This is a genomic window from Mesorhizobium dulcispinae, from assembly GCF_033977345.1.
Classification (GTDB): domain Bacteria; phylum Pseudomonadota; class Alphaproteobacteria; order Rhizobiales; family Rhizobiaceae; genus Mesorhizobium; species Mesorhizobium dulcispinae.
Map to the genome: position 1 here is coordinate 169,342 of NZ_JAVIIY010000002.1, position 56,899 is coordinate 226,240.

General features: G+C 63.4%; 50 protein-coding genes and 1 pseudogene (2 of these 51 running past the window's edge). 20 read left to right on the forward strand and 31 right to left on the reverse strand.

What is annotated here, in order from left to right:
- The 5 genes in view from RFN30_RS05470 to RFN30_RS05490 are tightly spaced (at most 4 nt apart) and all read right to left on the reverse strand, a layout consistent with a single transcriptional unit that may run on beyond the window.
- A protein-coding gene (locus tag RFN30_RS05470; RefSeq protein WP_320261119.1) for a molybdopterin molybdotransferase MoeA crosses the window boundary here: on the reverse strand, positions 1-891 show its 5' portion. 315 nt of this gene lie to the left of the window's left edge; 891 of the gene's 1,206 nt are visible here — the first part of the coding sequence; the start codon lies at positions 889-891; its stop codon lies beyond the left edge, outside the window.
- 1 nt (position 892) lies between these two features.
- Positions 893-1,387 (reverse strand): cyclic pyranopterin monophosphate synthase MoaC, encoded by a 495-nt coding sequence (gene moaC, locus RFN30_RS05475; RefSeq protein ID WP_320261120.1) that lies wholly within the window; start codon positions 1,385-1,387, stop codon positions 893-895.
- A 2-nt stretch (positions 1,388-1,389) separates the two neighbouring features.
- Complete coding sequence (gene trpC / locus RFN30_RS05480; protein WP_320261121.1) at positions 1,390-2,202, reverse strand: indole-3-glycerol phosphate synthase TrpC; 813 nt, start codon at positions 2,200-2,202, stop codon at positions 1,390-1,392.
- Positions 2,203-2,206: 4 nt separating this feature from the next.
- Entirely contained in the window at positions 2,207-3,217 is a 1,011-nt protein-coding gene (gene trpD / locus RFN30_RS05485; protein ID WP_320261122.1) for an anthranilate phosphoribosyltransferase, read from the reverse strand.
- The gene (locus RFN30_RS05490) at positions 3,214-5,106 is read right to left on the reverse strand and encodes a SurA N-terminal domain-containing protein (protein ID WP_320261123.1); all 1,893 of its coding nucleotides are present in this window, start codon (positions 5,104-5,106) and stop codon (positions 3,214-3,216) included. The genes trpD and RFN30_RS05490 overlap by 4 nt, the downstream gene beginning before the upstream one ends.
- 144 nt (positions 5,107-5,250) lie before the next feature.
- Between RFN30_RS05490 and tpiA the strand changes: the two genes are divergently transcribed.
- The 5 genes from tpiA (at position 5,251) to RFN30_RS05515 (ending at position 10,484) form a co-directional block, all read left to right on the forward strand.
- Entirely contained in the window at positions 5,251-6,018 is a 768-nt protein-coding gene (gene tpiA, locus RFN30_RS05495; RefSeq protein ID WP_320261124.1) for a triose-phosphate isomerase, read from the forward strand.
- A gap of 172 nt (positions 6,019-6,190) precedes the next feature.
- Complete coding sequence (secG, locus tag RFN30_RS05500) at positions 6,191-6,697, forward strand: preprotein translocase subunit SecG (RefSeq protein WP_320261125.1); 507 nt, start codon at positions 6,191-6,193, stop codon at positions 6,695-6,697.
- Positions 6,698-6,909: 212 nt separating this feature from the next.
- On the forward strand, positions 6,910-8,028 hold the full coding sequence (locus tag RFN30_RS05505; RefSeq protein WP_320261126.1) for a L,D-transpeptidase: 1,119 nt from the start codon (positions 6,910-6,912) through the stop codon (positions 8,026-8,028).
- Between the two features lie 251 nt (positions 8,029-8,279).
- On the forward strand, positions 8,280-9,917 hold the full coding sequence (gene pyrG, locus RFN30_RS05510; RefSeq protein WP_127858072.1) for a CTP synthase: 1,638 nt from the start codon (positions 8,280-8,282) through the stop codon (positions 9,915-9,917).
- Positions 9,918-9,938: 21 nt separating this feature from the next.
- Complete coding sequence (locus RFN30_RS05515) at positions 9,939-10,484, forward strand: DUF1697 domain-containing protein (RefSeq protein ID WP_320261127.1); 546 nt, start codon at positions 9,939-9,941, stop codon at positions 10,482-10,484.
- A 59-nt stretch (positions 10,485-10,543) separates the two neighbouring features.
- On the opposite strand, the gene RFN30_RS05520 is transcribed toward RFN30_RS05515, so the two are convergent.
- Entirely contained in the window at positions 10,544-12,001 is a 1,458-nt protein-coding gene (locus RFN30_RS05520) for an NCS1 family nucleobase:cation symporter-1 (protein WP_320261128.1), read from the reverse strand.
- A 308-nt stretch (positions 12,002-12,309) separates the two neighbouring features.
- On the opposite strand from RFN30_RS05520, the gene RFN30_RS05525 reads away from it, so the two are divergent.
- Together RFN30_RS05525 and RFN30_RS05530 are read left to right on the forward strand one after the other, a co-directional pair.
- Complete coding sequence (locus tag RFN30_RS05525) at positions 12,310-12,612, forward strand: DUF982 domain-containing protein (protein ID WP_320261129.1); 303 nt, start codon at positions 12,310-12,312, stop codon at positions 12,610-12,612.
- 477 nt (positions 12,613-13,089) lie between these two features.
- Positions 13,090-15,135 (forward strand): SPFH domain-containing protein, encoded by a 2,046-nt coding sequence (locus RFN30_RS05530; protein ID WP_320261130.1) that lies wholly within the window; start codon positions 13,090-13,092, stop codon positions 15,133-15,135.
- A 718-nt stretch (positions 15,136-15,853) separates the two neighbouring features.
- Here RFN30_RS05530 and RFN30_RS05535 read toward each other — a convergent pair.
- From RFN30_RS05535 to RFN30_RS05550, 4 genes are all read right to left on the reverse strand, one after another.
- Positions 15,854-17,176 carry an HlyD family type I secretion periplasmic adaptor subunit gene (locus tag RFN30_RS05535; RefSeq protein ID WP_320261131.1) on the reverse strand — a complete coding sequence of 441 codons (1,323 nt, stop codon included), beginning with the start codon at positions 17,174-17,176 and terminating at the stop codon, positions 15,854-15,856.
- A complete protein-coding gene (locus RFN30_RS05540) occupies positions 17,173-19,551 on the reverse strand; it encodes a peptidase domain-containing ABC transporter (protein ID WP_320261132.1) in 2,379 nt (792 codons plus the stop codon). The genes RFN30_RS05535 and RFN30_RS05540 overlap by 4 nt, the downstream gene beginning before the upstream one ends.
- A 142-nt stretch (positions 19,552-19,693) precedes the next feature.
- The gene (locus tag RFN30_RS05545; protein WP_320261133.1) at positions 19,694-20,089 is read right to left on the reverse strand and encodes a hypothetical protein; all 396 of its coding nucleotides are present in this window, start codon (positions 20,087-20,089) and stop codon (positions 19,694-19,696) included.
- A gap of 63 nt (positions 20,090-20,152) precedes the next feature.
- Positions 20,153-23,857: a DUF5801 repeats-in-toxin domain-containing protein gene (locus RFN30_RS05550; RefSeq protein ID WP_320261134.1), complete on the reverse strand. Its 3,705-nt coding sequence runs from the start codon at positions 23,855-23,857 to the stop codon at positions 20,153-20,155.
- Positions 23,858-24,538: 681 nt separating this feature from the next.
- Here RFN30_RS05550 and dusA point away from each other — a divergent pair.
- Positions 24,539-25,522, forward strand: a complete 984-nt coding sequence (gene dusA / locus RFN30_RS05555; RefSeq protein ID WP_320261135.1) for a tRNA dihydrouridine(20/20a) synthase DusA — start codon at positions 24,539-24,541, stop codon at positions 25,520-25,522.
- A gap of 14 nt (positions 25,523-25,536) precedes the next feature.
- Here the strand turns inward: dusA and RFN30_RS05560 are convergent, their stop codons facing one another.
- Both RFN30_RS05560 and RFN30_RS05565 read right to left on the reverse strand, forming a co-directional pair.
- A complete protein-coding gene (locus RFN30_RS05560) occupies positions 25,537-26,241 on the reverse strand; it encodes a TIGR02281 family clan AA aspartic protease (protein WP_320261136.1) in 705 nt (234 codons plus the stop codon).
- 30 nt (positions 26,242-26,271) lie between these two features.
- Positions 26,272-26,502 (reverse strand): DUF1289 domain-containing protein, encoded by a 231-nt coding sequence (locus tag RFN30_RS05565; RefSeq protein WP_320261137.1) that lies wholly within the window; start codon positions 26,500-26,502, stop codon positions 26,272-26,274.
- Positions 26,503-26,665: 163 nt separating this feature from the next.
- On the opposite strand from RFN30_RS05565, the gene RFN30_RS05570 reads away from it, so the two are divergent.
- On the forward strand, positions 26,666-27,661 hold the full coding sequence (locus RFN30_RS05570) for a nicotinate-nucleotide--dimethylbenzimidazole phosphoribosyltransferase (protein ID WP_320261138.1): 996 nt from the start codon (positions 26,666-26,668) through the stop codon (positions 27,659-27,661).
- Positions 27,662-27,674: 13 nt separating this feature from the next.
- Here the strand turns inward: RFN30_RS05570 and RFN30_RS05575 are convergent, their stop codons facing one another.
- On the reverse strand, positions 27,675-29,195 hold the full coding sequence (locus RFN30_RS05575) for a sensor histidine kinase (protein WP_320261139.1): 1,521 nt from the start codon (positions 29,193-29,195) through the stop codon (positions 27,675-27,677).
- Between the two features lie 75 nt (positions 29,196-29,270).
- Between RFN30_RS05575 and RFN30_RS05580 the strand changes: the two genes are divergently transcribed.
- The 4 genes from RFN30_RS05580 to RFN30_RS05595 all read left to right on the forward strand — a co-directional run bounded on the left by RFN30_RS05580 (position 29,271) and on the right by RFN30_RS05595 (position 31,929).
- Positions 29,271-29,894, forward strand: coding sequence for a thermonuclease family protein (locus RFN30_RS05580; protein ID WP_320261140.1), 624 nt, complete (start codon positions 29,271-29,273; stop codon positions 29,892-29,894).
- Between the two features lie 176 nt (positions 29,895-30,070).
- On the forward strand, positions 30,071-30,682 hold the full coding sequence (locus RFN30_RS05585; protein WP_320261141.1) for a glutathione S-transferase: 612 nt from the start codon (positions 30,071-30,073) through the stop codon (positions 30,680-30,682).
- 10 nt (positions 30,683-30,692) lie between these two features.
- On the forward strand, positions 30,693-31,328 hold the full coding sequence (locus RFN30_RS05590; protein WP_430698669.1) for a uracil-DNA glycosylase family protein: 636 nt from the start codon (positions 30,693-30,695) through the stop codon (positions 31,326-31,328).
- 109 nt (positions 31,329-31,437) lie between these two features.
- Complete coding sequence (locus RFN30_RS05595; protein ID WP_006205209.1) at positions 31,438-31,929, forward strand: Lrp/AsnC family transcriptional regulator; 492 nt, start codon at positions 31,438-31,440, stop codon at positions 31,927-31,929.
- Between the two features lie 45 nt (positions 31,930-31,974).
- Here the strand turns inward: RFN30_RS05595 and RFN30_RS05600 are convergent, their stop codons facing one another.
- Positions 31,975-32,541: a DUF3299 domain-containing protein gene (locus RFN30_RS05600; protein WP_320261142.1), complete on the reverse strand. Its 567-nt coding sequence runs from the start codon at positions 32,539-32,541 to the stop codon at positions 31,975-31,977.
- Between the two features lie 239 nt (positions 32,542-32,780).
- On the opposite strand from RFN30_RS05600, the gene RFN30_RS05605 reads away from it, so the two are divergent.
- The gene (locus RFN30_RS05605) at positions 32,781-34,133 is read left to right on the forward strand and encodes a DUF7986 domain-containing protein (protein WP_320261143.1); all 1,353 of its coding nucleotides are present in this window, start codon (positions 32,781-32,783) and stop codon (positions 34,131-34,133) included.
- Between the two features lie 17 nt (positions 34,134-34,150).
- On the opposite strand, the gene RFN30_RS05610 is transcribed toward RFN30_RS05605, so the two are convergent.
- The 12 genes and pseudogenes from RFN30_RS05610 to moaA form a co-directional block, all read right to left on the reverse strand.
- Positions 34,151-34,729 (reverse strand): GNAT family N-acetyltransferase, encoded by a 579-nt coding sequence (locus RFN30_RS05610; protein ID WP_320261144.1) that lies wholly within the window; start codon positions 34,727-34,729, stop codon positions 34,151-34,153.
- Positions 34,689-35,393, reverse strand: a complete 705-nt coding sequence (locus RFN30_RS05615; protein ID WP_320261145.1) for a DNA alkylation repair protein — start codon at positions 35,391-35,393, stop codon at positions 34,689-34,691. Before RFN30_RS05615 ends, RFN30_RS05610 begins: the two co-directional genes overlap by 41 nt.
- A 6-nt stretch (positions 35,394-35,399) precedes the next feature.
- Positions 35,400-36,272: pseudogene (locus RFN30_RS05620) on the reverse strand (NAD(P)-dependent oxidoreductase); the annotation flags it as partial.
- A gap of 216 nt (positions 36,273-36,488) precedes the next feature.
- Positions 36,489-37,313, reverse strand: coding sequence for an ABC transporter permease (locus RFN30_RS05625; protein WP_320261146.1), 825 nt, complete (start codon positions 37,311-37,313; stop codon positions 36,489-36,491).
- Positions 37,310-38,026, reverse strand: a complete 717-nt coding sequence (locus RFN30_RS05630) for an ABC transporter permease (RefSeq protein ID WP_320261147.1) — start codon at positions 38,024-38,026, stop codon at positions 37,310-37,312. The genes RFN30_RS05625 and RFN30_RS05630 overlap by 4 nt, the downstream gene beginning before the upstream one ends.
- A gap of 78 nt (positions 38,027-38,104) precedes the next feature.
- Entirely contained in the window at positions 38,105-38,890 is a 786-nt protein-coding gene (locus RFN30_RS05635; protein WP_320261148.1) for an ABC transporter substrate-binding protein, read from the reverse strand.
- Between the two features lie 151 nt (positions 38,891-39,041).
- Positions 39,042-39,557: a molybdopterin-guanine dinucleotide biosynthesis protein B gene (mobB, locus tag RFN30_RS05640; RefSeq protein ID WP_320261149.1), complete on the reverse strand. Its 516-nt coding sequence runs from the start codon at positions 39,555-39,557 to the stop codon at positions 39,042-39,044.
- Entirely contained in the window at positions 39,554-40,186 is a 633-nt protein-coding gene (gene mobA, locus RFN30_RS05645) for a molybdenum cofactor guanylyltransferase MobA (protein WP_320261150.1), read from the reverse strand. The genes mobB and mobA overlap by 4 nt, the downstream gene beginning before the upstream one ends.
- A gap of 5 nt (positions 40,187-40,191) precedes the next feature.
- The gene (locus RFN30_RS05650; RefSeq protein WP_320261151.1) at positions 40,192-41,112 is read right to left on the reverse strand and encodes a DMT family transporter; all 921 of its coding nucleotides are present in this window, start codon (positions 41,110-41,112) and stop codon (positions 40,192-40,194) included.
- Between the two features lie 122 nt (positions 41,113-41,234).
- Positions 41,235-41,591, reverse strand: a complete 357-nt coding sequence (locus RFN30_RS05655; protein WP_320261152.1) for a hypothetical protein — start codon at positions 41,589-41,591, stop codon at positions 41,235-41,237.
- Between the two features lie 113 nt (positions 41,592-41,704).
- Positions 41,705-42,199: a hypothetical protein gene (locus RFN30_RS05660; protein ID WP_320261153.1), complete on the reverse strand. Its 495-nt coding sequence runs from the start codon at positions 42,197-42,199 to the stop codon at positions 41,705-41,707.
- Between the two features lie 54 nt (positions 42,200-42,253).
- Positions 42,254-43,249 (reverse strand): GTP 3',8-cyclase MoaA, encoded by a 996-nt coding sequence (gene moaA / locus RFN30_RS05665; protein ID WP_320261154.1) that lies wholly within the window; start codon positions 43,247-43,249, stop codon positions 42,254-42,256.
- 196 nt (positions 43,250-43,445) lie between these two features.
- On the opposite strand from moaA, the gene RFN30_RS05670 reads away from it, so the two are divergent.
- Together RFN30_RS05670 and RFN30_RS05675 are read left to right on the forward strand one after the other, a co-directional pair.
- A complete protein-coding gene (locus RFN30_RS05670) occupies positions 43,446-43,799 on the forward strand; it encodes a gamma-butyrobetaine hydroxylase family protein (RefSeq protein WP_320261155.1) in 354 nt (117 codons plus the stop codon).
- A 92-nt stretch (positions 43,800-43,891) separates the two neighbouring features.
- The gene (locus tag RFN30_RS05675; RefSeq protein WP_320261156.1) at positions 43,892-44,503 is read left to right on the forward strand and encodes a pyridoxamine 5'-phosphate oxidase family protein; all 612 of its coding nucleotides are present in this window, start codon (positions 43,892-43,894) and stop codon (positions 44,501-44,503) included.
- Between the two features lie 55 nt (positions 44,504-44,558).
- On the opposite strand, the gene RFN30_RS05680 is transcribed toward RFN30_RS05675, so the two are convergent.
- Entirely contained in the window at positions 44,559-45,011 is a 453-nt protein-coding gene (locus RFN30_RS05680; protein ID WP_320261157.1) for a MarR family winged helix-turn-helix transcriptional regulator, read from the reverse strand.
- 47 nt (positions 45,012-45,058) lie between these two features.
- On the opposite strand from RFN30_RS05680, the gene RFN30_RS05685 reads away from it, so the two are divergent.
- Positions 45,059-45,964 (forward strand): alpha/beta hydrolase, encoded by a 906-nt coding sequence (locus tag RFN30_RS05685; protein WP_320261158.1) that lies wholly within the window; start codon positions 45,059-45,061, stop codon positions 45,962-45,964.
- A 54-nt stretch (positions 45,965-46,018) separates the two neighbouring features.
- Here RFN30_RS05685 and RFN30_RS05690 read toward each other — a convergent pair whose 3' ends face one another.
- On the reverse strand, positions 46,019-46,420 hold the full coding sequence (locus RFN30_RS05690) for a rhodanese-like domain-containing protein (protein ID WP_320261159.1): 402 nt from the start codon (positions 46,418-46,420) through the stop codon (positions 46,019-46,021).
- A gap of 428 nt (positions 46,421-46,848) precedes the next feature.
- On the opposite strand from RFN30_RS05690, the gene RFN30_RS05695 reads away from it, so the two are divergent.
- Positions 46,849-48,720 carry a L,D-transpeptidase family protein gene (locus tag RFN30_RS05695; protein WP_320261160.1) on the forward strand — a complete coding sequence of 624 codons (1,872 nt, stop codon included), beginning with the start codon at positions 46,849-46,851 and terminating at the stop codon, positions 48,718-48,720.
- Here RFN30_RS05695 and RFN30_RS05700 read toward each other — a convergent pair.
- Positions 48,712-49,188 (reverse strand): hypothetical protein, encoded by a 477-nt coding sequence (locus tag RFN30_RS05700; RefSeq protein ID WP_320261161.1) that lies wholly within the window; start codon positions 49,186-49,188, stop codon positions 48,712-48,714. The genes RFN30_RS05695 and RFN30_RS05700 overlap by 9 nt on opposite strands.
- A gap of 296 nt (positions 49,189-49,484) precedes the next feature.
- Positions 49,485-49,742 (reverse strand): PepSY domain-containing protein, encoded by a 258-nt coding sequence (locus tag RFN30_RS05705; RefSeq protein WP_320261162.1) that lies wholly within the window; start codon positions 49,740-49,742, stop codon positions 49,485-49,487.
- Between the two features lie 407 nt (positions 49,743-50,149).
- On the opposite strand from RFN30_RS05705, the gene RFN30_RS05710 reads away from it, so the two are divergent.
- Positions 50,150-51,931, forward strand: a complete 1,782-nt coding sequence (locus tag RFN30_RS05710; RefSeq protein WP_320261163.1) for an adenylate/guanylate cyclase domain-containing protein — start codon at positions 50,150-50,152, stop codon at positions 51,929-51,931.
- A gap of 119 nt (positions 51,932-52,050) precedes the next feature.
- Positions 52,051-56,328 carry a cytochrome P450 gene (locus RFN30_RS05715; RefSeq protein ID WP_320261164.1) on the forward strand — a complete coding sequence of 1,426 codons (4,278 nt, stop codon included), beginning with the start codon at positions 52,051-52,053 and terminating at the stop codon, positions 56,326-56,328.
- An 18-nt stretch (positions 56,329-56,346) separates the two neighbouring features.
- Here RFN30_RS05715 and RFN30_RS05720 read toward each other — a convergent pair whose 3' ends face one another.
- Positions 56,347-56,899, reverse strand: the 3' portion of a protein-coding gene (locus RFN30_RS05720) for a Crp/Fnr family transcriptional regulator (RefSeq protein ID WP_320261165.1). Its footprint extends 134 nt past the window's final position; only the last 553 of its 687 coding nucleotides appear in the window; its start codon lies beyond the right edge, outside the window — the gene reads right to left on this strand; it ends in the stop codon at positions 56,347-56,349.

The following is a 56,899-nucleotide window of genomic DNA, read 5'->3' on the forward strand; positions in this document are numbered from 1 at the left end:
GGGCAGGCCGATGCAGCGGATGTTGCCAAGCCGGCCAAACATCAGCGGTTTGCCGGGGCGCATGGCGATCTTCCAGAAGTCGAGCTGCATGCCTTCGCCGGTCAGAACGTCGTGGATCAGGTCGTGGTCGCCAACCGAGGCGCCGCCGAGCGTGACGATGACGTCGGCGCCGGCTGAGACCGCTTTCCTGACCAGAGCCGCGATCGCGTCCTTACGATCGGCCGCGATGCCGAGGTCGAGCGCGCGCGCGCCGACCGACTGAGCTACGGCGGCGACGCCATAGGCATTGGACGAGATGATCTGGTCGGGACCGAGCGCGCTGCCAGGCGGCAACAATTCGTCGCCCGTGGCGATGATCGCGACCAGCGGCCGCCGAACCACATTGAGGCTCGGGTGGTTGGCCGACGCCGCCAGCGAAAGCGCTGCCGGATCGAGCTCTCGGCCTTTATGGAGGAGCACGTCACCTTCGCCGAAATCGAGCCCACGGCGACGGACGTTGCGTGCCTGCACGGTCGGCTCGGTCACTTCGATGCTGCCGCCGCCGAGGTCGCGGACATTCTCCTGGATGACGACGGTGTCGGCGCCTTCGGGGAGCGGCGCGCCGGTGAAGATGCGCACGGCCTCGCCCTTGCCGACGGAGCCGGCAAAGCCCCGCCCGGCGGGCGCGATGCCGATAACGGAGAGCCGCGCCGGCACTGACGCCACGTCCGCGGCGCGTACGGCGTAGCCGTCCATGGCCGAAGCGTTGAAAGGCGGCTGCGTGCGCAGCGCCGCCACCGGTTCGGCCAGCACACGGCCTGCCGCATCGGCGAGCGGAACGCTTTCGCCAGGCAGCGCGATCGCGCCGTCCAGCAGGCGTTCGAGCGCCTCGGCGACCGGAACCAGCGCCATCCTAGGAGCCTGCCCCGTGTTCGGCGGCCTTGTAGTCGCCCGACTTGCCGCCGGTCTTCTCGACCAGCCTGATGCCGGAAATCACCATGGCGCGGTCCGCTGCCTTGGCCATGTCGTAGATGGTCAGGCAGGCGACCGACGCCGCGGTCAGCGCCTCCATCTCCACGCCCGTCTTGCCGGTGACGCGGGCGAGTGCGGTGACCTTCAGGCCGGGGAGCGCGCGGTCAGGCTCGATATCGACGGCAACCTTGGTGAGAAGCAGTGGGTGGCAGAGCGGGATCAACTCATGCGTCTTCTTGGCCGCCATGATGCCGGCGATGCGGGCCGTGCCAAGCACGTCACCTTTCTTGGCGTCTCCCGCCAGGATCATCTCCAGCGTCTCCGGCCGCATGGACACAAAACCTTCGGCAATGGCCGTTCGCGTCGTCTCGGCCTTATCGCCGACATCGACCATGTTGGCTTCGCCCTTGGCACCGAGATGGGTAAGCGCAGGCATCCTCAAACTGCCTCGGCCGGCGCCTTGCCCGTCAGCAGAAGCTCAGTCGCTTTTGCCACGTCGGCTTGCCGCATCAGGCTCTCGCCGACGAGGAAGGTGCCGATCTTGCTCTTTTCCAGCCGGCGGCAGTCCTGATGGGTGAAGATGCCGCTCTCGCTGACCAGCAGCCGGTCGGCCGGCACCATGGCGGCAAGCCGCTCGGAAACGTCGAGGCTGGTCTCGAACGTCCTCAAATCGCGGTTGTTGATGCCGATCAGCCGCGACGAGAGGCGGAGCGCGCGCTCCATCTCCTTCTCGTCATGGACCTCGACCAGCGCGTCCATGCCGAGCTCGAAAGCCGTCGCTTCGAGCTCGCCGGCCAGTGCGTCGTCGACGCTTGCCATGATGATGAGGATCGCGTCCGCGCCCCAGGCGCGGGCTTCGTAGACCTGGTATGGATCGAAGAGGAAATCCTTGCGCAAGGCGGGCAGGCCGACGGCGGCGCGCGCGGCGGTCAGGAATGCGGGCGCGCCCTGGAAGGACGGAGCGTCGGTCAGCACCGAGAGGCAGGCAGCACCCCCTTGCTGATATGCCCTGGCCAGCGCGGGCGGATCGAAGTCGGCGCGGATCAAGCCCTTGGAGGGGCTGGCCTTCTTGATCTCGGCGATCAGCGCGAAGCCGCCCGCCTTCCGCTTGGCCTCAAGGGCGGCAAGGAAGCCGCGCGGCGGCTCTGCCTCCCCGGCCTTGGCCCTGATATCGGCAAGCGGCGCGCTGAGCTTCGCCGCGGCGATCTCGTCGCGCTTGTAGGCTTCGATCTTGCGCAGGATATCGGACAAGGTTCTAACCGTTCGAAATCTCGATGAGCTTGTCGAGCACCGCAAGCGCCCGGCCGCTGTCGATGGCTTGGGCGGCGGCTTCGATGCCGTCGGCGAGCGTCGTCGCCTTGCCGGCCACCACCAGCCCGGCGCCGGCATTCATCAGCACGGTGTCGCGATAGGCGCCGGCGTCGCCGCCCAGCATATCGCGCAATGCCTTGGCATTATAGGCCGCATCGCCGCCGCGCAGCTCTTCCTTGCCGTGCCGCTTCAGTCCCACCGCTTCCGGAGTGAGCGTGAAGGTGCGGATCTCGCCACCGGCGAGCTCCGCCACCTGCGTCTCGCCGGTGGTGGTGATCTCGTCGTAACCGTCGCCGTGCACGACCCAGGCGTGATCGGCACCAAGCGCCTTCAGCGTCTCGGCCACCGGCATGATCCATTCCGGCAGGAAGACGCCGACCATCTGTCGGCTGACGCCGGCAGGGTTGGACAGCGGACCGAGCAGGTTGAAGATGGTGCGCGTGCCGAGCTCGCCGCGGATCGGGCCGACATGCTTCATCGCCGGATGATGCGCCGGCGCGAACATGAAGCCGACGCCGGCCTCGTGGATGCAGCGGCCGATCGTCTCCGGCGAAATGTCGATCTTGACGCCAAGCGCCATCAGCACATCTGCGGAGCCGGTCAGCGAGGACAGGCCGCGATTGCCGTGCTTAGCGACCGGGACCCCTGCCGCCGCGATGACGAAGGCAGAGGCGGTCGAGATGTTGACGCTATGCGAATTGTCACCGCCGGTGCCGACGATGTCGATGGCGTCATGCGGGGCCTCGACGCGCAGCATCTTGGCGCGCATGGTGGCCACCGCGCCGGAAATCTCGCTCACGGCTTCGCCGCGCACGCGCAACGCCATCAGGAAACCGCCGATCTGGCCCGGCGTCGCATCGCCCGACATGATGATGTCGAAGGCCTCGCGCGCCTCCTCGAAGGAGAGCGCGGTGCCGGTGGCGACCTTGGCTATGTGTGTCTTGAGAGCGCTCATCGTGTCTGTGCTTGCGAAACGGCGGCCGGATCGATGCGAACGTCATACTGCGACTGCAACTGCGCCACCAGCTGATCGAGCAGGTCGGCGGACAGGCCGGCGCCGAAGGATTTCTGCGCATCGTCGGGCACCGAGCTGCCGTCGGCGCCGGCCGGTTCGAAGACTTCGGCGACCTTGAACAAGATCTGGCCGTCGCCGGTAGGCGAGGGGATCAGACCCGTACCGCCTTCGCCGACACCGAACATCGCCGCAGCGCCCTCCTTGCCGAAATCGGCATCGTCGGCCTCGCGCTTCAAGCCCCGCTTGGTCCGCGTCTCGAGCTTCAGCTCGCCAGCGATGACGTCCAGCGTCGTGCCGGCCTTGAGGCGCTTTTCCAGCTCCTCGGCCTTGGCGTCGAGGCGCTTGTCGGTCTCGGCGGCCGTCCAGTCGGCCGCAACCTTCTGGCGGACTTCTTCCAATGTGCGGTCGCGCGCCGGTGTGATCGACTGGACTTCGTAGAACACGAAACCGCTGTCGGCGGTGGTCAGGCCTTCATTCTCCGTGTTCGGCTCGGCTTCGAAGACCGCCTTGATGAGATCCGCCGATTGCGGCAGGTCGTTGACGATCGTGCCGTCCGGCCTCTGGCCGGTGTGGTCGACGGCGTCGATGGTGACGACCTTGAGCTTCAGCTTGTCGGCCGCCTGGGCAAGCGAGGCGCCCGAGGCGCGGGTGTCCTCGTAGCTGTCATGCACGTCGAGCAGGACGCGGCTTGCCTCGCTGAGCGCCAGGTCCTTGCGAATCTGGTCCGACACTTCCGAAAGCAGTTTCACCACTTGCGGCTTGATCTCGGTGACGCGCAGCAGCACCGGGCCGAAGGCGCCCTGAACCACCGGACTGACCTCATTGGCGTTGAGCGAGAAAGCCGCGTCGGCGACCGCCTTGTCGGCGATCTTGTCCTTGGCCAGCGTGCCGAGCAGCGTGTCGGCCTGGGTCTTGCCTTCGGCGGTGACGATCTTGTCGAAGGTAGCGCCGGTCTTCAATGAATCGTAGGCTGCCTTGGCCGCGTCCGGCGTCTTGAACACAAGCTGTTCGATGGTGCGCATTTCAGGCGTGGTGTAGCGCGCCTTGTTCTTGTTGTAGTCGTCGGCGACTTGGCTGTCGGTCACCGCCGTCGGGTCCATGATGTCTTGCGGCTCCAGCCGGACATAGGAGAACTTGCGGTATTCCGGCGCGGCGTAGTTTTTCTTGTTGGCCTCGAAATAGGTTTTCAGCGCGCTGTCGGATGGCGCCTCGATCGGCTGCACCAGCGTCTTCGGCAGGACGAGGTAGTCGATCGTGCGATCCTCGCCGCGATAAAGCGCGACCGCCTTCAGGAAGGTCTGCGGCACCTTGAGGCCGTCGGAAATCGCCTCGACGATCTGCTGGCGCACTGCTCCCTGGGCGAGGTTTGTGAGGTAGTCGTCCGGCCGCATGCCGGCATCGCGAAGCCGGGCCTCGAACACCCTGCGGTCAAATTCGCCGCTTGGCCCTCTGAAGGCCGGCTCCTGGCGTGCCAGTTCGGCCAGCCTGTCCTTGGAGAAGCCGAGCCCGAGCTTGCGGGCCTGCTCGTTCAGAACCGCATCTGAGACGAGCTGCGCCAGCACCTGGTTGTCGATGCCGAGCAGCTTTGCCTGCTCCTGCGTGATGCGCTGGCCGAACTGCTGTGAGAGCAAGTTGATCTGACGGACATAGGCGAGGCGGTATTCGTTGATCGAAACCTCCGTGCCGCCGGCGGTGATCACTGCATGATGGCCAGCCAAACTTCCCGACAGGCGTCCGGAAATACCCCAGACGGCAAAGCTCACCACCAGCAAGGACAGCAACGCCTTCGCGACCCAGGTGCCCGCCGCGCTTCTCAATAAACCAAGCATGCTTACTTCCGATTTTTGCGCATTTTCGCATGCGCCGAGTCTGAAACAAGCGCAATAGCGTCCTTCCGGCTCACTGTCGATTGCTTTGTGGCCTGATTTTGGTAGTGAGGGCGCTGCCTTATGTCGCCTGGAGAAACCGACCCCATGACCCCTGGAATCCGTCCGCTCGTTGCCGGCAACTGGAAAATGAACGGCACCAGCGCCTCGCTCAACGAGCTGAGGATGATCGGCAACGGCTTCATGAGCGGGCTCGATGCAGAGACGGAAGCTCTGGTCTGCGTGCCGGCGACCTTGCTTCATCAGGCCGCCGAGATCCTGTCGCGCACGCCGGTTCGTGCCGGCGGCGAGGATTGCCATCCCAAGGAGAGCGGTGCCTATACGGGTGAGATTTCGGCCGAGATGCTGAAGGATGCCGGCGCCAGCCATGTCATCGTCGGCCATTCCGAGCGCCGCGAGCAATGCGGCGACAACGACGCGATCGTCAACGCCAAGGCGTCGGCGGCCTGGCGGGCAGGGCTGGTGGCGATCATCTGCATCGGCGAGACGCGTGCCGAACGCGAAGCCGGCGCGACGCTCGATGTCCTGTCGCGCCAGCTCGACGGTTCCGTGCCTCCGAGCGCCACTGCCGCCAACACCATTATCGCCTACGAGCCCGTCTGGGCCATAGGCACCGGTCTGACACCGACCGCGGCCGACGTCGCCGAGGCGCATGCGCATATCCGCGGCAAGCTCATCGCGCTGCTCGGCGATGCCGCGGCCAAGATGCGCATTCTCTATGGCGGTTCGGTCAAGCCGTCCAATGCAGTGGAACTGCTTGGCGTCGAGAATGTCGACGGCGCGCTGGTCGGGGGCGCGAGCCTGAAGGCGGCCGACTTCCTCGCCATTGCGGAAGCCTATATGAACATCGCATAGCCCTCGGAGCGCACTGAAGCGGCGGGGGACGCAGGCTCAAATCGTTGCAACGGCCGGATTGCTCCCCATATTCCCGGCCACGGGCTTGGAAATGCCGTCAAAGCATTGTAAGGAGCCGCCTCCAAATCACCGGTCGTATGCGCGGCCGCGCAAGGCCTCGCCAGGATAAATTATGGAAACCGTACTGATCGTCGTTCACCTAATGGTCGTGCTCGCCCTTGTCGGCGTGGTGCTGCTGCAGCGCTCCGAAGGCGGCGGTCTCGGCATCGGCGGCGGTTCCGGTTTCATGACGGCGCGGGGCGCCGCCAATGCGCTGACCCGCGCGACGGCGATCCTGGCCGCGGCTTTCTTCGTGACCTCGCTCGCGTTGTCGATCATTGCCCGCTACGGCGAGAAGCCGATCGACATCCTCAATCGCGCGCCTTCCAGTAACGGCGTGCTCAACCAGTTGCCGGGCGCCAACGGTCCAGTGGGCGGCTCGCAGCCGGCGGCGCCGGCTGGCGGGACCGCGCCGGCGGCCCCTTCGGGCGGCACGACGACCACGACGCCACTGTCGAATGGCGCCACCACCACGGCTCCGGCCACCGCTCCCGCCACGCCGGCGCCCGCGAATCCGACCACGCCGCCGACCACGAACGGCGTTACCTTGCCGGTCACCCCGCAGGTTCCGAACCAGTAGCCGGACAAGCATTGCTGCCGCGATCTGTTGTTCTTTGAACACAGTCGCGGCAAATGCCGCTTTATCACGAAGATTCAACCAAGCTTAGCGCGTCGCTCAGCTTGAGGGCACGCTGGCTAATCGATTATAGATTGCGCGCGGCACTTTTCGGCGTCCTTGGGGGGCGCCGGGCGACGCCGTGGGCAACTAGCATAGAAAATCGGATCTTCGCCATGCAGCTTCGCAGCTTCATCCTTTTGGGATTCTGTGCCGTATTCGGCATGGGGTCCGCGGCCTTTGCCTCACCGGCAAACCTGGCCGCTTCGCCGTCGGTAGAGAAGACTGACGCAATTCCCGTCGTCGCCAAGAGCGACGCATCGCAGCTGAAGCTTCTCAAGAAGAAGAAAAACCCGACTCCCGACGATCTCGCGCAGATCAAGAAGCTCGAGGCCAAGATCGCCGCCGACAAGGAAGCGGCCAAGGAAAAGGCGCTTGAAGCCCGCAAGCTGGCGATGCGCGAGGCGGCCAAGGCCAAGGCGGATGCGGCTCGCCAGGAATGGCTTGCCAAAAAGGGCACGTCGGCGGAAGTGGCCGATGCCAGGCCGGTGAAGAAGACCGTCAAGATCATCGAACCGCTCGAGCCTGTGGCGCCGATCGCAGCGCTCCAGACCGAGGAGCCGATCCCGGCCGAAGCGATGAACATCGCGGCCACCGGCAACAACGGTGAGCTGCGCAGCGAGCAGCCCGGCCAGAAGCAGACGAGCAGCGGCGGGCTGTTCGCGGGCCTTTTCGGCGGCCAGTCGGTGACCTCGATCAACTACCTGCCTGAGACCCGCGCGCTCGATTCGGCGCTTGCCAAGAAGGACGCAAAGCGGCCGTTCAAGGTGAAGCCGGAATTCGTGCCGCAGGACGTCACATTCACCGGCTATGAGCCAGGCACGATCGTCATCGACACCAGTGCCCGTCGCCTCTACCTCGTGGAATCCTTTTCCACTGCTCGCCGCTATGCCATCGCGGTGGGACGCGAAGGGCTGCAGTTCAAGGGCACGGTGGCGGTCGGCGACAAGCAGGAATGGCCGCGCTGGATTCCGACGCTCGACATGCAGAAGCGTGAGCCGAAGCACTACGGCCAGTACAAGGACGGCATGCCCGGCGGCGGCGAGAACCCGCTCGGCGCGCGCGCCATCTATCTCTATGACGGCAAGAAGGACACGCATCTGCGCATCCATGGCACCATTGCGCCGCAGTCGATCGGAACCAGCGCCTCCAACGGCTGCTTCCGCATGATCAACGAGCACGTCATGGACCTCTACAGCCGCGTCAAGATCGGCACCAAGGTCGTTATTATCTAACGACAAGGTCGTTAGTTCTAGCGACCCAAGTCGTCGTCATCCGACGCGTTCACGCAAACTGCCGAAAGGGCCGGCACAGCCGGCCCTTTCGTTTTGAATTTTTGTTTTGACGCATGTCGTTGTCCCAAAACCGCCTGGCACTTTTGGGCGACATGCTTCGCAAAGGCCCATCGCGGGCACCGGCGCCATTTTGGGAAAAAGCCTTCGCGGCGGTTTTTTCTCTGGCGGAATCAATCAGGCCGCGTTAAGCGATGACTCCCATGGCGCGATATGTATTCATCACAGGCGGCGTGGTTTCCTCACTCGGAAAAGGCATCGCCGCAGCAGCTCTTGGGGCTCTTTTGCAGGCGCGAGGCTATCGCGCGCGGATCAAAAAGCTCGATCCTTACCTCAATGTCGACCCCGGAACGATGTCGCCGTATCAGCATGGCGAAGTGTTCGTGACCGACGACGGCGCCGAGACCGATCTCGATCTCGGCCATTATGAGCGCTTCACCGGCCGCTCGGCCAACCAGCAGGACAACATCACCACCGGCCGCATCTACAAGAACATCATCGAGCGCGAGCGGCGCGGCGATTATCTCGGCGCCACCGTGCAGGTGATCCCGCACGTCACCGACGAGATCAAGCATTTCGTCCTCGACGGCAATGACGACTACGATTTTGTCCTATGCGAGATCGGCGGCACGGTCGGCGACATCGAGGCGATGCCGTTCCTGGAAGCGATCCGTCAGCTCGGCAACGACCTGCCGCGCAACAACGCCGTCTATGTGCATCTGACGCTGATGCCCTACATTCCGACCGCCGGCGAGCTGAAGACCAAGCCGACGCAGCATTCGGTCAAGGAATTGCGCGGCATCGGCATCGCGCCCGACATCCTGCTGGTGCGCGCCGACCGGCCGATCCCCAAGGAAGAGCGGCGTAAGCTTTCACTGTTCTGCAACGTGCGCGAAAGCGCCGTCATCCAGGCGCTCGATGTGCCGCACATCTATGACGTGCCGATGGCCTACCACAAGGAGGGTCTGGATTCGGAAGTGCTCGCCGCCTTCGGCATCGACCCGGCGCCGAAGCCGCGCATGGAGCCCTGGCAGGCGCTCTCCAGCCGCATCCACAATCCGGAAGGCGAGGTGACGATTGCCGTCGTCGGCAAATACACCGGCCTCAAGGATGCTTATAAATCTTTGATCGAGGCGCTCTCGCATGGCGGCCTCGCCAACCGCGTCAAGGTCAAGCTCGACTGGATCGAGAGCGAGATCTTCGAGAAGGAAGATCCCGCACCCTGGCTGGAAAAGGTGCATGGCATCCTCGTTCCCGGCGGTTTCGGCGAGCGCGGCTCGGAAGGCAAGATCCTGGCGGCGAAGTTCGCGCGCGAGCGCAAGGTGCCTTATTTCGGCATCTGCTTCGGCATGCAGATGGCCTGCATCGAAGCGGCGCGGTCGCTCGCCGGCGTCGAGCATGCGTCGTCGACCGAGTTCGGCCCGACCGAGGAGCCCGTTGTCGGCCTGATGACCGAATGGCTGAAGGGCAACATGCTGGAAAAGCGCAGGGCCACCGGCGACCTCGGCGGCACGATGCGGCTCGGCGCCTACCAGGCCGATCTCGCCAAGGGTTCGAAGATCGCCGAGATCTACGGCGACACCCAGATCTCCGAGCGCCACCGGCACCGCTATGAGGTCAATATCGACTACAAGCAGCGGCTCGAGGATTGCGGCCTGGTCTTTGCCGGCATGTCGCCGGACGGCGTGCTGCCGGAGACGGTCGAATATCCCGACCATCCCTGGTTCATCGGCGTGCAATACCACCCCGAACTGAAGAGCCGGCCGCTCGAGCCGCATCCGCTGTTCGCAAGCTTCATTTCGGCGGCGGTGGAACAGTCCCGGCTGGTGTGAGCGATCGGGCTTGAGCCGGTCATGAACACCTATGTCGCGCTGCTCTACAGCATCGTCCTGGGTGAGGGGCGGCGAGTCGTCATGGCCGACCTTAAGGCGATGGCGGAAGGCGTTGGCCTGAAGAACGTCCGCACGCTGGTGGCGACGGGCAATCTGGTCTTCGAGGCGCGGACGACCAAGGTTTCCGCTCTCGAGCGACGGCTGGAGAAGGCCTTCGAAGAGACTTTCGGCCGGCATGTCGACATTGTAGTGCGCGGCGCAGAGGACTGGCTGAAGCTCGCGGCCGGCAATCCGTTCCCTGCCGAATCGGCGGAAACCGCCGACCAGGTCGCGGTGCGGGTGATGCGTCAACCTGTTGCCGATGAAGCCCTGTCAGGACTTCAGGTCCGTGCCGCCGTGGACGAGAGGGTGCGTCTGGTCGGAGGCGATATCTGGTTTGTCTTTTCGCGCGAGAGGCCAAGTTCGCGGCTGCTTGCAGCGGCAAACCACAAGCGCATGGGCATCGGCACTTCCCGCAACTGGAATACGGTGCGCAGGCTGGCCGAGATGGTAGAAGGTAGGCAGTAGGCAGTAGGCAGTAGGGATGCGTTCTCTATTCCCTGTTGCCTAACGCCTACTGCCTCATTTCAAGCCTTTGCCGTCCGCGCTCCGGCGCCGAGCGCCATGCTGCGCAGCATGTAATAGACGGCGCCCGCGATCGCCACGCCGAAGAACCAGCCATAGACGCCCCACCAGGCGGGCAGCCAGTTGGTGAAGTTGGGCAGGATCGAGGAGAAGATCGCGCCGATGCCGGCGGCGATGAAGGCGTTGACGTGCCAGCCGCCCTGGAAGCGGAACTCGCCGTCTTCCCGATAGAGCGCGCTGACGTCGACCTCGCCCTTCCGGATCAAATAGTAGTCGACCATCATCACGCCGAAGATCGGCCCCATCGTCGCGCCGATGATGTTGACGAAGGAAGCAGCGCTGCCTTCCCACGGCGCGAAGGGATAGAGCACGAGTGCAATCAACGCTGCAATGTAGCCGCCCTTCTTGAAGTCGATCTGGCGCGGGAAGACGTTGGAGAAGTCGAAGGCCGGCGAGACGAAGTTCGCCACGACGTTGATGCCGAGCGTCGCCACCGCGAAGGTCAATGCAGCGAGAGCTGCCAGGAACCAGCTGTCGAACTTGGCCGAGATCTGGTCGGGATGCAGCAGCACCTCGTGATAGACGTCGTAGGCGGCGATCGTGGTGACGCCGGCGACCAGCGAGAACAGGATCAGGTTGACCGGCAGGCCCCAGATGTTGCCCTTGCGCAGCGCCGCATTGTCCGGCGCGTAGCGGGCGAAGTCGCAGAAGTTGAGGTAGAGAGCCGAGAAATAGGTCACCCAGATCGCCGCTACCGCGAATAGCGCCGTCCACGAACCCGGCTCGCCCGGCACGCCGGCATCCTTGGTCTTTTCGAGCAGTACCTCCATAGGGATGTCGCTGGTGAAGGCGAAGGTGCCTGCCTTGAGGCAGAGATAGATCGCCAGGATCAGCATCATCACCCACACCGCAGGGCCGGCCCAATCCTGGAAGCGGCGCACTGTTTCCATGCCTTTCTGGATGATCAAGAGCTGCAGCGCCCAGATGACGACGAAGCAGATCACCTCCAGGGTGGAATGGCCGAGCAGATGCGAGCTCTTGTTGAATTCGTCGAACCACTGCAGCCGGGTCAGCAGCGCCACGATCGCGCCCGATGCGGCGGCTGTCTGCGCGCCGTACCAGAAGCAGGCGACGACGGCGCGCACCAGCGCCGGGATGTTGGCGCCCCAGATGCCGAAGGAGGCGCGCGCGAGCACGGGGTAGGGCACGCCGGTCTTCACGCCGGCATAGCCGACCAGGTTCATCAGCGCGTAGATGATCAGCGAGCCGATGCCGATGGCGATGATGAAGTTGACGAAGCCGCCGCAGAACAGGAACAGACTGGCGGCGAGATAATATCCCCAGAGGCTGTGGACGTCGGAGGTCCAGACGTTGAAGATCGAAAACGGTCCCCAGTTCCTGACCGTTGCCGGAGCCAGGTCCTCGTTGTAGAGGCCGGGCGATGCGCCTTGTATGGTCATTGCAAGTGTCCCCTTTTTGCAAAACGCGCCCTCACGCGTTAACCGGCGAGGTTAAGCCTGACGCTGGGGAACCGACAAGCAATCGATTTGCCGGCTTTGGCCTTAAACTCATTCAATGAGAATCGCGCTTCTCGTTGCGCCAAAAGAGGAATCGCCTTTACTGAGTCGGCTGCCGAACAGCCCGCTGAAGTCGGCGTTCTATCCAGTTCCGTACTTTTTCGAGCGGCAACCAAATTTGTTTGGAACCAAACCACCGAACGTGCGTTTAATGGGGTTCGGCCGCGTTGCGGTCGACCGGGAGGATAGTGATGGATCGCTTGCATTTCTTTACCCCTGTGCGAATCGCGCGTGGGCAGGGATACCCCATGGAGGAAGTCGACAGCGTCTCCGAAGCGATGGTATTCCTGCGGAAATGGCCTACGGGGAGACGCGGCCCCGTTTATCAGTGCGCCATGAATTGCTGCTCGGCAGCGATGGCTGGCAAGATGTCGGCTGAGGAAGCGAGAAAAGCCTTTGTCGGCTTTGCCCGCATCACGCGGATTCTCGACGACGATATGGCGCTGCCCCTGGGCGGCGCGTCCATGGACAATGTCTACGCCCTGAGGCGCTAGGCGAAAAAACCTTCGTGAAATCAAAGTGCTGCGCCTGCGATGGCGCGGCACGCGGCGTGTTGTCTGATGCCGCATCGGGCCGGACCGGGGGCCGACGGTTCCAACCCGTCAAGAGCGTCATTTCGCGCTCTTGCCAATTTCTAAAAGCCAACCATCACGCTATTCGAAATAGTGAAAGTGTTGGAAATACTTATTAGATTTCCGCGCGGAATATCTTTAAACTTGTAGGCGCGATTCCTACTTCATTTGTCGTTATGTCTATCAAGGCAACACCAATGTGAGATCTCTCACGGCCACGCCTCCCCTCACCGGGGACTTGGGACGCGCGGTCATTCTCCCAGACAATGAGCAGCCCAAACGTTCGACACGCCCTTAGTGCGTCGAGCGTGTCGGCGCCCAAATTCCCCGCTTCATCAATCAACACCAACCGGGTGGCGGTCGGGTGAACGAACCCGCGTGCCCCATAGGAGAGAAGAGATGGAAGCCCTACAATATCTCGGCCCGATGAAATGGATGGCGATCGAGGTAGCCGTGCTAGTCATCGTGCTGGCAATCCTGTTCTGGTGGAGCGGCGTGGTCCGCTACATCCCAAACGACAGGCTCGGCATCTTAGAAAAACTATGGAGTTTTCGCGGCTCCGTTAGCAATGGCTTCATAGCGCTCAACCGTGAAGCAGGCTACCAGCCGGAAGTCGTGCGCGGTGGCCTACATTTCTTCATGCCGTTCCAATATTCGATGCATCGCGCCAATCTTGTCACCATCCCGCAGGGTCAGATAGGCTATGTCTTTGCCCGTGATGGCAAGCCGCTGCCTCCGACGCAGACACTTGCTTCCAACACCGACGCCGATGATTTCCAGGATGTGCGCGCCTTTCTCGAAAAAGGCGGACAGAAAGGACCGCAACGCAAGATCTTGCGTGAAGGCACCTATGCCATCAATCTCGCACAATTCGTCGTGCTCACCGCCCAGTCGATCTATGCCGTCAATCTGAGCGCGTCGGAACAAAACCTTTTTACCAATATGTCCAGCATGATCTCGGAGCGGGGTGGCTTTGAGCCAGTCGTCATCCATAATGCCGAGGACATGATCGGTATCGTCACCATCCATGACGGTCCGGCCCTGCCGGACGGCGAGATCATCGCACCGACCGTCGCCAACGATCCGAACGACCCGAACTTCCACAACAATTTTCAGGACCCGGAGAAGTTTCTCAATGCCGGTGGCTACCGTGGCCGGCAGTTGCAGGTGCTGGCCGACGGTAGCTACTTCCTCAATCGCATTTTCGCGACCGTCGAACTGGTCGAGAAGACGATCATTGACGTTGGCACGGTGGGTGTCGTCGTCTCCTATAACGGCCGCCACGGCACGGATATATCCGGGCAGGCATACCGTCACGGCGAGCTGGTCGAAATCGGCGCACGCGGTGTCTGGTCAACGCCGCTGCTGCCGGGCAAGTATGCGTTCAATACCTATGCCGGCAATATCATCACCGTGCCGACCACCAACTTCGTGCTCAAATGGACGAAGGAGCAGTTTGGCGAACACAGGCTGGACGAAAACCTGTCTGAAGTGTCGTTGATCACCAAAGATGCGTTCGAGCCTGTGCTGCCACTCTCCGTCGTCGTGCATATCGACTATATGAAGGCGCCGCTCGTGGTGCAGCGTTTCGGTGACATCAAGCGGCTGGTCGAACAAACGCTCGATCCGATGGTTTCTGCGTACTTCAAGAATATCGCCCAGACAAAGACGCTGATCCAGCTTTTGCAGGAGCGTAGCGATATCCAGCGCAAATCGGGCGAGGAGATGCGCGAAAAATTCAATTCCTACAGTCTCGAGCTGCAGGAAGTGTTGATTGGTACGCCCCGTGCCGCCAATGGCCAGAACAGCATAGAGCAGATCCTGATCCAGTTGCGAGAGCGTCAGATTGCAGTCGAAAAGGTCGAGACTTATAAATTGCAGGAGAGGGCGGCCATTCAGGAACGTACGTTGCGTGAGAAGCAGGCGCTCGCCGAACAGCAAGCCAAGATCACGACGTCGGCACTTACCATCGAGATTAGTGAGAACGAGGGTAAGGCGCAACTCGCCCGCACCCGCCAGGAGGCGGAAACCATTCAGGTCACTGCCAAGGCAGAGGCAGAGAAGGTGCGCCTCGCCGGCCTGGGCGAAGCCGACATGATCAAGGCTGTCGCGCTTGCCGATGCCGAACGCATCAAGGCGACCGGTTTTGCGGAGGCCGAGAAGGTGCGCGCCATCGGTCTGGCGGAGGCCGAGGCCACCGAGAAGAAGGTCGCGGCCTTCGGCGGCCCGGACTATCAGCTCAACTCGCAGGTTCTCATTCGCTTCGCCGAGGCGATCGAGAATGGCAGGTTACCGCTCGTGCCGCAGATCCAGATCGGCGCTACCGGTGGCGAGAAGGGGGCCGCCAATGGCCTTGTCGAGATGATGCTTTCGATGCTCGTTGCCGACCGGGTTGGACGGCAAAACCTACCGGATGAGATCCCGGCACCCGTTGAGGAGGAGTGATTGAGGATGGGCCGGTTGTAGCGGCCCATTCAGACTGCTGACGAACCCGTCGAATTTCGGCAGGGTTTAGTCGTAGCGACCTTCGCGGCGGACTTGGACACGCCAGGAACGATTTCGGCAGAAGCGCGGAAAGCCTTTAGTGGCCTTACCGCATCAGTTGGCGGACACAGCGCTTTGAGTTGTGAGGCGGTAGCGCCACCCGGATCCTCTGGCTGCTCCTGACGGAGGCCGGCCCCTTGAGTCGATGGAGCGCCGGCCCCAGTGGCCGACGCCGAGTGGCGGCGCGCGTCAGCGCTGCCACGTCTCTAATTTTCCCTGAAGGTACGCATGAGGGAAGCCTCGACCGGCGCCAGCATGTAGTTGAGCAAAGTGTGCTCGCCGGTCAGGATCATGTCGCAGAGACTCAGAGACGGCTGTGCTCGGGCTGACGTTACAAGTGCGCTATCTCACGGACCGATTCACCAGGGAACTTGGCTGCAGCCCGCGGGCAGCAGCTTCCCTGTTTGAGCAAGAGGGAACTCGGGCCAGACCCATTTTCATAGGGCAGATCCGTGCAAGAGAACTCCGCGTCCCTGAGCAGGAGCAATGGCGAGTTGAAGTGCCGGCCTGTCAGCCGGACGTCAACAGCGTCAAGAACGAGGCGCCAAGTGCGTGTGCTGTGAACCCGTTATCAGCGACCGCTCGCTCCGGCGGACGTCGGCTCGCATAGCTTCGTGACTCAGGGTTCGCGGATGCTTTCGTCGAGACCACGCAGGAGCGGATAGAGGAAATATGACAAAATCGTGCGGTCGCCCACCTTGATCTCCGCAGATACCGCCATGCCGGGGATCAAGCGAAAACTGCTCGGCACATCACGCAGGTCGGTCGCGGTCAACTCCACCCGTGCCTTGTAGTAAGGACGCTGCTGCCCACCATTCTTCGCATCCGGCGTGAAGGTGTCGTCCGAGACGGTTCGAACCTTACCGGACAGGGTACCGTGCTTCTGGAAGGGCCACGCCTCGAGTTTCAGGCGAACTGCACTGCCGCGCTCGACATGGCCGACATCGAGCCCCTCGACAGAGACTTCTGCCTCCAACGGAGAGCCCAGAGGAACGAGGGTATAGAGCGGCTCTGCTTCTTTCAAGACCGAGCCAACAGAGCGCTGCGCCACTTCGAGCACGACCGCGTCGGCGGGTGCGGTTAGCACCGTGACAGCCTTCCGCCGCAGCGCCTTGCCGAGTTCTCTGGCCGCGGCATCGTGGTCGCGGCGCGCTTGGACCAGGTCCTCAGCGGTCTTCTGGCGGAACTCTGCGAGATAAGCCGCTTCCTCGGCCTTCAAGCGCTCCACATTCTCCTCGAGCTCAGCCATGTTATTGCTCACAAGCAGCATTTCCTGCTCGACCTGCAGCCGCTGACCTTTGGCAGTGAGATAGTCGACCTTCGAGCCGACCTCCCTCTTCACCAGAACGTCCCGCATCGTCTCAAGATCCTTTGCCACGCCAAGGCGGACCTCCAATGCCTCGCGATCGGCGCTCTTGGTCGCCATCTGGGCTTGAACATTACGGATCTGCCGATCGTAAGAAGCCAGCTTCGCCTTGTTCTCCTCGATCCTCCGGATCCAGATCGTCGACTGCAGGCGCGTTTCGTCATCCAGGTTTTGGGGCTTGTACGGCCGGTCGTCGAGCTCGGACTCGAGCCGCCCGATTTGCGCGGCGAGGCTCGCGACCTTTCCCCGCAATTGGTCGGCATCGGCTTCACTGAAAGTCGCGTCGAGGGTCGCCAATGCGTCGCCTTTCCGCACGATGTCGCCCACCTTGGCGTCGATGCTGCGCACGGTCGAGATCTCGAGCGGCTGCACCACAATCGTCGAGGCCGTCGTCATCAGCTTGCCCGGTGCGACCACGATCTGGTCGACCTTGGCCACCGACGCCCAAATGCCTGCGACCATGATGGCCGCGACAAGTGCGTACAGCGTGGCCCCCACCAACCGGGGCGGGCGCCGCTCGTCGATCTTGCGGGCATCGCTTTGAAAGTCTCTCACTGCTGGAAGAAGCGTGCTCATCGGGCAAGATGCCTGTTCTGCTGGCTCCATAGCTGTCGGTAAGTCATGCAGCGGGACAGGAGTTCGCCATGTTTCCCGTAATCGACGATCCGGCCGCGATCGAGCACGACAATGGCGTCCGCTGCGACGAGCGAGGACAGACGGTGCGAAACCATGACTACGGTTCGCCCCTCGGCAATGCGGGCAAGGTTTGCCTGGACGATCGCCTCGCTCTCGGGATCAAGCGCAGAGGTCGCCTCGTCCAGGATGAGGATGCGCGGTTGGCGCAGCAAGGCACGGGCGATCGACAGGCGTTGCTGCTGGCCGCCCGACAAATTGGTGCCGCCCTCCTCGAGCAAGGTGTCGTAGCCCTGCGGCAGAAGCTTGATGAACTCGTCGGCGCCGGCCATCGTCGCGGCGTGGACGATCTCCTCGAGGGTCGCATCTGGCCTAGTCGCCCCGATGTTCTCGCGCACGGTGCCGCGGAACAGAAAGCACTGCTGCATCACGACGCCGACGTTGCTGCGCAAATGCGGGAGGTCGAGCTCGCGAATTTCATGACCGTCGATCCGCACCGAGCCGTGCTGGATCGGGTACGTGCCGCGCATCAGCCGCGTCAATGTCGACTTGCCCGAGCCGCTGCGCCCGACGATGCCGAAAACCGAACCGGCCGGGATGGTCAGCGACACGTCGTTCAGGGCCGGCGGAGCGCTTTCGCTGTAGCGGAAGATCACATGCTCGAACTCGACAGTGCCCGCGATCGGCGGGCGCAGGCCGCGCACGTTCGGTGGCCGCTCCGGACTGCGGTTCATGATGTTGCCGAGCATTCGCACCGAGAGCCCGGCCTCCTGGTAGCCTTGCACCAGACCGACGATCTGTGAGAGCGGCGTGGTGACCCGGCCCGACAGCATATTGAACGCGATCAGCGCGCCCACCGTCATCTGGTTGTCGAAGACCAGCAGGGCGCCGAAGCCGACGACCGCAACCGTCAGCAGCTTTTCGAGGAGCCCGATCACCGCCTGCGCCGAGGTCGAAATCCGCCCGACGTCGAACCGCGACTCGGCGGCCTGGGCGCAGAGCGCGTCCCAGTCGCGCTGGCGCAAGGGCTCGGTCGCCAACCCCTTGACCGTTTCCATGCCGTGGATCGTCTCGACGAGATAGGCCTGACGCTGCCCTTCGGCCTCGTAAAGGACGCGCAACTTGCGGCGGTAGAGCGGGATCAGTCCGCCGATCACACAAGCGGTGAGGGCGGAAAAGCCGAGCACCATTGTGGCGAGGCGGCCGCTGTAGAGGAACAGCAGCGGCACGATGACCAGCAGCGAGGTGGCGTCGAGCAACGTCAGGAAAAGGCGGCCGGTCAGAAACTCCCGGATCTTCTCGACCTGCTGCATGTGCTTGGTGATGACGCCGGCCGAGGCGCGCTCGAAGAAATCGATCGGCAACGACAGCAGACGCGCGAAGGTGCGGATCGAGGTGCGCACATCGATCCGCGCCGAGGCGTAGACCAGCAGGATGCGCCGCAGATAGTTGAAAATCGCGTCGAACAGGACCGCGGCGCTGACCCCGATGGCGAGCACAACGAGCGTCGTATAGGCTTGGTGCACGAGCACCTTGTCGACCGTGATCTGGATAAAGATCGGCAGGGCAAGCGCCAGTACCTGCAGCGCGACCGCCGCCACCGCGATGTCCCGGAACATCGCGCCGTTGCGGACGACTTCCGGGAGGAACCAGGCGAAGCCGAAGGGCCGGCTTTCATCGGTCAGCGCGAATGAGCGGCGCAGCAGCAGGAGCTCGCCGGTCCACTTCCTGCAGAACGTCGCCTGGTCGAGGGGCAATACCGCGAGGCGGTCGGCGAGGGGATCGAGGACCCCGACCTTGTCCTCGTTGAACCCGAGCAGGATGACGCTGTTGCCGTTTGTCAGCCGGGCCATCACCGGATAGGCGTCGCCGAGGCGTTGGAGATCTTTCCAGCCGACCTTCAATTTACGGCTGCGCATGCCGCTGCTGCGGGCGATCTTCGGAAGCAGCCGGTTGATGTCGTCGTCGGGCCTCAGCGCAAAGTCGTGCTTGATGCGCTCGGGGGAAAGATCGATGCCGTAGTGCCGCCCGATGGCGACAAGGCACTGCAGTGCTGTTTCGACTGGAGATCCTTCCACGGTACCGCGCAGATAACTCGCAGTGACAGCCTTGGCGGCGGGCGAACGCGTTCGGAGCGTCCAGGCCAGGACGAGCCATACGAGCACCGTACACAGCAGGAACTGAACCGGGGGGCCCAGCCTGTGGAGCCACTCGGCCAGGTCGCTCGCTCTGTGCAGACCGGGACCGCTCCACTTGACCAGCCCGTGCCCGGCGGAGACGAGAGTGGCGAGCGCATCGGACAACCAGCGATCGTTCATGGCTTTCGCTCCGCGGCGTGCTGGCTGGTCGGCGCGAGGACGGGCGCCGTGACGCTAACGGGCCTCGGCGTGCTCCCGCTTCCGCTGCGCCATGTAGGGCGGAGAGGGGCTCTGTTCGGCATGAGGCACTGACGCATTTCGGCTATTGCTCGTCGCTGAAATTCGGCGATTTCGGCAGCCGCAGCTCTGTTGCCGCGGGCGTTGCCGCCGCAGGCCATGCCGGCTGCGGCATCAGCCGCACCACCGTCGCTCCAGCCCCTCCCGTTTCCTCTCCGACCGGCGGGGGAGACGTGGGCTGGGAGCCCGGCTCGGCTCCCGGCGATGGCTGTGGCGAGCGGATCACGCCCGCCTTCTCGAGCTGTTCGCGCATGCCGTTCTGCGCCTGCATCATTTGAGAAAAGGCCTGCAGGCTGGTGATCAGCCGCTGCGTCACGCGCGGCTCGGAGCCCGACAGCGACACCAGCTCGATACGGATCATGCCGTGCTTGAGCGAAATCTCGCCAAACGCGTCGACAAAGGTTTCGGGTACCGCGTCCATTGCCCACCCCCGGCTCTATGAGAAAGGCGGCCGGGCGAGTGCCCGGCCGCGGATGATGCACCGTCAGGCGAGAGCGATCGAGAACTGGTCTTGGTTAGTGTCGCTATCGTTATCGCTGAGGGTAGCCGTCAAGTTCATGCTGATCGGCTGCGGAGTAAACGCCTGCTCGATGGCGAACTGTATCACCGGGATCTTGACCGTGCCGCTTGCCATCGTCAGCTGGACGGCGTCGATCTTGGGGCCGCCTGCGACGTCTGAGATGACGAACGAAAAGCCGCCAGCGGCGACCCCCGACGTGACGGGCGTAAGATCGCCCTGCACGACCTTCGTAGGCGCAGTAACGGTCCCGTCGCTGAAGTAGACACTGTATTCGAGGTCCTCCGTGTTAGGGTTGTAACCGCCCACCGAGTTGTCGATGAACACGGTGACCTTGTCCACCAGCGACTGGGGATTGGCGACAAAGCTATCGTCGGTGGATTGAATCCCGGCGCCTGAGCCATCCAGGTTGTTGTTATTGATGCCTATGCCCGAGGTCGACACGTTCATCTGTGTCGCGGGGTTGATCAAGGTCGGGATCTGATTGGGCGGCCCGAGCAAGGCGTCGATCTGGCTCTTGCTCAGGTCTGGCTGCCCGAGTCCCACTAAGTCCTCGATGTCTGTCGGAGGCGAGTCTACCGCCCCGTTCGTCTGCGGTGCGGTTGCCACAGCGCCGAAGAACACGATGTTGGTTCCGGCCTGGGGTCCGCTCGAAAGTGTCAGCGACTGCACAGCCTGGGGGCCTCCCGCTGGCAGCGAACCCTGCGAGGTGTCGAAGGTAATGATCGTTGAGGGCGGGGTTGTCAGCTCGATCTTGTAGGTGCCGGATCCCGGATCGACCGCATCGAATGTCAGCTTGAAGTTCACCGTCTGATTGTTAGCGATGCCGTCGTTAGTGAAGTCGTCGGTAATCGTCCCGTTGAAGACAAAGTTCCCGTCCGCATTGGTTGTCGTCAGCGTCCCGAGCGAGGTGTTGACGGTCACAGCGGGGTGGGCGTCGATTGTGTAGTTGTTGAAGGTCACGTTCAGCGACTTGAACCCGTCCGCGCCAGGAGCGTCGGACCAAGTGCTGCTCCCGCCTGCGGCGTAGGTCCCGTTCGCGATGTTGTCGACCGTGACGGTCGGCCCGTCATCGTCGAACTTGACGAGCAGGCCGATGTCGTTGCCGGAGTCGGTGGCGGTGTCGCCGTCGCCGTCGGTACGGGTGACGCTCATCTGCACTGCGCCCGACGCCAGCGTGATCGTCTCATCGTACGAGGCGCCGCCGGTCGGATGCTTCAACGACAGATACTGGGCGAGGAAGACCTCGCCTGTGGTCGCGTTCGTCGCCAGCGCGAAAGCCACCGTGCCGGCGGGATCGGCGGTGTCACCTCCCGCGTTCTCGGTGCCGACCCTGCCGAGAATCAGGCCTGCGGCGCTGCCGGTGCCGTTGTACAAGAAGATCTTGGTGCCCGCGGTGGTCTCGACCCCCGAGTCGGTGCCGTTGTTGACGCTTAACGCATAGCTGAGTTCCTGCGTCGCCGGCCCATCGGCCCCGGCGCTGCCGCTCGTCACGGTCAGCAGCGAAGCGGTGCTGCGGGCGAAGCCGATTGCGCCGGTGCCCGCCACATCCGGATCGTCGCCAGGCGACGGCACGTTGGTGAACAGCGACGCGATCGTCGTCGAACCGAAGGCGATCGCCGAGCCGTCGACATCGGTGTCGGCCTGCACCCCGGCGGTCTCGTCGTGGCGCACCGACGCCGTGCCGCTCGTCACGGCCGTGATTGTCGGCCCGTCATCGTCGAACTTGACGAGCAGGCCGATGTTGTTGTCGGAGTCGGTGGCGGTGTCGCCGTCGCCGTCGGTACGGGTGACGCTCATCTGCACTGCGCCCGACGCCAGCGTGATCGTCTCATCGTACGAGGCGCCGCCGGTCGGATGCTTCAGCGACAGATATTGAGTGAGGAAGACCTCGCCGTTGGCCGGGTTAGTCGCCAGCGCGAAAGCCACCGTGCCGGCAGGATCGGCGGTGTCACCTCCCGCGTTCTCGGTGCCGACCCTGCCGAGAATCAGGCCTGCGGCGGTGCCGGTGCCGTTGTACATGAAGATCTTGGTGCCCGCGGTGGTCTCGACCCCCGAGTCGGTGCCGTTGGTGACGCTTAACGCATAGCTGAGTTCCTGCGTCGCCGGCCCATCGGCCCCGGCGCTGCCGCTCGTCACGGTCAGCAGCGAAGCGGTGCTGCGGGCGAAGCCGATTGCGCCGGTGCCCGCCACATCCGGATCGTCGCCAGGCGACGGCACGTTGGTGAACAGCGACGCGATCGTCGTCGAACCGAAGGCGATCGCAGTGCCGTCGACATCGGTGTCGGCCTGCACCCCGGCGGTCTCGTCGTGGCGCACCGATGCCGTGCTCGCGACCGCGGTGATCGACGGCCCGTCATCGTCGAACTGGAGTTGCGTGCCGGCAAACTCGCTCGCGCCCGTGCTGCTCAAGATCGTGAATCCGCCGATGTCGAGGGTGATGTTCGAACCCGGCCCCTTCGTCGGTTGGGCGTTTTCGATCAGCACCCGAGTGTGGGCGCTGGTGGTGGTGTAGGTGATAACATCCCCGTTCTTGATACCCGAGACGACCGCCGTATCGCCGGTGAGGTCTGCAGCGACCACAACGCCATTGATCTTGACCTGGGTGATGTTGACCGCAACGTCATCAGCAAATCCCTCGACAAAACCTGTACCCGTCTCGGCCACGCCGTCCGAGTCATTGAAGGCGGAAATCTTTACTGTGGCTGAGCTATTGGTCGGGTTCGTCTGGGCGACTGTGAACGAGGCCGAAGTGACGCCTGGGGCATAGCCTCCAAACTGAATGTTGCTTTCGTGGTCGGCCTCCGTTGGGCTAAGACCTTCCCCGGGGTTGTTGCCGGCGTTGGGGGATACCGTGAAATCTCCGACCGGATTTGTGACCATAGTGAAACTTAGGCCATCGCCCGGCCCGAGATGCTGGCCGTTCACGCCAATAGTCGCGTGGGGTCCGGCCTGGCTGCTGCCGATCGTGTCGAAAGATTTCCCGTTAGGCTGTTTAGTGATATTGTCCTCGGTGTTCGGGTCGGGGTCACGCCCGGTCACCACGATGCCCGAGGTGCTGACGCCCCCGGGGTTGTTGCCGAACATCATGAACTCGTTGGCGCCCGATGGCGCATTGTCGAACAAGAAGGTGTTGGACTGGGTCGCCGCGACCTTGAGCTTATTGTCGAGATTGACAGTGAAATCGAAGTCGTTGGTGGTGTCCGGGTGCTTCAGCGGCTCGAAGAGCGCAATCCAGAACTTGCCGCCGGTGATTAGGGAATTGGTCGTGGTCTCTTCGACGTAGATCGCAAATACGATGGCGCCGCTCGGATCCGCCACCCCTCCGACGGTGCCCTCCCGGCCGAGGACGACGTTGTCGTTGTTGGGGTCGGCGTAGAGGAAGATCTCTCTGCCCTCGAGGGTGAAAAGCCCGCTGGCGTCCCCGTTGAGCGCACCGTTGGTTGGATCGACGAAGCCGAGGCCATTGACGGTAAAGCCAGAGTCAGGCGTGACGGTGAGATCATCGCCCCCTCCGCCTGCGACTTGAATTGCGCTCGCGAGGTTGACTCCCGCATTGCTGAATGCGGTCGAGACATTCGACGGCACGTTAAGTAGCGCGATGTCATCATCCTGCAAGCCAGCCGTTTCGTCGATTTTCGTGCTTCCGAAAACATTGATGGTCAGTGCCATTGTCTGCTCCTCTCAAAGGTGCCGCGAATGGGGAAACTTGTGGTGTGGGGGGAGGCGCCCGCCGTCGCCGGAGAACCTGCCGTTCGGCGGTCTCGTGAGACCAGCGCTCTCGTCGATGATGATGTCTTGAGCTGTGATGTCGAGTGCCATTGCGATTCTCCCTGGTTTCAATGCGACAGGCGCGAAATCAGCCCCAACGCTGGCAACCGGTCGCATGGGCGCGCATCCGCTGGCCGAGGCTAGCGCTGCGCGTCATCGTTAAAAGGAAACTGGAGTTTGATTGACACTCGGGGTAGAGGGTGTTGAGGGGGCCGCCGCGCCCCCGCTCCATGCCCCGTCAGGCAATTCTCGGCGGATGCGTCCTATGCGCATCTGCAACCCACCAACGGCGGGCACCAAGGATCAATGATGAGGGCATACTCAACCCCGCCCCTCTTCAACAGGCTATGACTGCCTGTACGCCTCCCGCTCAGAACTTGAGCACGAAAAGTTTACTCTTATTTGTGGAAAGTTAAAATCGGACTGTTGCTTTTATGACAAAAATGTGACGTTGGAAATGGTCTAATCGATCATGGGACCTTTGTCCCTTCTCATTCGAACTATTTGAAACTAAAAGAGAATATCGCGGTTCTCATCTACCAAATTTGGATGGTAAGACGGCGGAAAATAGCTGAAAAGCCGATGCAACCACTGCTTGCTATAGCACCAATGATGGACTGGACAGACCGGCATTGCCGGTTCTTCCACCGGCAGCTGACGCGCCGCGCGCTGCTCTACACCGAGATGGTTGTGGCCGACGCCGTCATCCATGGCGCACGCGAGCGACTGCTCGGCTTCGACGGTGACGAGCATCCGGTTGCGCTGCAGCTTGGCGGCTCGGATCCGCGAAAGCTTGCCGAGGCGGCGGTGATCGGCGAGGCGTTCGGTTACGACGAGATCAACCTCAATGTCGGCTGCCCGTCCGACCGCGTCCAGTCGGGCACGTTCGGGGCCTGCCTGATGAAGACGCCGATGCTGGTCGCGGACTGCGTTGCGGCGATGAAGGCGGCGGTGAAGATCCCGGTCACGGTCAAATGCCGCATCGGCGTCGATGACCAGGACCCTGAGGCTGCGCTCGACACGCTCGCCGACGGCGTACTGGCGGCAGGCGCCGATGCGCTCTGGGTGCATGCCCGCAAGGCGTGGCTGGAGGGGCTGAGCCCCAAGGAAAATCGCGACATCCCGCCGCTCGACTATCCGCGCGTCTACCGGCTCAAGGCCAGGAAGCCGAACCAATTCATCGGCATCAATGGCGGCATTCAATCGCTCGACGAGGTTTCGGACCATCTCCGCCATGTCGACGGTGCCATGCTTGGCCGCGCGGCCTATCACACGCCTGGTATTCTCACCGGGATCGATGCCGCATTCTACGGCGAGGCGCAGGCCGCTTTCGACTACGCGGCGCTCATGGACGTAATGGCCGATTATGCGGCGCGCCACATCGAGAAGGGCGGGCGGCTCGGTCATGTCACGCGCCATATGGTCGGGCTGTTCCACGGCCTTCCCGGCGCGCGCCGCTACCGGCAGATCCTGTCCACCGACGCCAACAAACCCGGCGCCGGGACGGAGGTGCTGAAGACGGCGTTCGCGGCGATCGATTTCGCGGCGGAGGCCGAGGCAGCTTGACGCCTTTCGGGAGGCTAATCGCGCAGGATCATGCGGTCGCCGCGCACGTCGAAGCCCGACAGCGAGCTGATGAAGTTCATGCCGAGCAGGCTTTGCTCGAGCATGCCGGGCGCCGCGACCATGACCGGCATATCCTTGCGCACGATGCCGCCGATCGCGACTTCATCGGTCCTGACCGTTGCCGCGCGCGCCATGCCGTTGGCGGTCGAGACGTCCACGGTGTAGCTGAGCGTCGCCGGATTGAAGCCGGCTGCCTGGGCGTCCTCCGCCGTCAGCACCGTGCTGGTCGCGCCGGTGTCGACCACCGTGCGCACCGGCCTGCCGTTGACGAGAATCCGGGCCTCGAAATGGCCATTGTCGGCCTTGTCGAGCGTCACGGTGGCGCGGCCATTATCCACGCCGAGCGCCAGCGGGCTTCCCGGGACAAGGCCGGCCGTGACGCGGCTGGCGACGTCCTGCAGCTCGTAGCGATATTGGTAGCCGGCGATCAGCGCCAGCACGATTGCCGCCCAGACGCCGAGATTGCGCGCCATGTCGCCGAGCGGCCGGCCCGAGCGGACGAGGCTGGCGCCGATCACCGCTACCAGGACGCCAACCCAGATCAACCTGCTGAAATCGTGGTTCTCGATGCCGAAGGTGCGGCCGGCGGAATCGTTCATCATCAGCAGGATCAGCCCGGTGCCGATCACCAGCATGACGATCCAGAACAGGCGGTTCATGGCCAAGCCCTTCTCACGGCCAGCGCTTTCTCACAGCATGTCGCGCTCGCGCGCCATGCGGGCGCGCCGCGTCTCGCGCCGTGGCCGGCGTTCGACCGTTTCCAGCCGCGACGGCAACTCGGCCATGACCGCACGCCGGACTTCCGGCGTCATTGCGATCCAGCCGGCGATCTCATCGCGCGTGCGGCCGCAACCGAAACAGAAGCCGGTTTTCATGTCGATCGAGCAGACGAGTATGCAGGGAGACTCGATGGCGGTCATGCTGTTCTCTTGCCTTCACTCCACATGGTGCAACCGCAAAGCCAATGCAAGCCCTCCGCAATGCGCCGCCGATCGGCGCTTTCGCGGCATCGCCGGGGCGGTTGTGCCGGGCGGTGAAGGCGGCTATGCCGCTGCCTGTTCCCGCAAAGAGACCGCATCCGACATGAACGCAAAGCCTTTCGATGATTTCCGCACTCTCCTGGCGACGCTGCCGGCGGCGGACGCTGCCGCCGAAGCCCGTGTCCGCGCGCTGTTTGCCAGGGCCGACAAGCCGAAAGCCTCGCTGGGCCGGATCGAGGACATCGCGGCCTGGCTCGCCGCGTGGAGCGGGCGCGCGCCGCCGGCCGTCAACCGGCCGCTGGTGGCGATCTTCGCCGGCAATCACGGCGCTGTGAGGCACGCCATCTCGCCGCGGCCGGTTTCGGCGACCGCCAATGCCGTCGAACTCTGCGCTGCCGGAGGTGCGGCGATCAACCAGATCTGCATCGCCAACGATCTCGGCCTGAAGGTTTTCGACCTGGCGCTCGACATTCCGACCGGCGACATCACGGAAGAAGCGGCGCTCGACGAGCGCGGCTGCGCCGCCACCATGGCCTTCGGCATGGAAGCGGTCGCGGGCGGCGCAGACCTTCTTTGCCTGGGCGATCTCGGTGTCGGCAATTCGACTATTGCGGCCGCTCTCGGCGCGGCGCTGTTCGGCGGCAAGGGTGCCGGCTGGGTCGGGCAGGGATCGAGCGCCGATGCGGCGATGATGGCGCGCAAGGCGGAAACGGTCGATCGGGCGCTGGCCTTCCACGGTGCCAGCCTTGGCGATCCGCTCGAAGCGTTGCGCCGGGTCGGCGGCCGCGAGCTCGCGGCGATCTGCGGCGCCATTCTCGCCGCGCGCATGCAGAAGATCCCGGTGCTTCTCGACGGCTTCGTGGCGACGGCTGCCGCCGCGGTTCTGCACAAAGCCAATCCTTCCGCGATCGACCATTGCCTGCTTGCCAGCCTGTCGCCGGAGCCCGGCCACGCCGAAGTCGCCAAGCAGCTTGGGCTCGCGCCACTGCTCGATCTCGGTGTCAGTCACGGCGAAGGGGTGGGGGCCGGACTGGCGGCCGGGCTGGTCAAGGCGGCGGCGCTCACCAGTTCGGGCATGGCGGCGGCGGTGCGGCTCTGAACTGTGCCCCGAGCTAACGCCGGCGTGCGGCGACGGCCTTGGTCGGCAGCGCCGGCAATTCCTCCATCACCCGGCTCAGCGGGAAGATGGCGATGGCCTCGGTGCCTTCGCGCAGCTTGGACTGAAGCTCGAACTCGCCTCCATGCATATCGAGCAGGCCCTGCACGATCGGCAGGCCGAGGCCGGTTCCCTGTTCTGCGCTCTTGATGGCGATCGAGCCCTGGCCGAAGGCGGAAAGCACCACCGGGATCTCCTCCTCCGGAATGCCGGGGCCGTTGTCCTTGACAGAGATGTACTGGCCGCCGCCCGCCGTCCAGCCGACGCGCACGCGCACTTCGCCGCCCGACGGGGTGAACTTGATCGCATTGGACAACAGGTTGAGCGTGATCTGCCGGATGGCGCGCTCGTCGCCAAACAGGCGCGGCAAGGTGGTCTCGAACTCCTGACTGACGCGGATGTCCTTGTTGCGGGCTCTCAGCTCCATCATGTGGCAGCAGTCCTCGACGATCGTCACCAGCGCCACCGGCTCCTCGTTGAGCTGGTAGCGGCCGGCCTCGATGCGCGACAGGTCGAGGATCTCGTTGATCAGGTCGAGCAGATGCTGGCCGGATTCGTGCACGTCATGCGCGTAGTCGCGATAGGTCGGGTTGTTCATCGGCCCGAGCACCTCATTGGCCATCACCTCGGAGAAACCGAGGATGGCGTTGAGCGGCGTCCGGAGCTCGTGGCTCATCGAGGCGAGGAAGCGCGACTTCGCCAGATTGGCATCCTCGGCGCGCCGCCGTGCCTCGTCGGACATCGACTTCGCCGTCTCCACCTCCGCGATCAGCGCGTCCTTTTCCGAGCGAAAGGAAAGCACCATCCACGAAGCCTGATTGAGATGACGCGCGACATAGCCGAAAAAGGGCAGGGCAGCGACAAGCAGCGCGGCCATGATCGCTTCGACCGGCATCCACACGGGCAGGACAGTATAAACATAGACCGCCACGGGAATGGCGAAGGTCGCGAGCAGGGCGCCGCCCAGTGACGACGCCATGACCGCGGTCGTTGCCATAGCGACCAGAAGCACCATGGCCTTGACGATATGGAACTGGTCGATCTGGCATGTTTCGCAGCCCAGCCATGCGAACCAGGCCCAGCCGAGGCCGCAAAGCGCGTGGCCGATCAGGAAATCGCGGTGCGTCTGCACCGGGTCGAGCTCGGCCGCTTCCGTGCGCTCGACACGCCGCGCCATGAAGGTGACGATGGTGTAGCAAAGCAGCGTGAAGAGAGCCCAGATGGCGACCTGGTTGTCCAGGCCCGCGAAGCGGCCGACGGCCGCCACCGTAAGCACAAGCAGAGGAATCGCCGCCGCGCTGACCACCATGGCGCGCGCATGGAGCTTGAGCAGCTCGCGGTCGAAATCAAGACTGCCGGCTTGCTGCGAAAGGCGGTCGCGCGTCCTGCGCACCGCGCGCGCCACATCGCTGTTGCGATGCGGTTTCCTGCGGTCCACAATGAATTTGTCCGCTGTGTCCGAGCGTAGCAAAGGCATGCAAGTTCAATTTCCGCGCGCAGCGATTTTCAGTTCGTTAAGCTACGTTCGAATGATTAAGAGACTGTTTGCCATATGAGCCGTTCCTGGCCGCGAGGACCGCGCCGGCGCTATGTTGCGCGGCCTCCGCGAAGCCTTTGGCGCAGGCTGCTGGATTACGGGCTGACCGCGGTCCTGCTTGGGGTGTTCATCCTGGTGGCGGCGCGGCTCGACCGGTTCGAGACGCGCAAGGAGCAAGGCACGGCCATCGTCAATGACGGCGATTCGATCACGCTCGGCGCCGAGCGCATCCGTATGCGCGGCATCGACGCTCCGGAATACGTGCAGACATGCCGCAAGGATGGCGCCGACTACCCTTGCGGCAAGCTCGCGCGGCAGTCCCTGGTGCGGCTGATCGCCGGCAGGCCGGTCATCTGCAGCGGCTGGCAGCGCGACCGCTATGGAAGGCTGCTCGGCGACTGCAAGGCGGGCGAAACGAGCCTCAACCGTGCTCAAGTGCAAGCGGGATGGGCCGTCGCCTTTGGCGACTTCGAAACCGAGGAGGCAGTCGCCAGAGCCGCCAAAGCCGGCATCTGGGCCGGCTCCTTCGACGAGCCGCAGGACTGGCGCGACAGCCATCACGATCAACCGGTCGAGAGAAGGCACGGCACGTTGGCTTCGCTCGGCGATGCGCTGCGCGAGTTCTTTCGCTTCCGATGATGCCGCTTCCGGCGATGCTCCGTTCGATGCATGTCGTCTCCCCAAAACCGCCGCGCACTTTTGGGCGACATGCGTTCTCTGTTCGATGCATGTCGTTCTCCCAAAACCGCTGCGCACTTTTGGGCGACATGCATGGAAGCGGGCCCTATGATCGGGATGGAAGATCGGAGAAAGAAATGAAGCTGTTCGATGGCGGCCGCGCGCCCAACCCCAGGCGGGTCCGGGTTTTCCTGGCGGAAAAGGGACTGACCGTTCCGCTGGTGCCCGTCGACATGGGCGCGCTGGAGCACCGCGAGCAGCCCGTGGCATCGCGCAATCCGTTGCGGCGGCTGCCGGTTCTGGAGCTCGACGACGGCACCATCATCACCGAATCCATCGCCATCTGCCGCTATTTCGAGGAGTTGCATCCCGAGCCCGCCTTGTTCGGGAAGGGAGCGCTCGGCAAGGCCAAGGTCGAGATGTGGCAAAGGCGCATGGAGTTCAACCTCCTGAGCTGCGTGGCCGCTGCCTTCCGGCACATCCACCCTGCGATGAAGGAGTGGGAAGTGCCGCAGATTCCTGAATGGGGCGAGGCCAACAAGCCAAAGGCCATCGAGTTCCTGCATCTTCTCGACCGGGAATTGGCGGACAGGGAGTTCGCCGCCGGCGATGCCTATTCGGTCGCCGACATCACCGGGCTGATCGCCATCGACTTCATGAAGCCGGCGCGCATCAGGGTGCCCGAGGAGTGCACGAACGTGCTGCGCTGGCACGCGGCGCTCTCCAGCCGGCCAAGCGCGACCGCCTGAGGCCTGGCTGTTGGACAACCCGGCGGACATCAGCCAAGCGCTGGAGAGCCTGACGGCGAGAGTGCGGGCCTGCCGCATCTGCGTCGAGCACCCACGCGGCCGGCCCTTGCCGCATGAGCCGCGCCCGGTGCTGAGGCCCTCATCGAAAGCCCGGATCCTGCTCGCCAGCCAGGCGCCGGGCACCAAGGTGCACATATCGGGCATGCCGTTCACCGATGCTTCCGGGGATCGGTTGCGAAGCTGGCTCGGAGTCAGCAGCGAAGAGTTCTACGATACGAAAAAGTTCGCCATCGTCCCGATGGGCTTCTGCTTTCCCGGCCAGGATGCCAAGGGCGCCGACCTGCCGCCCCGCCGTGAATGCGCGCCGGCCTGGCGCGCCGAGCTCATGGCGCTGATGCCCCAGATCGACCTGGTGCTGACGATCGGCGGTTACGCGCAATCCTGGCACATGGGCATGGCGCGCGGGCCTTCGCTGACGGAAACGGTCAAGAACTGGCGCACGATCTGGGATGCGGAGGCCGGCATAAAAGTGCTGCCGCTGCCGCATCCGTCCTGGCGGAACACCGGGTGGCTGAAGAAGAATCCCTGGTTTGAAATGGATTTGCTGCCTTTCCTGCGGTCGGAAATCCGCTATCGCATCAGCTAAGCATTCGGCAAGATATCACTCGCTTTTGCCACCATTGGCAGAATTTCTTTCTTGTGAAAGGCCTCGATAAAAGGGATTATGGCGAAACTATTCCCCTGGAGTTCTCCCGATGGACCGCCTTGACCGAAAAATTCTCCGCCTCCTGCAGGAGGACGCGACGCTTGCGGTCGCCGATGTCGCCAAGAAAGTCGGCCTGTCGACCACGCCGTGCTGGCGGCGCATCCAGAAGCTCGAGGAAGAGGGCGTCATCAAGCGCCGCGTGGCCATTCTCGACCACGAGAAGGTCAATGTGCGCGTCACCGTTTTTGTGTCGATCCGCACCAATTCGCACAGCCATGAATGGCTGCGGCGCTTCTCCGAGGTCATCCAGGAATTTCCGGAGGTGGTCGAGTTCTACCGCATGAGCGGCGACGTCGATTATCTGCTGCGCGTGGTGGTGCCCGACATTGCCGCTTACGACGCGTTCTACAAGCGGCTGATCGCCAAGATCGAGATCCGCGACGTGTCGTCGTCCTTCGCCATGGAGCAGATCAAGTACACGACCGAGATCCCGCTCGACTACATGGTCCTGGACAAGGAGTCGGGCGCCAACGCGGCCTGAGCATTGGGCGTTCGCCGCTTCCCGCTATGCGCGAAGCGGCGACATCTAGTTCTTCTTTTTGTTGAGAAAATTCCACGGCGAGTTGACCGGAAGCGCGACGGCGTCTGGCACTGTGTCGACGCTCTCCACCTCGGCCTTGCGCACGGTGTAGCCGGACTGGACGATCAGGGCGCCGTCGAGGATGAAGAGCTGGCTTTTCTCCATGCCTGGCTTCAGCACGCCGGTGACGGAGACCGGCTGGTAGGCTTTCGCCATCTTGAAGGGATGGGCAGGCGTGACCAGTATGATCTGGTTCGGCGGTGGCGTCGGCATGTGGCTGCAGGCGCCCGTCCATGGCACCAGCAGGAACTGGTAGACGAGGTCTCCGTCACGGTCCACCGGCAAGGCATAGCCGGCTAACTGAATGGTCTTGTCTTGCAGATTGAGCGACAGTGTCTCGCCGTGATCGGGCAATTTAGCCGCGATCATCGGCAGATTGGCGTCCGCGGCGACGGCTTGCGTCGCCGGGCGCAGATCCTTCCAGAAAATATGCGCGGTTTCTGCCGAGGCCTGACTAACGCCAAGGCCAAGTACCGCGGCGATGATCGTGCCTGTGTTGAGAGGGTTGTTCATTGGTGCCATTCTGGCCGGTCCGTGATTGCGAGCGGGTAAAACTGCCGTGATCTCTGAGGCATTTTTTGGCCCGATGGAATTCGAAGCGCTCTAGCGGAACGTCGCGCTGAAAAAACACCGGGAAATGGTTGTCCGCGTCTTGCCTGGTCGTGGGAACGGCGCTGAAAATGTCCCGACGATGTGATGGCAGCGAGCCAGTGTCGCGCGATCCCTGGCGCACAAGTACCTGGAGAAGTTCCATGCCGACCAGCCATGATCTCAGCGGGCTGATGAAATTCCTCCGCCGCGACGAATGGCGCGAATGTTTCGAGGGAGTTTTCAACGAACATTTCGGCCCGATCCTCGACGAGAGCGAAGAGGAGTTTGAAGACCTTGCCGAAGTCCTCGGTGACTACTGGACGAACACCCTTTGGGGTTGCGTTTTCGAGGATTTCCTGACGCAGGATTTCGAGGGCGAACCCACCAATGTCGTGGACGAATATCTGAAGCGCCGAGGCTGGAAGGAAAGAGCGCAATCAAGGGCCTATATGGCGGCGCTGCGTACTTCCGTCATGAGCTTGTATGAGGTGAGTAACGTCGTTCCGGGAGTGTCTTTCATGGCGCGCGACCTTATCCGTGGTGGCGAGCCGATGGCCGTCAGCGAGGGTACCGCCACCAAGACTTTGAGGCAATGGGACAGGCTTGCTGCACGGATCGTACCCGTCATGGGCGAAAACGTCATGTCCGGCGGCGTCTTGCCCTTTACCCCGCAAGCCACAGAAACATTGTTCGAAGGGCTGCAGGGCCTGTTCGGCAAAAGAAATACAAAAAAGCTACCTGCCATCAAGGATGACGAGCTGCAGGCTGCAGCATTCATGTTCACGCTCTCATGGTTGTTCGACACCCTTGGAAGGGTGGCGGAGCCCAGATTGCAAAACACCGACGGCGACGAAATCGTATTCCATAACGTTCGTTTTCCAATTGCACCCGGCGTGAAACAGGAGGGCATCGCCGCCAGGTTGAACAATATTCCAGCCTTGTCGCAGGCGGACGCGAAATTCTGGAACTGGCTGGAAGAGACGCCGAAAGGCAGGGACAAATCAAAAGCGGCGACCGCTCCTGCCATAGACACCACGATGGACAACGGTCCGCTCGTGCTGGGTAATGTCGAGTTGAAGGGCCGTTTCCTGCATCTGTCGACCAATTCCGCAGCTCGGGCGACAAGAGGGACGGCTTTGATCCAACAGGCTCTCGGCGATCTTGTCAGGACGCCGCTAACTGAGATCACGACCGTCGAGCAGATGAAGGCCGGACGACCTCGCAAAGGTGCCGAAACATCGCCATCGAACGTCCCGCCGGAGGTCGCCGAACAGGAGATACGAAAGTACCTAGATCGGCATTATCTGGAAACGCTCGACCAACCCGTCAAAATGTTAGGGAACAAGACGCCCCGTCAGGCCGCCAAGACCACGAGCGGTCGCCAAAAAGTCGCTGATTGGCTGAAATATCTCGAAAACCAGACTGCCAAGCAGCCCGATCCGAGGCATCCGATGGCAACCTACAGCTTCGAGTGGATGTGGAAAGAACTCGGGGTTCATGATCTACGGCGATAGCATCTTCCGTATCGTGATCAACGTTCCAGCCGCATCACATGCCGGCGAGTGCCGGCTTTGCCAGTCTCTCGAAAACCCCGCGCGACGAACATGTCGCGAAAGCCCATGAACCGATAGCTCGGTGCGGCCTCGTCTACCGGGTAGGCCTCGATCACACGCGCGCCTTTGGCGAAAGCGTGCTCGACGGCGGCGTCCAGCAGGGCCGAAGCCAGGCCACCACCGCGCAAAGCCCTCGGCACATAGAAGCAGACGATCGACCAGACGCCGGTTTCGTTGTCGTCCTGATGTTTCGAAAGCTTGCGATAGGTCTCGCGCGGCGCGACCGAGCACCAACCGACCGTCTTGCCGTCGATTTCGGCGACGATACCGACCGGCGTGCCTCGATCGATGAGCGCCATCATCATGCGCTTCTTCTCGTCGTTCTCAATGTGCTCGCGGCTGGAGTGGCGCCAGGCCATGCACCAGCAATATTTCGGAGCGCCCGGCTGCTCGAACAGGTCTTCGAAACGGCCGCGCGTTTCCCGCGTCACCTCGATGAAGCGGATACGGCCGGGGTCAGGCCTTTCCGGCGGCGAGCCGTTCGAGCTGCTTGGCATCCGTCAGTTCCTTGACAGCGTCCTTGCCGATCCAATGCGCCGTCTTGTCGGACGACGCCGCCAATTTTTCCGCAAGCGCAAGGGCAGGGGCATGCAGCGCGATCGATCGCTTGCCGATCTGCCGCAGCGCCCAGTTCACCGCCTTGCGGACGAAGTTGCGCGGATCGCCCGCATACTTCTCGATCATCGGCAGATAGGCAAGGAAGGCCGCGTCTGGCTCCTTCTTCAGATGCACCGCGCCCCAGGCCAGCATGGCGAAGGCGGTGCGGCGCACGAACTCGCGGTCGTCCTCGGCGAATTCCTCGATCAGCTCGCGCCAGAACGGCGTTTCCGCAAACAGGTCGGCAACGGTGTCGACGATTTCCCAACTGTCGAAATCGGCGGCCCAGCGTCGGCACAAGGCGATATCGACCTTCCTCGGCTCGCCGGTGAAGGCGGCCATCAGGCGCGCCTCGCGGATGCCGGTGTCCCATAGAAGCAGCGACCGTTCATGGTTCCTCTTCAGCTTGCGCGCCAGCGGCCGCAGGTCGGAATTGCCGACGCCGAGCGCGGTCGCGGTGTTGATGCCGAACCGCGCCATGCCGGCGCGGTTTTCCTCGCTGCCGATCGAGCGTAAATGGGCGACGATGTCGTCGGCGCTCCAGCTCGGATCGGGCAGGGCCATCGCGGTCTATTTTTCCAGACGGGCCAGCAGCGAGGACGTGTCCCAGCGCCTGCCGCCCATGTCCTGCACGTCCTTGTAGAATTGGTCGACCAGCGCCGTCACCGGCAGCCTGGCGCCGTTGCGGTTGGCCTCGGCGAGGCAGATGCCGAGATCCTTGCGCATCCAGTCGACGGCGAAGCCGAAATCATATTTTCCGGCATTCATCGTCTTGTGGCGGTTTTCCATTTGCCAGGAGCCGGCGGCTCCCTTGGAGATCACCTCGATGACCTTTTCGATATCGAGCCCGGCCTTCTTGCCGAAATGGATGCCTTCGGCCAACCCTTGGACGAGGCCGGCGATGGCGATCTGGTTGATCATCTTGGTGAGCTGGCCGGCGCCCGCCGGCCCCATCAGCCCGACCATGCGGGCAAAGGCGTCGATGACGGGCCTGGCCCTGTCGAAAGCCGACTGCTCGCCACCGACCATCACCGTCAGCACGCCGTTCTCGGCGCCCGCCTGACCGCCGGAAACCGGCGCGTCGAGGAAGGAAAAGCCGGCCTTGTCGGCGGCTTCGGCGAGTTCACGCGCGACTTCCGCCGAGGCGGTGGTGTTGTCGATGAAGACCGAGCCCTTCTTCATGGCGGCGAAGGCGCCCCTGGCGCCGGTCGTCACCGAGCGCAGGTCGTCGTCATTGCCGACGCAGGAGAAAACGAAATCCTTGCCTTCGGCCGCCTCGGCCGGCGTCAGCGCCAGCTTGCCGCCGTGCTGGGCGACCCATTGCTCGGCCTTTGCCGCAGTGCGGTTATAGACGGTGACGTCGTGGCCGCCCTTGTTTCTGAGGTGCCCGGCCATCGGATAGCCCATGACGCCAAGACCGAGAAATGCAACCGATGCCATAGCCTGCCTTCCAAAAAAACGGAGATTTCAGTGGCGGAAGGTCTAGGCCATGCGAAAAATTCGTCAAGGCGCGCAGCGCCGCATCGACTGGTGCAGGCCGATGCCAGGGCAGCTCAGAACCGCTCCAGCTTTGTTTTCCCGCAATTCCGGACGGAAAGCTATGGCGAAGCCGCCGAGCCTAACCGCTACGCACTTTTCCTTGAATTGCTCAGGAGCGCTCTATCGTTTGAGGTGAATGGTGATCCGGCGCTCGATCCATTCGACGCCGTGGCGCAGGATCTCGACCAACACCAGATAGACCATCGCCACCCAGATATAGGCCTGGATGTCGAAGGATTTTGCGTAGGCGAGCTTCGCGTTGCCCATCAGATCGTAGACGGTGATGATGGCGACGATTGCCGAGGCCTTGATCATCAGGATGAGTTCGTTGCCGTAAGGCCGCAGCGCCACGATGATCGCTTGCGGCATGATGACCTTGCGCAACGTCTGAAGCTTGTGCAGGCCGAGCGAGGCCGCACCCTCCCATTGGCCTCGCGGAACGCTTTCGATGGCGCCGCGCAGGATTTCGGCCTGGTAGGCGGCAGTGTTGAGCGAGAAGGCAAAGACGCCGCAGTAGAACGCCTCGCGGAAGAACCACCAGAGACCGATGGATTGCAATTCCGGCCGGAAGGAGCCGACGCCGTAATAGACCAGATAGGTCTGCACGAGCAGCGGCGTGCCGCGGAAGAAATAGACGTAGCAATAGGCGAGCCCGGACAGGATCTTGTTCTTCGACATGCGTCCATAGGCGACGGGCAGCGACAGGATCGCGCCGGTCACCATCGAAATGGTCACCAGCGACAGGGTGGTTCCCAGGCCCTGCAGATAGGCCGGCGCATATCTGGCGAAGAACTCGGCATTCCAGGCGTGGACGAGGTAGGCCACGATGCCGATTCCGAAGAGCACCCACAGGCCGACCAGCGCATAGCCTGCGATACGCGCGCGCGGCCAGCCGCGCGCCTGCGGCGGCGGCTTGTCGATGGCGATAGCCTGGCTGACGCTCATCGCGCTTCCCTCCGCCCGAGCGAGCGCAGGATGTAGCCGGTGGCGATCGACGACAGGACGGCCAGCACAAGGAAGACCAGCGCCGCGACGCTGTAGAAGAGGAAGGAGTGTTTGGTGACGCGGGCCGCGACGCCGGCATTGCGCAGCGTCTCGGCGAGGTTGACGACCGAGACCAGCGAGGTGTCCTTGAGCAGGCTGAGCCAGCAATTCTCCAAGCCCGGGAAAGCGATGCGCAGCAGTTGCGGCAGGATCACCAGGCGCATCGTCTGCCATTTCGAAAGGCCAATGGCATAGCCGCCCTCATACTGGCCCTTGGGAATGGCGCGAAAAGCGGAAAGGAAGACCTCGCTGGCGTAGGACGAGAAGATCAGCGAGAGCACGATCATGCCGGCAATGAAGCTGTTCACGTCGACCGTCGCCTCGGGTTCGAACAGGCGTACGACATATTGCAGCAGCAGCGGCATGCCGAAGAAGAACAGGAACAGCGTGACCAGTTCGGGCAGGCCGCGAAAGACGGTCGTATAGATGTTGGCCGCGAGCCGCAGCGACGGTTCCTGGGACTGTTTGGCGAAAGCGACGAAGAAGCCGATCACCAGGCCGATCGGGAGCGTGGCGAGCGCCAGCGCAATCGTGACCAGCACGCCGGAGGCGATATCGTCACTCCAGCCATCGGGCCCCCAACTGAGAAGTGTCCAAATGCTTTGCGCCGGCATTGGCGGGGCGTGTCTCCGTGGCGATCCCGGAATGAAGGAAGGGCGGCGAGGACTTCCTCACCGCCCCGAGCGTTATGATCAGGACTCGGCGCCGTAGACGTCGAACTTGAAGTACTTGTCGTTGATTTCCTTGTACTTTCCGTTTTTGCGGATAGCGTCGATCGCTTCGTTGAGCTTGTTCACGAGATCGGTCTCGCCCTTGCGCACGGCAATGCCGGCGCCCGGTCCGAAGATCTCGACCGGCTGCGGCGACGGTTGGCCGAGGATCTTGCAGCAGGCGCCGTCGGGCGAATCCAGCCACTGCTGCAGCACGACGATATCGTCCTCGATGGCGTCGAGACGGCCGTTAGCAAGATCGGCCTGCTCCTCGGGGCTGCTCGGATAACCCTTGATGGTGCTGTCGGTGTAGGTCTTCGAGGCATAGTTGAAGTGCGTGGTCGTGGTGGCGACACCGATATTCTTGCCGGCGAGGTCCGCCTTGGTCACGCCCTTGAGCGGCGAATCCTTCGGCACCGCGATTGCCGATGGCGTGTTGTAGTATTTGTGGGTGAAGTCCACCTTTTCCTGGCGTTCGGGGGTGATCGACATCGAGGCGACGATGGCGTCGAACTTGCCGGCCTGCAGCGCCGGGATGATGCCGTCCCAGTCCTGCGCGACGAAGGTGCACTTCACCTTCATTTCGTCGCAGAGGGCCTTGGCGATGTCGATGTCGAAACCGACGAGCTGGCCGTCCGAGGTCAGGTTGTTGAAGGGCGGGTACGCGCCTTCGGTGCCGATCCTCAGGGTCTTTTCCTGAGCCTGGGCAACGCCAAGTGTCAGCAGCGCGGCCGAAGCGGCGAGCGCGATACGCAGTGCAATACGCATGATAATCCTCTCATATTGTCATGGCCGCTGTCCCGTGCGGCTCTTGTGGGCGGGGCTTCTTGACCGCCCGCTGCGCGGAATACTCCCACTCTTTCCAAGAAAAAAGCAACTGCAAATCAACAGCAAACGACAATCGCCGTGTGCCGTTGCGTTACTTGCCTTTTGTGGCGAGGCCGGTCGTGCGCTCGACAAAGTCGGCTATCGATTTCGTATCGTCGAGGTCGAAGACCGGCAGGTTTTCACCTTCGACCGGAAAGTCGGCGGCGACAGCGACGATGTTCGGGTCGTTGATCGAAAGCGGCGTCCGGTCCTTGGCGTCGAGCCGTCTCGCCTCGATCTTCTTGTGCGCCTCGCGCTTGTAGCCTTCGACGAGCACGATGTCCGAGGGCGCCAGCCGCGCCAGGATGTCGTCCAGCGTCGGCTCGTCCTCGTTGCGCAACTCGTGCATCAGCGCCCAGCGCCGGCCGGAGACGATTGCGACCTCCATGGCGCCGGCCTGCCGGTGGCGAAAGGAGTCCGTGCCCGGCTTGTCGATGTCGAAGTCATGATGGGCGTGCTTCACCGTCGAGACCGTCCAGCCGCGGCGCACCAGCTCAGCGACCAGCTTCTCGGTCAGGGTCGTCTTGCCGGAATTCTTCCAGCCGGTGATGCCGAATACGCGTCTCATGGCCGGAGGCTTTGCAACAGACGTTCGGCCTGCGCAAGATCGTCCGGCGTGTTGATGTTGAAGAACGGGTCGATCCGCCGGCCTTCGGCCTCGATCATCGGAAACTCCACCTGGACAAAGCTGTGCCGCTCCATGAAGGCGGAGACCCGGCGATTGTCCTCATCGACCAGGAAATGGTGCAGGGCATCGCTGAGGCCAAGCGGCCAGAGCGCGAAAGTCGGATGCCACCTGCCGCCGGAACTGGCGACCGCGATCGCGCCCGGCCGTTCCTTGGCCGCGGCTATCAGGCGCTCAACGAGATCGCCGGGGAAGAACGGCGTGTCGCCGGCCGCACTCACAAGTGAACGGCAAGCCGGGTTCGTTGCCGCCCATTCGAGGCCGGTGAGGATGCCGGCCAGCGGGCCGGCATAACCCGGCACAGTGTCGGAGATCACCGGGATGTCGAGGCTAGTGAACCGTGCGGGGTCGCCATTGGCGTTGAGCGCCAGCGTGCCAACCTGAGGCTTGAGACGCGCGGCGACATGGTCGATCAGCCTGCCTTCGCCCAGCGACAGCAATGGCTTGTCGCCGCCGCCCATCCGGCGCGACTGGCCTCCCGCCAGGATTATGCCCGCAATGCTCCGGTCCATCGCGCCTATATGCCGTCCGGCGCCATGTCGGGTCCAGCGCTTTCGGCGGCAGGCTGACGCCGGCCGACGACGCGTTCACGGTAGAGCGCATAGAGGCCGGAGCCGATGATGACCGCGGCGCCGGCGATCATCGGCAGATCCGGGATGTCGCCGAAAATGGCGAGGCCGAGCAGGATCGACCAGAGCAGCGCGGTGTAGCGGAACGGCGCGATGAAGGAGATGTCGCCCGAGCGCATCGCCATGATGATGAACTGATAGCCGATGAGCACCAGCACCGCCGCCAGCGCCAGCAGCGCGGTCGCTCGTGGGCTCATCGGCGTCCAGCCGCCCATGGGCGAGAGCAGCAGCGCGCCGAGCAGCGTCATGGCCAGAGCTGTCGCGGTCGACACCAGCATGGTCGGGATCGCCTGCGGGATGCGCTTGGTGGCGAGGTCGCGCACCGCGCAGCAGACAACGCTGGTTAGCGCCAGCAGCGAATAGACGCTGAACCCCTCGAAGCCCGGCCGCACGATGATCAGCACGCCGGCAAAGCCGACGGCGATGGCGAGCCAGCGCCGCCAGCCGACACCTTCGCCGAAGAAAAGTGCCGCTCCCATCGTCACGGCAAGCGGCAACGCCTGCAGCACGGCGGAGACGTTGGCGATCGGAAGGTGCGCCAGAGCGACGAGGAAGGAGACCGTGGCGCCGGCTTCGCCGGCGACGCGCATTGCCACCATCGGCTGCAGCATGGCGCGTGGATCGGCAAGCGCGCCGCGTCGCCAGGCAAGCAGGCCCATGAGGAGCGACGCGAAGGCGCCCCGCACCAGCATGACCTGCGCCATATTCATCGATTCGGAGGAGAATTTGGTGATCGCGTCGTTCAGGGTGAAGCCGATCATGGCCACGACCATGAACAGTGCGCCGCGAAGATTGGGCGAGGGAGGCAAGGGCGTTTCCGGGTTATGTTCTGTGCCAAGCCTCTAACAGCAGGTGGCAAACCAGCAACGTCAAAGAAATGGGCCACGGGGGTTTCCCGCGGCCCGCAATATCGTTTGCAAACCCTGGATGCTTATTTCGGCGTCAGCGTCTCGGTGCCGTTGCCGTTCTGGCCGGCGATGGTCCACAGCCCGTGCAGCGAGCCGTCCTTCTCCACCTTGTAGACGACGAGACCTATTTCCTTGCCCATCACATAGCCGGCGGAAAAGGCGTTGTCGTTGCGCATGCAGATGCCGTCGGAGGACGAGCCGCCGGTTTCCCAATGGATCGTGCAGGTGGTGTCGCTGGTCAGCGTGATGGTTGCCTCGCCGCCATACTTCGAGCCGTCGAAATTGGTGCCGGCGACGGTGTAGGTGCCACCGATCGACTGAGCGGCCGCCGGCACCGATGCAAGTCCAAGCATTGCAAGTGAAGCCAAGAATTTGCGCATGAGAATTCCCCCTGGGTGCGAAATCGCATCCGGAGGCTAGGCCGGAACGGGTCGGCGGTAAATCCGGTCGCAAGTCCGCGCGGAAGCATTATTTGCAACGCGTCGCGTGCGCCTCAGGGGCCGCGCAGGCTGGCGGCGATCGCGCCGGTCAGCGGATCGTATTTCGCCTTGTGCGACGAAGGATATTCGATCCAGACGGTGCGGATGACGCCGTCCTTTCCGAACAGGCGCCGCTCGTAGAACACCCTGTCGCCCTTGAGGCCGGAAAGCACCGCCCAATTCTTGCCGGTCTTGCCGTAGGTGATCTTGTAGCCCGGCCCGGTGTTTGCCTTCTCGCCGGCGATGAAGCCCTTCGGCGTGTCGTTGTCGATGTTGTAGATGCCGGAGCAGGTCAGGCTGGCGCCGTCGGGCGCGCTCCACTGCTGCCCGTCGCCGTTCTCCGGCTCGGCCTCGGTGATGCTGAATACCTCGTCGGGGAAAGTGCAGGAGGTGCCGAAGCGCGCATTGACATAGGTGAACGGCTTCGCGATTGCCGCCGTTGTTGCAATCGCCAGCAACGATAAGGCGATCGCCAAAGGCGCGCCCTGGATGAGATGAAAACGCTTCATGATGCCCCCAAGGTCCGTGACCAAGGGTGATCCTGCACCAAATCGGAGAAAAAATCAGCCGCCGGTGACGCTCATATGGCGCGATACCGAGGGACGGCTGGTGCGGCGGTCGATAATGAAATCATGCCCCTTCGGCTTGCGCCCGATCGCCTCGTCTATGGCTTCGCTGACCAGCTCATTGCCTTCGGAGGCGCGCAGCGGCGCCCTGAGATCGGCCGCGTCTTCCTGGCCCAGACACATATAGAGCGTGCCGGTGCAGGTCAGCCTGACGCGGTTGCAGCTTTCGCAGAAATTATGCGTCATCGGCGTGATGAAGCCGAGCCGGCCGCCGGTCTCGGCGACATGGACATAACGGGCAGGGCCGCCGGTCTTGTAAGGGATATCGGTCAGCGTGAACTGGCGCTCCAGCGAAGCGCGCAGCAGCGACAGCGGCAGGTACTGATCGGTGCGATCGGCGTCGATCTCGCCCATCGGCATGGTCTCGATGACGGTCAGGTCCATGCCGCGGCCGTGCGCCCAGCGCAGCATCTCGGGGATTTCGGCATCGTTGAAGTCGCGCAGCGCCACGGCGTTGAGCTTGACCTTCAGGCCTGCAGCCTGCGCGGCGTCGATGCCTTCCATGACCTTGCCGAGATTGCCCCAGCGGGTGATCTGGCGGAATTTGTCGGCGTCCAGCGTGTCGAGCGAGACGTTGATGCGCTTCACACCGCAATCGGCAAGCTCGGCGGCAAAGCGCGAGAGCTGCGAGCCGTTGGTGGTGAGCGTCAGCTCTTCAAGGGCGCCGCTCTCGAGATGCCGCGACAACTGGCGCACCAGATGCATGATGTTCTTGCGCACCAGCGGTTCGCCGCCGGTCAGCCTCAGCTTCCTCACGCCCTTTTCGATGAATACGGTGCTGAGCCGGTCGAGCTCCTCGAGCGACAACAGATCCTTCTTCGGCAGGAAGGTCATGTCCTCGGCCATGCAATAGGTGCAGCGGAAATCGCAGCGGTCGGTAACCGACACGCGCAGATAGCTGATCGTGCGACCGAAGGGGTCGATCATATCCATTTGCAAGCGCTTCCCGTGGCCTGAACGACGTCGTTATATACGGCTATGTGATACGATCCAACCGCGCATTCAAGATAGAAGGTCTTGATCTTTGGTAACATTCCCCGACCGACATCGCGTGTCGGCAGCCTTCTATGGTCTTTCCGCATCGCGCGAAGCGGCGTAGGGAAGGGCGCGATCTCACGCAGGACCAGACATGACGGCGCCGAAGGAACTGAGGGTCTCGAAAGACCGCAAGCTGCTCACCGTGACCTTTCCCGGCCATCAGCCGTTCGAACTGCCGGCGGAGTTCTTGCGGATTGCCTCACCTTCGGCGGAGGTGCAGGGTCATTCGCCGGAACAGCGGGTGACCGTGCCCGGCAAGCGCAACGTGGCGATCCTCAAGATCGAGCCGGTCGGCAATTACGCGGTGCGCATCACCTTCGATGATTTCCATGACACCGGCATCTTCACCTGGAATTATCTTCACACGCTCGGCCATGAGAAGGACGAGCGCTGGAACTCCTATCTCGCCGAGCTTGCCGAGAAGGGCCTCAGCCGCGATCGCTAGCCTAGCGCGCGGAAGGTCAACTTCGGCAACGAGCTGTCGTCAAGGCGTCATGGACAAGGAGTAGCGCCGGCAAAAGGTCAGGAGGCGAAGAGATGTCGCTCATCACATCGGTCGAACAGCTTGAGGCGCTTTACGGGCTGCCCGGCGAGGCTTCTATCGTCAAGGAACTCGACCATGTGATTCCCGAGTATGCCGCCTTCATCGAAGCCTCGCCCTTCGTGGCGCTGGCAACCAGCGGCCCGGAAGGGCTGGACTGCTCGCCGCGCGGCGATCTTGCCGGCTTCGTGCGCCTCGTCGATGAAAAGACGCTGATGATGCCCGACAGGCGTGGCAACAACCGCGCCGATTCGCTGAAGAACATCATTCGCGATCCGCGCGTCGGGCTGTTCTTCCTGGTGCCTGGCTCGGGCACGACGCTGCGCGTCAACGGCCGCGCCCACATCACCACCGATGCCGAACTTTGCGCGTCCTTCACGGTCGATGGCAAGCCTGCCCGGTCGGTCACCGTGATTGCAGTCGACACCGTCTATTTCCAGTGCGCCCGCGCCATCGTGCGCTCGGACCTCTGGAACCCGGAAAAGCATGTCGACCCGAAGTCGCTGCCGACGCCGGGCCAGATCCTGGAGATCACCAGCCGCAAGAGTATCGACGGCGTGACTTACGATCGGGAATGGCCGGAGAGGGCGAAGAAGACGATGTGGTGAGGATATTCCGGTGAGGTCGGCCTGACCGGAATCTCAGCACACCTGCAAGCTGCGCTCAGGCTTCCTTGAGCACGTCGGCGATCTTGCGCATCTGGTCGCCGATCATGTCGCACTGCTCCGGCGTCGACTGGCTCATCGCTTTTTCTATGAGCGCCATGTGCACTTTCAGCGCCCGCATCAGCAGGGCTTCTCCGGCTTCGGTGAGATTGAGCCGCAGCACGCGCTTGTCCTTCTCGTCGCCTTCGCGCCGCAGCAGGCCGCGGGCTTCCAGTTGCGGCAGGAGCATGGTGATGTTGGAGCGGCCGACCAGGAGCTTGCGAGCGAGGTCGTGCTGCGACATGCCGGGATGGCGATAGAGGTTCATCAGCACGTCGAGCTGCGCCGGCTTCAGGTCGAGCGGCGCCAGCTTCGTCGCCAGCGTGCGCTCCAGCACATGGCAGGCGCGGGCCACCGCAACCCAGTTGCGAAAGCGCGGATTGTCCCAGGGCAGCTCTTGCGTAATGTTCATGTTTGAACTATTATGTTCATGCTTGAACGAATGGATGGACCGCCACTATGGCATCATTTGGATTGAAGGTCATCCGGAGCGTATTCGGCGCGGCCGAGCATGTCGCTCCGCGTCTCAGCGGCCGCGCCGCGTTCGAATTGTTCTGCCGCACGCCAAACGTCAAGGCCTTGAGCGACGGCGAGCGCCGCGCTGTCGAGCGTGCTGCCGCTTTCATGGCCGAGGCGCGCCATCACAGATTGAAGACCAGGACGGACTGCGTTGCAGTGCATGAGTTCCGACCCGAGCCGGGCAGGGGCTCTCGCGGCACGGTGCTTGTCATCCATGGGTGGCGCTCGCGCACCGAATATATGCGCGCGCTGATCGAAGGGTTTCGCGGCGCTGGCTATAAGGTGGTCTCGCTCGACCTGCCGGGGCATGGTCATTCGCTCGGCCGGCATCTCAACATGGTGACGGCGGTCGACGCCGCCCGGGTCGCCGGCGAATGGTTCGGTCCGTTTGCCGCCGTGGTCGGCCATTCCTTCGGCGGCGCGATTGCCGCCAACGCGGTCGCGGCATCGGTCAAAGGCGTGCCGCCGCTCTCGGCCGAAAAGCTGGTGCTGATCGCGGCGCCGAGTTCCCTGCCGGCGATCTTCGACGACTTCAGCCGCATGCTCAATGTCGGGCCGCGCTCCCGGGTCGCCATGGCGGATCGGGTGAAACATCTGTCGGGGCGGCCGCTCAGCGAATTCACCGGCGACCGCCAGCTTGCCGAGGCATCGGTGCCGACGCTGATCATCCATGCGCCGGACGACCGCGAGGTTCATGCCGATCACGCAAAGCGTTATGCGGGAGCCGGCGATCATGTCCGCCTGCATTGGGCCGAAGGGCTTGGACACCGCCGCATCCTTGCCGACAAGGATGTCGTCGCGCGCGCCGTGGGCTTCGTGACCGAGCCCGAATCGATGCTGCATTGAAAGTAGTTGCGGGAAAAGCCAGCTGCGGTCTTGCGCCCGGAATTACGAACCTGATCAGTCGGCTTTCTTCTTCTGGCCGGGCTCGACCGGCAGGCCGGCGGCCTTCCAGGCGGTGTAGCCGCCGAGGATGTGCTTGACCGGCGTCAGAGCCATGTCCTGCGCCGTCTTGGTCGCTAGCGCCGAGCGCCAGCCGCCGGCGCAGAAGAAGACGAAGGTCTTGCCCGAGGCGAAGAACGGCTTGTGGTAGGGGCTTTCGGGGTCGATCCAGAATTCGAGCATGCCGCGCGTCACATGCTTGGCGCCGGGAATCTTGCCGTCGCGCTCGACCTCGCGAGGATCGCGCAGATCGACGAAGATCGTGCCGTCATCCTCCAGCAATCCGGCCGCTTCCTCAGGCGATACCACCTCGATCTCGGCGTTCGCCTCATCGAGAAGCTCGCGATATCCCTTCTTCACTGCACATCCTCCCGGCCATGGCTCGAGGCCGCTGGAATTTCGATCACAAAGACCGCGGTTTGTCACGGACCGATGTTCGTCACGCGGGGGCGGCCATGGTTGCTCAGGGCGCTCGTTGCACTCTTCATAAGGGCAGCCCGCTTGGTCCGCCTTGCCGGGCTCGCCAAACAATGAGGGTAAGTTCGGCACTACCATCGATGGTGACGGCAATGCCCGACTGTTCGTAAGCAGCTGGAACCGCAAACAGCCTTATCCGTTCCGAACCTCATAAGGAGGTGAAACTGTTCTGCAACACGGCCGCGGAAATTTATGAAAGCTTAACGAAATCGGTGTGAATCGGTATAATCGCGCCTTACATCCGCCATGCGATGGGCGGGACCGTCAAGCGGCGCGGAACGGGAACCCGGTTCAACCGGTGCGGGTGAAACATGAAAATCCTCGGGAACAAAAATGCTGTCTTGCCGATCGCGATTGCGGCGGCGCTGGCCTTCGGTCAGCAGCCGGCGAACGCGCAAGGGCTGTTCGACATGCTGTTCGGCGGCGGCATCCGGCACAATCCCCAAAGTGAATTTCCGCCACCGCCGAAGCCGCGCAACGTTCAGCCTGGCACCGGAGGCGGAGTCAGGATCAGCAGCCCGACCTATAACACTTACAGGGCCGACAAGCTCGTGCGCGTCGACTTCAAGTCGCTGCTGCCGGCTCCGCCGCCGGCGACCGCGCAGGACGCTGCCTTTGTGCCATCCGTGGCAGGAAGTGCGTTTCGCGACGCGCTGGCGGGCCTGAGCGACTATGAACTGTTTGCCGAACCCGATATCGCCAAGGCGCTCATCGCCTACTACTCGGCCAATCCGGATTTCATCTGGGTGACAGGGGATGCACCCAACAGCAGGGCGCAGGACGCCGTGCGAGTGCTTGGCGAGGCGGCGAGCTACGGCCTGACGCCCGCCGACTACGCCGTCGATGTTCCGGCGACCACGGCTTCCGCTACGCCCGAAGAGCGGACCAAGGAACTGGTCCGCTTCGAGATGGCGCTGTCGGCGCGCGTGCTGCGCTATGCCCATGACGCCCAGAGCGGCCGCGTCGACCCGAACCGCATGACCGGCTACTACGATTTCCCGGCCAAGCCGCTCGATCTCGAGGGCGTGCTGAAGACGCTGGCGCACACTCAAGAAGTGCGCACCTATCTCGAATCGCGGCACCCGCAGAACCCGGAATACCAGGCGTTGCGCGTCGAGCTGGAATCGCTTGAAGCGAGCGAGGAGAACGAGATCGTCGTCGATCCGAAGCTGCTCCTGAAGCCAGGCGAAAGCAGCCCGGAGCTGCCCAAGCTTTTGACGCTCATTGCCCGCAACCTCGATGACGAGATGGGTGGTGACTATGGCGAGGTCCTCGCGAGGCTTGGCAAGAGCGAGGTTTACGATCCGGAACTGGTGCCGGTGATCAAGGCGGTGCAGAAGCGGGCCGGCATGAAGGGCGACGGCGTCATCGGCCCGCGCACGGTCGCTTCGCTTGCGGGAACCTCCAAGGCCGACAAGATCGAGAAGGTCAGGGTCGCGCTCGAGGAGCTGCGCTGGCTCCCCTCCGACCTCGGCAGCCCGCGCGTCTTCATCAACCAGCCGGCCTTCACCGCGAGCTATATCGACAATGGCGAGGAAAAGCTGAAGACCCGCGTGGTCATCGGCAAGGTCACCAACCAGACCGCCTTCTTCTACAACCAGATCAAGCAGGTCGATTTCCATCCCTATTGGGGCGTGCCGCAATCGATCATCGTCAACGAGATGTTGCCGCGGCTGCGCAGCGACCCGGGCTATCTCGATCGTGCCGGCTATGAGGTGACGGATTCCAGCGGCAGGCAAATTCCCTCGGCCGCGGTGGACTGGGGCGCCTACGGCGCCAAAGTTCCGTTCAGCGTGCGCCAGCAGCCGAGCGAGGCCAACGCGCTCGGCGAGTTGAAGATCCTCTTCCCCAACAAGCACGCCATCTACATGCACGATACGCCGCAGAAGTCGTTCTTCGAGCGCGACATGCGTGCGCTGAGCCACGGCTGCATCCGCCTGCAGGATCCGCGCGGCATGGCGGCCGCTGTGCTCGGCACCTCGGTCGATGATATCGCCGAGAAGCTGAAGCACGGCCATTCGACCGAAAATGTCACGCGCGTCATCCCGGTCTATGTCGCCTATTTCACCGCTTGGCCTGACATGTCGGGCAAGGTCGAATATTTCGACGACGTCTACGATCGCGATTCGAAGCTGATGCAGGCGCTGGATGCGACCGAAGCGGCGCGCGCACCGTCAACCTAAGCGCGCGACGAGCGGGCGTCTGAAACCGGCATCGCGTCCGGCAATCAGCCAATAGACGAAACCGGCCACCAGCTCGGCCGCTGCAATGATGCCGAGGTCAGCCCAGCGCTCCGGATCGTCCGGCGCATCCTGCCAGAGCAGCATGAAGCCGGCGGCCGCAGGCGCACCGCCGAACAGCATGTGCAGCCAGAAGCTCCGCAGCGAGAAGAACTCGGCAATCAGGGCGAAGACCAGTGTCTGCATGCCGGTGACCACGATCGTCAGGAAATAGACGAACATGCCGAGCGGCGGCACGACCAGCACCGCGACGGGCGTGAGCTGCATCAGCGCGAAATAGCTTTGAGCGTTGGGTAGCGAACTCAGCACCACGTAGATCGCGACCAACGCGATCAACCCGACGAGCACCGCGACCAGATAGCCGGCGAGCACCATCAGGATGCGCTTCAGGACGTAGCCAACCACTGCCATGCACCCCCGTGCCCGCAATCGTGGCGCGCAGTCAGCCACCAAACACGCGTCGACGCAAGTTCCGGGCAGGGCGGATTTGACGTAAAGCAGGTCGCGTGATTCACGCGACCTACTTTAAGTCTTTGACTTCAAGCATGTCTTTGTCCCGAAACCGGTTTCCACTTTCGGGAGACATGCTTTAAAAGCGCGTCGCGCTGAAACGGATTCAGGCGACGCGCGTCAGGTCTTTGTTTTTATGCATGTCGTTTTCGCAAAACCGCTGCACAGTTTTGCGCGACATGCATTAGCTGGGAAGCTTACTTCGGTTCGCCGGTCACCGGGTCATAGGTGATTTCGACCTTGGCCCGGTCGGTCGTGTAGTAGGTGACGGTATAGCCGTCGCTGCTCCAGTCGACCCCCTTCACATATTGGAAGTCGTTCCGCTTCTCGACCTTGGCGACGATTTCCGAGAGCTTCTTGGCATTTTGCGGCGGCATAGTCTGCTGGTCGGCCGCGAAAGCCGACCCGCCGATAAGGAAGAACGCAATACCACTTGCCAAAACAACAGCGCGCATGACTGCCCTCAATCTCGTGTTGGCATGAACGTGCTGAAAACTCGAATCCCGGCCCGTTGGTTCCGCCACGGGCGGACGACGCCTTGCTCCACGGCTGGTCCGTCACCGCCAGCGCCGTCTTCATTCGCGATAGCTTAAATAAGCAAAGCTTAGAGATTCCAATAGATAAGGAGGTTTCTACAACGCGGAGCTTCAGGTAACCAACAGCTAACCATGGGTTGGGCCGAAACCGCGTTCCATTAGCTGTTCGTGGTAGAGCTTTTGGCAAGACCCTGTTAGACTTCCGACCTAACAGGGTGGCAACGGCGCGCCGAGCCTGCCGGGGATTTTTCCGTCGGCAAACGGCGAAGTTTTTTTCCAGCGGAAGTCGCCTGTTCTGGACCGAAGCAGGGACCGGGGGCTCGACCATGGCTGAACGGCACTATACCCGTCAGCTCGCAACAATCATTTCTATCGACGCCGTGGGTTTTTCGCGGCTGATGGGCATCGACGACGAACGCGCCGTCGCGGCCTTCGAGGAAAGGCGCGATATCATCACCGACAGCTGCGGCGCCTTTGGCGGCCGCACCTTCGGCGTTGCCGGCGACAGCATCATGGCTGAATTCGGCACTCCGATCGAAGCCTTGCGCGCGGCGTTCGATTTCCAGGATCGGATCATGGCGCTCAATGCCTTGGCCGCCGAGGAGATGCGCATGCCGTTCCGGGCCGGGATCAACACCGGCGACGTCATCGTCCGCGAGGGCCGTCTTTATGGCGACGACGTCAACATTGCCGCCCGTCTCCAGGAGTTCGCTCCGCATGACGGCCTCGCCATTTCGGAGACGACCTGGCACCACGTGAAGGACAAGACGGCGGCGGTTTTCACCGACCTCGGCGAGTTCATGCTCAAGAACATCGCCCTGCCGGTGCGCGTCCTGATAGCCGGGCGCGGCGGCAACGGCGCCGCGATGGCTGCTTCCCTGGCCGCCATCCCCGCGGCACCCGGCCACTACAAACCTCTTCCCAAGGGACCGCCGGCAATCGCGGTGCTGCCGTTCCATGGCAACGGAAGCGAGCCTGATATCGGCTACATGGCCGATGGCGTTGCGGAAGACATTATCTACGGCCTGTCCAATACCCGCTGGCTTTCGGTGATCGCCAAGGGCTCCAGCTTCCAGTTCCGCGACGACGGCCTCGGAACCAGGCTCATCGGCAACGCGCTTGGCGCGCGCTACATCGTCAGCGGCACGCTGACAGGTTTGGGTGGGCAGATCCGCCTCAACGCTTCGCTCACCGATACGTCGAACGGTCGCCTCGTCTGGTCGCAGCGCTTCGACCGCGACCTGGTCGACATCTTCAGCCTGCGCGACCAGATCGGCAGTGAGATCGTTTCGATCCTCGACAAGGAGGTCGACCGGGCCGAGCAGGTGCGGACCTTTCAGGTGCCGTGGGAAAGCCTCGAGACCTGGCAGTTGGTGCGGCGCGGCCGCTGGCACATGAACAGGCGCACGCGCAAAGACACCGAGATCGCGCTCGAATTCTTCGATAAGGCCTACCAGGAAGATCCGAACTCCAGCGCCGTGCTGAACGAGCTGGCATGGTGGTACTTCTGGCGGGCATGGCTGCGCTTCGGCGACAGCGACGACCTGGACAAGGTCGAGGCGTTCGCGCGCAAGGCGCTTCTGATGGACAGCCTCGACGCGCGCCCGCACGCCTATCTCGGGGCGGCCGACATCATGCGCGGCCTGCCGGCATCCGCCGCCGAGCATCTGGCCGAGGCGATCCACATCAATCCGAGCTTTGCCTTCGCCCGCTCGGCGATGGGCAGCGCGCGCCTGCTGCTCGGCGATGCCGCCGGCGCGATCCCGTTCTTCCTGGATACCGAGCGGCTCAGCCCTTTCGATCTCTACCGCTTCCACAATCTTGGGGAACTGGCCGCCGCATACTGCTTCGTCGAGGATTGGCCGGCGGCAATTGCCGTTGCCGACCGCTCGCTCAACCTCTCGCCGGGCTATTTCTACGCCAGATTCCTCAAGATCGGCGCCCTGATGCGGAGCGGCCGCCGCGACGAGGCTGAACGGGAACTCGCCATTTTCGCGACCAGGCATCCGGACTTTTCCGAGCAGAGGATTCGCTGGATACCGTTCGCCGACGCGGCGAAGAACAATTTCCTGATCGCCAATTTCGATCAGGCCAAGACCATTGCATGATCGCTGGGATCGAACACAGACGACTGTGAAAAAAATCACATACGCCGGACCGAAGCAAACCTAGGCCAAAGGATGGCCGGCACCACATCGATGTGTACAGCCGGGGGGCTCGAACGCGCATGATCAAGTTGAAGTATTTCGCTGCTGTCCGCGCGGCGCAGAAGAGCCAGCGTCCTGTCGCTGACATGCCGCCGTTCGACATCGACCGGCTTCGCGCCACAGGGCTTGCGTCCCGTATAGCCGGCTTCTTGTTCAGCGATCCGCGCTGGCTGCTGGCGCTGCTGCGCCGCTTTTGGCCGAATCTCGCCTTCGGCAACTTCCTGCTCGTCACCAAAGGCGCGGATGTGCGCGACATATTGGAGCGCGGCGACGAGTTCGAAACGCCTTACGGCCCGGAAATGGCGGAACTGGCCCGGGGATCGAATTTCATCCTCGGCATGCAGGACGGGGCTGCCTACCGGCAGATGAAGTCGGCCGTGCTGAGCGCCTTTCCGCCGGCGGAAGTCGAAGCCGCCGTCCGGCCGATCGCGGAGCGTCACTCGCGCGACATCATGACCAGAGCCAGCCCCGGCTTCGACGCCATCGCCGGGTTGATGAAGATCGTTCCGGTGCGCATCTGCCGTGACTATTTCGGCCTCGAGATCGACGACGAAACCGAGTTTGCCGACTGGTCGATCGCGCTTAGCGCGCTGTTCTTTTCCGATCCGACGGCGAACCCGACGACACGTCAGCTCGCAATCGTCGGCGGCGATCGCCTGATCAAGGTCATCGACCGCTCGATCGCCGCGGTCAGGGACCGGGGAGGGAAGGACAACCGGCCGCTGGCCCGCCTCGTCGCGCTCATGGATCAGGGGCGCCTGTCGCTGCCCGACATCCATTCGGTCATGCTCGGCATGATCGCGGGCTTCGTGCCGACCAACGTACTTGCCGGGGGCAATAGCCTGGACGTGATCCTGTCGCGCGCCGATGCACGGCAGGCAGTCGACGCGGCGCTGGCGGAAAACAGCATCGACAAGCTCGACCGGGCGATACTGGAAGCGATGCGCTTCAAGCCGATCTGGGTCGGCCCTTGGCGCTACACTAGGCGCGACGCGGTCATCGGCCAGGGCACGCGCCGCGAGCGCCTGGTCAAGGCCGGAACGGTCGTGATGCCGGCGACGCTTTCGGCCATGTTCGACCCGGAAATCGTGCAGCGGCCAAACGAATTCGACACCTCGCGGCCGAACCGCGACTACATGGTGTTCGGCCACGGCATTCATCTGTGCATCGGCGCCGAGATTGCCCGCATTCAGATCGGCGAATGCGTTCGCGCCCTGTTCAGCAAGCCCAGGCTCAGCCGTGCGCGCGGCAGAGCCGGCAAGATGGTCAATGTCGGCGCCTATCCGACAAGCCTCAAGGTCGATTTCGAGCGCTCTGCGCTTTGCCGCACGGTCGACCAGTCGATGGTCACCGTGGTTTGCCCGATCAGGCGCGGGGTGCCGCTGTATGCCGTGCGCGACAAGGTCGGCACGCTCGGCAACCCGGCGATCGACGAGGCGGGCGATGCGCTCGACAAGGTCGGCACGGTTCATTTCACCAGCCTGGCCGTCGCCGCCACCGGCAAGGACGAGAAATCGGGCCTCGAGACCGGCGCGCTCGTATTCGAAATCTCGGGCGACGGCAGCGCCGACGATGTCATCGGCGCCATCACGCTGGCCATAGGCCACCGCCTGCGGCCGATCTTCAGGGACGTGTGCGGTCTGCCGGACGGCGCTTCGCTGGAGGACTTCCTGAAGAAGTATCACATCGAGATATCGCCGTCCTTCGGTAGCACGGCAGGGCTGGTTTTTTCGGGAACGCCCGGTCATTCGGTGCGCCGTATCCTGGCCGAGGCCAAGCTTGCCGACAGTGTGCGCGAGATCGTCGAAAAGCCGCGCGCGGGCACCGGCAACGCCCTTGCAGTGCTCACCGAGGCGCGCCGGCATGCTCAGTCGCTGGGACAGTTCGGCTGGGCCTTCGAGCCGGCCGAGAGCCTGCTGGAGCGACCGCCGGGCCGCTGGTGGCGGGCCTTGACGACGACGCTGCTTGCGCCGGCGATGCTCGCCACCGTCGCGATCGTCGTCCTTGCCTGCTGGCGCATGACCTATGTGCTCGTGTTCGGGAACCCCCACGGCATCACCTTCACCAATATCGCGATTGCTGGCACCGCGCTTCTGCTGGCGGTGCTGGGGCTGCTCGCCATAGCCCTGCTGTTCATCGGCTTGTGCTTCCTCGGCCTGCGGCGACTCGAGGACAGGGATCGGCCGCAGAGCACCCCCGTCGATATCGGCGCCCTGGACAGGATCCTCGCCAATGAGGACCACTGCGCGCAAAACCATCTCACCGCGATATCGACGATGAAGGCTGGCACCTTGCGGCGGCTGGCGCTGAGGCTTTCCTTCTATCTGATCTCGATATCGGCGCAGAAGGTGTTCAAGCCGGGGTTCCTCGCCACCATAAACACCATTCACTTCGCTCGCTGGGTGCTGCTGCCGGGCACCGGCAAGCTGATGTTCTTCTCCAACTACGGCGGCAGCTGGGAAAGCTACCTGGAGGACTTCATCGCCAAGGCGTCGGAGGGCCTGACCGGCGTCTGGAGCAACACCGAAGGGTACCCGCGCACACGCTGGCTCTACCTCGACGGCGCGCGCGACGGTGACCGCTTCAAGCGCTGGGCGCGGCGTCAGCAGGTGCCGACGCTGTTCTGGTACTCCGCCTATCCGCATCTCAACACCACCCGCATCCGCATCAACTCCAGGATTCGGCGCGGCATTGCTTCGGCCACCGGCAACGAGGCCCGCGACTGGGTGAGCCTGTTCGGCTCGCTGCAGCGGCCGCAGGCAAGGCCGGCGGAAATCGTCAGCCGTGAACCGGCGCCTTCGCCCCTCGAAGAACTGGAAGCCGGCGAGATCCAATCGATCTTCTTCGGTCCGTTCGGCGCGCTCGGCCATGCGCATATGCTGGCGATCCGGGTGCCCGAAGAGCTGCCGGCAATGCAACGGAGAGCATGGCTGGATTTCGTCATCGACAAGACAAGCTTCGGCGACGGCGTGCCGGTCGGACGCGCCATGACGGTGGCCTTCGGCCCCGACGGCTTGCGCCGTCTCGGGCTGAAGGGCGGCGTCGACGACGATCCGCTGGATACTTTCCCGGCCGCCTTTCGCCACGGCATGGGCAATCCCGAGCGCAGCCGCATTCTCGATGACACCGGCCCCGACGCGCCTGACAGGTGGCAGTGGGGTTCGGCCAAGGCGCCGGTCGACGCAGTCGTCATCTGCTACGCCGAGAAGCCGGCGGTGCTGAAGGGGGAGGTCGCGGCCGCGAAACGAAAGACGACCGGCGCGGGGATGAAAATCGTCGCCGAGTTGCCGCTCGTCGTGAACCGCGAGCCGCCGAAGAAGGATGGCGTGAAAACCCAAGATGCCGGCAACAGCCGCAAGCCGGAGCGCGCCCGCGCCTATGAGCATTTCGGCTTCGCCGACGGCGTCTCGCAGCCGATCGTCAAGGGTACGTCGCGTGCCAACAAGGGCGCCGCGCCGATGCACCTGCTGGCGCCCGGCGAGTTCCTGTTCGGCTATCGCGACGAGCATGGGTTCTATCCGGCGTCGCCCTCCGTCCAGGCGGCGCAGGACCGGACCGGCATCCTGTCGCAGGTGCGGCGCAACCGGCAGGTCCCCGGCCAGCCTCCACCGCCGCGCGATTTTGGCCGCAACGGCTCGTTCCTCGTCATGCGCCAGTTCGAACAGCATGTCGAATTGTTCAATAACTACTGCAAGCACGCCGCCGCGCAGGCCGCGCACGAGACCGGCGACGACGCTATCACGCCGCGCTGGGTGGCGGCCAAGATGCTCGGGCGCTGGCAGGACGGCAGTTCGCTGGTGCGCAACCCCGACGGCCGCCCGAGCCGCGGCGTCGACAACGACTTCGCGCTTGGCGCCGAGGACCCGCAGGGACATCGCTGTCCGCTCGGCTCGCACATACGCCGTTCCAATCCACGCGATTCGCTCGGCGAGGATCGCGAGACGCAGATCAGGATCGGCAAGCGCCACCGCATCCTGCGCGTCGGCCGCACCTATGAGAAGAAGGACCGCAGCGGCAAGGTCGAGAAGGGGCTTCTCTTCATGTGCCTGAACGCCGATATCGAGCGCCAGTACGAATTCATCCAGCAGACCTGGGTCTCGTCGAGTTCGTTCCAGGGCCTTGTCGGCGAAAAGGATCCGACGATCGGCGCGCGCGATGGCGGCGGCCGGTTCTCGATTCCGTCCTGGGAAAAGGTGACGGTGCTCAGGGACATGCCGCAATTCGTCACCACGAAAGGCGGCGGCTACTTCTTCATGCCGAGCCGGTCCGCGCTGCGCTACCTGATTTCGCGGCTCTGATTCGGGGTCAAAAACCGCTCAGTCGTCGTCCTGCGACTCGGCGATCTGGTTGAGCGCGGCGGCATTGGTGATGCGCAGCCCGCCGCGTTTGATGGCGATCATGTGCCTGTTGCGCCAGTCGTTGAGTGTCTTGTTGACCGACTCGCGCGTCGCGCCGAGGAATTCGCCGAGCTCCGATTGCGAGATCGGAACCCAGCCGGCGGGATCAGCCATGACGCTGCTCAAGAACACCAGCCGCTTGGCCAGCCGGGCCTCGATGCCGAAGAAGGCCTGGTCGCCCAGCTCGCCGCTGACCCAGCGCAGTCGCGTGCACAGAAGTTCGATCATGGCACGCGCCAGCGGTGGATTTTTTTCAATACGATCAAAGAGTTGCGCCCGACTAAGCGAAACCAGCTCGCATGCGGTGAGGCAGATGGCGGTTGCCGTGCGCGGGCGTCCATCCAAGGCGCCGATCTCGCCGACGAGGCTGCGCGACAGCTCGATATTGGCCACCAGCTTCTGTCCGCCCGGTGAGTAGAGCGAGATTTCGACCGTGCCGCTCATCACGCCGTAGATGCGGTCGGACGCGTCC

Excerpts from the sequence above, each read along its gene's own strand:
- RFN30_RS05545 (WP_320261133.1), bottom strand. The coding sequence starts at position 20,089 with ATGGACGCGGTACCCGAAACCTTTGTCGACGCGTTTGGCGAGATTTCG.
- RFN30_RS05490 (WP_320261123.1), bottom strand. The coding sequence starts at position 5,106 with ATGCTTGGTTTATTGAGAAGCGCGGCGGGCACCTGGGTCGCGAAGGCG.
- moaA (WP_320261154.1), bottom strand. The coding sequence starts at position 43,249 with ATGGATATGATCGACCCCTTCGGTCGCACGATCAGCTATCTGCGCGTG.
- RFN30_RS05580 (WP_320261140.1), top strand. The coding sequence starts at position 29,271 with ATGAGCCGTTCCTGGCCGCGAGGACCGCGCCGGCGCTATGTTGCGCGG.
- RFN30_RS05585 (WP_320261141.1), top strand. The coding sequence starts at position 30,071 with ATGAAGCTGTTCGATGGCGGCCGCGCGCCCAACCCCAGGCGGGTCCGG.
- RFN30_RS05615 (WP_320261145.1), bottom strand. The coding sequence starts at position 35,393 with ATGGCCCTGCCCGATCCGAGCTGGAGCGCCGACGACATCGTCGCCCAT.
- RFN30_RS05565 (WP_320261137.1), bottom strand. The coding sequence starts at position 26,502 with ATGACCGCCATCGAGTCTCCCTGCATACTCGTCTGCTCGATCGACATG.
- pyrG (WP_127858072.1), top strand. The coding sequence starts at position 8,280 with ATGACTCCCATGGCGCGATATGTATTCATCACAGGCGGCGTGGTTTCC.
- RFN30_RS05540 (WP_320261132.1), bottom strand. The coding sequence starts at position 19,551 with ATGAACGATCGCTGGTTGTCCGATGCGCTCGCCACTCTCGTCTCCGCC.
- RFN30_RS05635 (WP_320261148.1), bottom strand. The coding sequence starts at position 38,890 with ATGCGTATTGCACTGCGTATCGCGCTCGCCGCTTCGGCCGCGCTGCTG.
- RFN30_RS05660 (WP_320261153.1), bottom strand. The coding sequence starts at position 42,199 with ATGAAGCGTTTTCATCTCATCCAGGGCGCGCCTTTGGCGATCGCCTTA.
- RFN30_RS05575 (WP_320261139.1), bottom strand. The coding sequence starts at position 29,195 with ATGCCTTTGCTACGCTCGGACACAGCGGACAAATTCATTGTGGACCGC.
- dusA (WP_320261135.1), top strand. The coding sequence starts at position 24,539 with ATGCAACCACTGCTTGCTATAGCACCAATGATGGACTGGACAGACCGG.
- RFN30_RS05520 (WP_320261128.1), bottom strand. The coding sequence starts at position 12,001 with ATGACCATACAAGGCGCATCGCCCGGCCTCTACAACGAGGACCTGGCT.
- RFN30_RS05610 (WP_320261144.1), bottom strand. The coding sequence starts at position 34,729 with ATGCCAAGCAGCTCGAACGGCTCGCCGCCGGAAAGGCCTGACCCCGGC.
- RFN30_RS05705 (WP_320261162.1), bottom strand. The coding sequence starts at position 49,742 with ATGCGCGCTGTTGTTTTGGCAAGTGGTATTGCGTTCTTCCTTATCGGC.
- moaC (WP_320261120.1), bottom strand. The coding sequence starts at position 1,387 with ATGCCTGCGCTTACCCATCTCGGTGCCAAGGGCGAAGCCAACATGGTC.
- RFN30_RS05630 (WP_320261147.1), bottom strand. The coding sequence starts at position 38,026 with ATGCCGGCGCAAAGCATTTGGACACTTCTCAGTTGGGGGCCCGATGGC.
- RFN30_RS05680 (WP_320261157.1), bottom strand. The coding sequence starts at position 45,011 with ATGAACATTACGCAAGAGCTGCCCTGGGACAATCCGCGCTTTCGCAAC.
- RFN30_RS05570 (WP_320261138.1), top strand. The coding sequence starts at position 26,666 with ATGAACGCAAAGCCTTTCGATGATTTCCGCACTCTCCTGGCGACGCTG.
- RFN30_RS05505 (WP_320261126.1), top strand. The coding sequence starts at position 6,910 with ATGCAGCTTCGCAGCTTCATCCTTTTGGGATTCTGTGCCGTATTCGGC.
- RFN30_RS05605 (WP_320261143.1), top strand. The coding sequence starts at position 32,781 with ATGCCGACCAGCCATGATCTCAGCGGGCTGATGAAATTCCTCCGCCGC.
- RFN30_RS05550 (WP_320261134.1), bottom strand. The coding sequence starts at position 23,857 with ATGGCACTGACCATCAATGTTTTCGGAAGCACGAAAATCGACGAAACG.
- RFN30_RS05695 (WP_320261160.1), top strand. The coding sequence starts at position 46,849 with ATGAAAATCCTCGGGAACAAAAATGCTGTCTTGCCGATCGCGATTGCG.
- tpiA (WP_320261124.1), top strand. The coding sequence starts at position 5,251 with ATGACCCCTGGAATCCGTCCGCTCGTTGCCGGCAACTGGAAAATGAAC.
- RFN30_RS05600 (WP_320261142.1), bottom strand. The coding sequence starts at position 32,541 with ATGAACAACCCTCTCAACACAGGCACGATCATCGCCGCGGTACTTGGC.
- RFN30_RS05685 (WP_320261158.1), top strand. The coding sequence starts at position 45,059 with ATGGCATCATTTGGATTGAAGGTCATCCGGAGCGTATTCGGCGCGGCC.
- RFN30_RS05670 (WP_320261155.1), top strand. The coding sequence starts at position 43,446 with ATGACGGCGCCGAAGGAACTGAGGGTCTCGAAAGACCGCAAGCTGCTC.
- RFN30_RS05675 (WP_320261156.1), top strand. The coding sequence starts at position 43,892 with ATGTCGCTCATCACATCGGTCGAACAGCTTGAGGCGCTTTACGGGCTG.
- RFN30_RS05655 (WP_320261152.1), bottom strand. The coding sequence starts at position 41,591 with ATGCGCAAATTCTTGGCTTCACTTGCAATGCTTGGACTTGCATCGGTG.
- RFN30_RS05560 (WP_320261136.1), bottom strand. The coding sequence starts at position 26,241 with ATGAACCGCCTGTTCTGGATCGTCATGCTGGTGATCGGCACCGGGCTG.
- RFN30_RS05530 (WP_320261130.1), top strand. The coding sequence starts at position 13,090 with ATGGAAGCCCTACAATATCTCGGCCCGATGAAATGGATGGCGATCGAG.
- trpD (WP_320261122.1), bottom strand. The coding sequence starts at position 3,217 with ATGAGCGCTCTCAAGACACACATAGCCAAGGTCGCCACCGGCACCGCG.
- RFN30_RS05625 (WP_320261146.1), bottom strand. The coding sequence starts at position 37,313 with ATGAGCGTCAGCCAGGCTATCGCCATCGACAAGCCGCCGCCGCAGGCG.
- secG (WP_320261125.1), top strand. The coding sequence starts at position 6,191 with ATGGAAACCGTACTGATCGTCGTTCACCTAATGGTCGTGCTCGCCCTT.
- RFN30_RS05535 (WP_320261131.1), bottom strand. The coding sequence starts at position 17,176 with ATGAGCACGCTTCTTCCAGCAGTGAGAGACTTTCAAAGCGATGCCCGC.
- RFN30_RS05595 (WP_006205209.1), top strand. The coding sequence starts at position 31,438 with ATGGACCGCCTTGACCGAAAAATTCTCCGCCTCCTGCAGGAGGACGCG.
- mobA (WP_320261150.1), bottom strand. The coding sequence starts at position 40,186 with ATGGACCGGAGCATTGCGGGCATAATCCTGGCGGGAGGCCAGTCGCGC.
- RFN30_RS05515 (WP_320261127.1), top strand. The coding sequence starts at position 9,939 with ATGAACACCTATGTCGCGCTGCTCTACAGCATCGTCCTGGGTGAGGGG.
- RFN30_RS05525 (WP_320261129.1), top strand. The coding sequence starts at position 12,310 with ATGGATCGCTTGCATTTCTTTACCCCTGTGCGAATCGCGCGTGGGCAG.
- RFN30_RS05700 (WP_320261161.1), bottom strand. The coding sequence starts at position 49,188 with ATGGCAGTGGTTGGCTACGTCCTGAAGCGCATCCTGATGGTGCTCGCC.
- mobB (WP_320261149.1), bottom strand. The coding sequence starts at position 39,557 with ATGAGACGCGTATTCGGCATCACCGGCTGGAAGAATTCCGGCAAGACG.
- RFN30_RS05710 (WP_320261163.1), top strand. The coding sequence starts at position 50,150 with ATGGCTGAACGGCACTATACCCGTCAGCTCGCAACAATCATTTCTATC.
- RFN30_RS05715 (WP_320261164.1), top strand. The coding sequence starts at position 52,051 with ATGATCAAGTTGAAGTATTTCGCTGCTGTCCGCGCGGCGCAGAAGAGC.